Source organism: Streptomyces sp. NPDC006476 (assembly GCF_040612015.1).
In the GTDB taxonomy this organism is placed as follows: domain Bacteria; phylum Actinomycetota; class Actinomycetes; order Streptomycetales; family Streptomycetaceae; genus Streptomyces; species Streptomyces griseorubiginosus_B.
On record NZ_JBEXPK010000063.1, the window covers coordinates 1 to 46896 of the forward strand.

The 46896-nt window shown below is 68.8% G+C and carries 40 protein-coding genes and 9 pseudogenes; 22 read left to right on the plus strand and 27 right to left on the minus strand.

Translation table 11 applies throughout. The features are described 5' to 3' along the window. Nucleotides 1–125: 125 nt before the first annotated feature. Nucleotides 126–227: pseudogene (locus ABZZ74_RS41425) on the plus strand (flavodoxin); the annotation flags it as partial. A gap of 148 nt (nucleotides 228–375) precedes the next feature. Here the strand turns inward: ABZZ74_RS41425 and ABZZ74_RS41430 are convergent. Next, the gene (locus tag ABZZ74_RS41430; protein WP_356949309.1) at nucleotides 376–1350 is read right to left on the minus strand and encodes a GerMN domain-containing protein; all 975 of its coding nucleotides are present in this window, start codon (nucleotides 1348–1350) and stop codon (nucleotides 376–378) included. A gap of 194 nt (nucleotides 1351–1544) precedes the next feature. On the opposite strand from ABZZ74_RS41430, the gene ABZZ74_RS41435 reads away from it, so the two are divergent. Then, nucleotides 1545–1856 (plus strand): hypothetical protein, encoded by a 312-nt coding sequence (locus tag ABZZ74_RS41435; RefSeq protein ID WP_356949348.1) that lies wholly within the window; start codon nucleotides 1545–1547, stop codon nucleotides 1854–1856. A 36-nt stretch (nucleotides 1857–1892) separates the two neighbouring features. Here the strand turns inward: ABZZ74_RS41435 and ABZZ74_RS41440 are convergent, their stop codons facing one another. Continuing rightward, nucleotides 1893–2918, minus strand: a complete 1026-nt coding sequence (locus ABZZ74_RS41440) for a 6-phosphofructokinase (protein ID WP_356949310.1) — start codon at nucleotides 2916–2918, stop codon at nucleotides 1893–1895. A gap of 257 nt (nucleotides 2919–3175) precedes the next feature. On the opposite strand from ABZZ74_RS41440, the gene ABZZ74_RS41445 reads away from it, so the two are divergent. The 4 genes from ABZZ74_RS41445 to ABZZ74_RS41460 all read left to right on the plus strand — a co-directional run bounded on the left by ABZZ74_RS41445 (nucleotide 3176) and on the right by ABZZ74_RS41460 (nucleotide 9184). Then, on the plus strand, nucleotides 3176–3526 hold the full coding sequence (locus tag ABZZ74_RS41445) for a hypothetical protein (RefSeq protein WP_356949311.1): 351 nt from the start codon (nucleotides 3176–3178) through the stop codon (nucleotides 3524–3526). A 132-nt stretch (nucleotides 3527–3658) separates the two neighbouring features. Next, nucleotides 3659–4705 (plus strand): PP2C family protein-serine/threonine phosphatase, encoded by a 1047-nt coding sequence (locus ABZZ74_RS41450; protein ID WP_356949312.1) that lies wholly within the window; start codon nucleotides 3659–3661, stop codon nucleotides 4703–4705. 127 nt (nucleotides 4706–4832) lie between these two features. Beyond that, complete coding sequence (locus tag ABZZ74_RS41455; protein WP_356949313.1) at nucleotides 4833–7472, plus strand: glycosyl hydrolase; 2640 nt, start codon at nucleotides 4833–4835, stop codon at nucleotides 7470–7472. Between the two features lie 197 nt (nucleotides 7473–7669). Further along, complete coding sequence (locus ABZZ74_RS41460; RefSeq protein ID WP_356949314.1) at nucleotides 7670–9184, plus strand: sialidase family protein; 1515 nt, start codon at nucleotides 7670–7672, stop codon at nucleotides 9182–9184. A 64-nt stretch (nucleotides 9185–9248) separates the two neighbouring features. Here ABZZ74_RS41460 and efeB read toward each other — a convergent pair whose 3' ends face one another. Together efeB and efeU are read right to left on the minus strand one after the other, a co-directional pair. Then, complete coding sequence (efeB, locus tag ABZZ74_RS41465; RefSeq protein WP_356949315.1) at nucleotides 9249–10532, minus strand: iron uptake transporter deferrochelatase/peroxidase subunit; 1284 nt, start codon at nucleotides 10530–10532, stop codon at nucleotides 9249–9251. A 47-nt stretch (nucleotides 10533–10579) separates the two neighbouring features. Continuing rightward, nucleotides 10580–12610 carry an iron uptake transporter permease EfeU gene (gene efeU / locus ABZZ74_RS41470; RefSeq protein WP_356949316.1) on the minus strand — a complete coding sequence of 677 codons (2031 nt, stop codon included), beginning with the start codon at nucleotides 12608–12610 and terminating at the stop codon, nucleotides 10580–10582. A 182-nt stretch (nucleotides 12611–12792) separates the two neighbouring features. Between efeU and ABZZ74_RS41475 the strand changes: the two genes are divergently transcribed. Continuing rightward, on the plus strand, nucleotides 12793–13338 hold the full coding sequence (locus ABZZ74_RS41475; RefSeq protein WP_356949317.1) for a DinB family protein: 546 nt from the start codon (nucleotides 12793–12795) through the stop codon (nucleotides 13336–13338). A gap of 33 nt (nucleotides 13339–13371) precedes the next feature. Here ABZZ74_RS41475 and ABZZ74_RS41480 read toward each other — a convergent pair whose 3' ends face one another. After that, entirely contained in the window at nucleotides 13372–14874 is a 1503-nt protein-coding gene (locus ABZZ74_RS41480; RefSeq protein ID WP_356949344.1) for a N,N-dimethylformamidase beta subunit family domain-containing protein, read from the minus strand. 161 nt (nucleotides 14875–15035) lie between these two features. Then, a pseudogene (locus ABZZ74_RS41485) lies at nucleotides 15036–15266 on the minus strand (hydrogenase expression/formation protein HypE); the annotation flags it as partial. Nucleotides 15267–15453: 187 nt separating this feature from the next. Between ABZZ74_RS41485 and ABZZ74_RS41490 the strand changes: the two are divergent. After that, nucleotides 15454–16074: a sigma-70 family RNA polymerase sigma factor gene (locus ABZZ74_RS41490; RefSeq protein WP_356949318.1), complete on the plus strand. Its 621-nt coding sequence runs from the start codon at nucleotides 15454–15456 to the stop codon at nucleotides 16072–16074. Beyond that, nucleotides 16071–16709, plus strand: a complete 639-nt coding sequence (locus ABZZ74_RS41495; RefSeq protein WP_356949319.1) for a hypothetical protein — start codon at nucleotides 16071–16073, stop codon at nucleotides 16707–16709. The genes ABZZ74_RS41490 and ABZZ74_RS41495 overlap by 4 nt, the downstream gene beginning before the upstream one ends. On the opposite strand, the gene ABZZ74_RS41500 is transcribed toward ABZZ74_RS41495, so the two are convergent. From ABZZ74_RS41500 to ABZZ74_RS41515, 4 genes and pseudogenes are all read right to left on the minus strand, one after another. After that, nucleotides 16706–17347 carry a universal stress protein gene (locus ABZZ74_RS41500; protein ID WP_356949320.1) on the minus strand — a complete coding sequence of 214 codons (642 nt, stop codon included), beginning with the start codon at nucleotides 17345–17347 and terminating at the stop codon, nucleotides 16706–16708. The genes ABZZ74_RS41495 and ABZZ74_RS41500 overlap by 4 nt on opposite strands. Before the next feature lie 788 nt (nucleotides 17348–18135). Then, complete coding sequence (locus tag ABZZ74_RS41505) at nucleotides 18136–18357, minus strand: hypothetical protein (RefSeq protein WP_356949321.1); 222 nt, start codon at nucleotides 18355–18357, stop codon at nucleotides 18136–18138. Nucleotides 18358–18417: 60 nt separating this feature from the next. Beyond that, nucleotides 18418–18768: pseudogene (locus ABZZ74_RS41510) on the minus strand (hypothetical protein). Nucleotides 18769–18839: 71 nt separating this feature from the next. Further along, complete coding sequence (locus ABZZ74_RS41515; protein ID WP_356949322.1) at nucleotides 18840–19199, minus strand: DUF6479 family protein; 360 nt, start codon at nucleotides 19197–19199, stop codon at nucleotides 18840–18842. 99 nt (nucleotides 19200–19298) lie between these two features. Between ABZZ74_RS41515 and ABZZ74_RS41520 the strand changes: the two genes are divergently transcribed. Both ABZZ74_RS41520 and ABZZ74_RS41525 read left to right on the plus strand, forming a co-directional pair. Beyond that, nucleotides 19299–19673 carry a ferredoxin gene (locus ABZZ74_RS41520; RefSeq protein WP_356949345.1) on the plus strand — a complete coding sequence of 125 codons (375 nt, stop codon included), beginning with the start codon at nucleotides 19299–19301 and terminating at the stop codon, nucleotides 19671–19673. 124 nt (nucleotides 19674–19797) lie between these two features. Beyond that, nucleotides 19798–20976, plus strand: coding sequence for an acyl-CoA dehydrogenase family protein (locus ABZZ74_RS41525; RefSeq protein ID WP_356949323.1), 1179 nt, complete (start codon nucleotides 19798–19800; stop codon nucleotides 20974–20976). Nucleotides 20977–21043: 67 nt separating this feature from the next. Here the strand turns inward: ABZZ74_RS41525 and ABZZ74_RS41530 are convergent, their stop codons facing one another. From ABZZ74_RS41530 to ABZZ74_RS41540, 3 genes are all read right to left on the minus strand, one after another. Continuing rightward, the gene (locus ABZZ74_RS41530) at nucleotides 21044–21550 is read right to left on the minus strand and encodes a hypothetical protein (protein WP_356949324.1); all 507 of its coding nucleotides are present in this window, start codon (nucleotides 21548–21550) and stop codon (nucleotides 21044–21046) included. Beyond that, complete coding sequence (locus tag ABZZ74_RS41535) at nucleotides 21484–21912, minus strand: hypothetical protein (RefSeq protein WP_356949325.1); 429 nt, start codon at nucleotides 21910–21912, stop codon at nucleotides 21484–21486. The genes ABZZ74_RS41530 and ABZZ74_RS41535 overlap by 67 nt, the downstream gene beginning before the upstream one ends. Before the next feature lie 684 nt (nucleotides 21913–22596). Beyond that, nucleotides 22597–22878, minus strand: coding sequence for a hypothetical protein (locus tag ABZZ74_RS41540; protein ID WP_356949326.1), 282 nt, complete (start codon nucleotides 22876–22878; stop codon nucleotides 22597–22599). A gap of 961 nt (nucleotides 22879–23839) precedes the next feature. Here ABZZ74_RS41540 and ABZZ74_RS41545 point away from each other — a divergent pair. Both ABZZ74_RS41545 and ABZZ74_RS41550 read left to right on the plus strand, forming a co-directional pair. Then, nucleotides 23840–23923 (plus strand): annotated as a pseudogene (locus ABZZ74_RS41545) (XRE family transcriptional regulator); the annotation flags it as partial. Next, nucleotides 23922–24305: pseudogene (locus ABZZ74_RS41550) on the plus strand (hypothetical protein); the annotation flags it as partial. The pseudogenes ABZZ74_RS41545 and ABZZ74_RS41550, both read left to right, overlap by 2 nt. A gap of 446 nt (nucleotides 24306–24751) precedes the next feature. Here the strand turns inward: ABZZ74_RS41550 and ABZZ74_RS41555 are convergent. The 3 genes and pseudogenes from ABZZ74_RS41555 to ABZZ74_RS41565 all read right to left on the minus strand — a co-directional run bounded on the left by ABZZ74_RS41555 (nucleotide 24752) and on the right by ABZZ74_RS41565 (nucleotide 27778). Next, nucleotides 24752–25972 (minus strand): annotated as a pseudogene (locus ABZZ74_RS41555) (IS3 family transposase). Nucleotides 25973–26420: 448 nt separating this feature from the next. Beyond that, the gene (locus ABZZ74_RS41560) at nucleotides 26421–26858 is read right to left on the minus strand and encodes an OsmC family protein (protein ID WP_356949327.1); all 438 of its coding nucleotides are present in this window, start codon (nucleotides 26856–26858) and stop codon (nucleotides 26421–26423) included. A gap of 254 nt (nucleotides 26859–27112) precedes the next feature. Beyond that, nucleotides 27113–27778 (minus strand): SsgA family sporulation/cell division regulator, encoded by a 666-nt coding sequence (locus ABZZ74_RS41565; protein WP_356949328.1) that lies wholly within the window; start codon nucleotides 27776–27778, stop codon nucleotides 27113–27115. A gap of 112 nt (nucleotides 27779–27890) precedes the next feature. On the opposite strand from ABZZ74_RS41565, the pseudogene ABZZ74_RS41570 reads away from it, so the two are divergent. Next, a pseudogene (locus ABZZ74_RS41570) lies at nucleotides 27891–28103 on the plus strand (NAD(P)/FAD-dependent oxidoreductase); the annotation flags it as partial. A 353-nt stretch (nucleotides 28104–28456) separates the two neighbouring features. On the opposite strand, the gene ABZZ74_RS41575 reads toward ABZZ74_RS41570, so the two are convergent. Both ABZZ74_RS41575 and ABZZ74_RS41580 read right to left on the minus strand, forming a co-directional pair. After that, on the minus strand, nucleotides 28457–29092 hold the full coding sequence (locus ABZZ74_RS41575) for a hypothetical protein (RefSeq protein ID WP_356949329.1): 636 nt from the start codon (nucleotides 29090–29092) through the stop codon (nucleotides 28457–28459). A 273-nt stretch (nucleotides 29093–29365) separates the two neighbouring features. Then, nucleotides 29366–30232, minus strand: coding sequence for an RNA polymerase subunit sigma (locus ABZZ74_RS41580; RefSeq protein WP_356949330.1), 867 nt, complete (start codon nucleotides 30230–30232; stop codon nucleotides 29366–29368). A 473-nt stretch (nucleotides 30233–30705) separates the two neighbouring features. Between ABZZ74_RS41580 and ABZZ74_RS41585 the strand changes: the two genes are divergently transcribed. Both ABZZ74_RS41585 and ABZZ74_RS41590 read left to right on the plus strand, forming a co-directional pair. Next, nucleotides 30706–30978 carry a WhiB family transcriptional regulator gene (locus ABZZ74_RS41585; protein WP_356949331.1) on the plus strand — a complete coding sequence of 91 codons (273 nt, stop codon included), beginning with the start codon at nucleotides 30706–30708 and terminating at the stop codon, nucleotides 30976–30978. A 224-nt stretch (nucleotides 30979–31202) separates the two neighbouring features. Further along, nucleotides 31203–32819: a cytochrome bc complex cytochrome b subunit gene (locus ABZZ74_RS41590; protein WP_356949332.1), complete on the plus strand. Its 1617-nt coding sequence runs from the start codon at nucleotides 31203–31205 to the stop codon at nucleotides 32817–32819. Nucleotides 32820–32988: 169 nt separating this feature from the next. Here ABZZ74_RS41590 and ABZZ74_RS41595 read toward each other — a convergent pair whose 3' ends face one another. From ABZZ74_RS41595 to ABZZ74_RS41605, 3 genes are all read right to left on the minus strand, one after another. Then, a complete protein-coding gene (locus tag ABZZ74_RS41595) occupies nucleotides 32989–33486 on the minus strand; it encodes an Ohr family peroxiredoxin (RefSeq protein ID WP_356949333.1) in 498 nt (165 codons plus the stop codon). A 230-nt stretch (nucleotides 33487–33716) separates the two neighbouring features. After that, the gene (locus ABZZ74_RS41600) at nucleotides 33717–34613 is read right to left on the minus strand and encodes an RNA polymerase sigma-70 factor (RefSeq protein ID WP_356949334.1); all 897 of its coding nucleotides are present in this window, start codon (nucleotides 34611–34613) and stop codon (nucleotides 33717–33719) included. 101 nt (nucleotides 34614–34714) lie between these two features. Beyond that, a complete protein-coding gene (locus tag ABZZ74_RS41605) occupies nucleotides 34715–35500 on the minus strand; it encodes a class I SAM-dependent methyltransferase (RefSeq protein WP_356949335.1) in 786 nt (261 codons plus the stop codon). A gap of 729 nt (nucleotides 35501–36229) precedes the next feature. Between ABZZ74_RS41605 and ABZZ74_RS41610 the strand changes: the two genes are divergently transcribed. Beyond that, complete coding sequence (locus tag ABZZ74_RS41610) at nucleotides 36230–36829, plus strand: DUF5134 domain-containing protein (RefSeq protein WP_356949346.1); 600 nt, start codon at nucleotides 36230–36232, stop codon at nucleotides 36827–36829. A 24-nt stretch (nucleotides 36830–36853) separates the two neighbouring features. Here ABZZ74_RS41610 and ABZZ74_RS41615 read toward each other — a convergent pair whose 3' ends face one another. The 3 genes from ABZZ74_RS41615 to ABZZ74_RS41625 form a co-directional block, all read right to left on the minus strand. Continuing rightward, on the minus strand, nucleotides 36854–38245 hold the full coding sequence (locus tag ABZZ74_RS41615) for an aldehyde dehydrogenase family protein (RefSeq protein WP_356949336.1): 1392 nt from the start codon (nucleotides 38243–38245) through the stop codon (nucleotides 36854–36856). Continuing rightward, the gene (locus ABZZ74_RS41620) at nucleotides 38245–39345 is read right to left on the minus strand and encodes a phenazine antibiotic biosynthesis protein (protein ID WP_356949337.1); all 1101 of its coding nucleotides are present in this window, start codon (nucleotides 39343–39345) and stop codon (nucleotides 38245–38247) included. Before ABZZ74_RS41620 ends, ABZZ74_RS41615 begins: the two co-directional genes overlap by 1 nt. 353 nt (nucleotides 39346–39698) lie before the next feature. After that, nucleotides 39699–40661: an SDR family oxidoreductase gene (locus ABZZ74_RS41625; protein WP_356949338.1), complete on the minus strand. Its 963-nt coding sequence runs from the start codon at nucleotides 40659–40661 to the stop codon at nucleotides 39699–39701. A gap of 264 nt (nucleotides 40662–40925) precedes the next feature. On the opposite strand from ABZZ74_RS41625, the gene ABZZ74_RS41630 reads away from it, so the two are divergent. From ABZZ74_RS41630 to ABZZ74_RS41650, 5 genes and pseudogenes are all read left to right on the plus strand, one after another. Then, nucleotides 40926–41660, plus strand: coding sequence for an alpha/beta hydrolase (locus ABZZ74_RS41630; protein WP_356949339.1), 735 nt, complete (start codon nucleotides 40926–40928; stop codon nucleotides 41658–41660). An 894-nt stretch (nucleotides 41661–42554) separates the two neighbouring features. Next, nucleotides 42555–42788, plus strand: a pseudogene (locus ABZZ74_RS41635) (ketol-acid reductoisomerase); the annotation flags it as partial. A gap of 205 nt (nucleotides 42789–42993) precedes the next feature. After that, the gene (locus tag ABZZ74_RS41640) at nucleotides 42994–43818 is read left to right on the plus strand and encodes a hypothetical protein (protein WP_356949340.1); all 825 of its coding nucleotides are present in this window, start codon (nucleotides 42994–42996) and stop codon (nucleotides 43816–43818) included. Between the two features lie 41 nt (nucleotides 43819–43859). After that, a complete protein-coding gene (locus ABZZ74_RS41645) occupies nucleotides 43860–44822 on the plus strand; it encodes a Dyp-type peroxidase (RefSeq protein ID WP_356949341.1) in 963 nt (320 codons plus the stop codon). Nucleotides 44823–44862: 40 nt separating this feature from the next. After that, nucleotides 44863–45291, plus strand: a complete 429-nt coding sequence (locus ABZZ74_RS41650; protein ID WP_356949347.1) for a VOC family protein — start codon at nucleotides 44863–44865, stop codon at nucleotides 45289–45291. A 217-nt stretch (nucleotides 45292–45508) separates the two neighbouring features. Here the strand turns inward: ABZZ74_RS41650 and ABZZ74_RS41655 are convergent, their stop codons facing one another. From ABZZ74_RS41655 to ABZZ74_RS41665, 3 genes and pseudogenes are all read right to left on the minus strand, one after another. After that, nucleotides 45509–45817, minus strand: coding sequence for a hypothetical protein (locus ABZZ74_RS41655; protein WP_356949342.1), 309 nt, complete (start codon nucleotides 45815–45817; stop codon nucleotides 45509–45511). 146 nt (nucleotides 45818–45963) lie between these two features. After that, nucleotides 45964–46398, minus strand: coding sequence for a cupin domain-containing protein (locus ABZZ74_RS41660; RefSeq protein WP_356949343.1), 435 nt, complete (start codon nucleotides 46396–46398; stop codon nucleotides 45964–45966). A gap of 117 nt (nucleotides 46399–46515) precedes the next feature. Continuing rightward, nucleotides 46516–46896: pseudogene (locus ABZZ74_RS41665) on the minus strand (hypothetical protein); the annotation flags it as partial.

Consider the following 46896-nt stretch of genomic DNA (forward strand, 5'->3'; position numbering starts at 1 on the left):
ATGCAGTACCGCCCCCGCCTCATCGAGGGCCTCATCGCCAAGACCGGGCTCGATCTCCAACCGCCGTAACCTCAGCCGTTAAAGATCTCTAGCCGACTGCGTGCAGCGCGCCGCGGCGCGAGGCGATGATCGTCCGTAACGGAAAGGGCGGCGACTTCCGCGACTTCACCGCGATCGAGACCTGGGCGGCGTCCGTCGCCGACGAACTGGCGGGGGCGCCCCGGTAGAGCTGATCCCGGTCGTCGTGGCACTGGTCCTGCCGGCCCGGCGCCTGCACCGAGGACACCAGGGACCCGCGATGTGGTTTCCGGCACGATCACACGGAACGATCCCGGCGCACGGTGCGCCGGGATCGTTCCGTGTCGCGAGCCGTGGTCAGCGGTTCAGGGTCAACGGCACGGTGTCGACCGTCACGGGCCGGCCGTCCTGCGGCGACACGAAGTACGCCGTGAGCAGGCCGGGGCCCGAACGGGTCGCCTTGTAGGGGATGGTGACGTCGAAGCTGCCGCGGGTGCCGGTCCCGGACGTCGCCCGGACCTGGATGTCGGCCGCGGTGTGCTTCGAGGCGTCGGTGAGCTTCAACCGGAACACCGCCTCGAAGGTGTTGGCCGTGCCCCGGACCCGCAGGGGCGTCCGCACGGTGTCGCCGATCAGCGGGGACTCCACCAGGACGGCCGGGGAGAGGTCCTCGAAGTCGGCCCGTCCGACCGGCCCGTTGAGGACGACGCCCTCGCTGCCGAACCGCTGCACCGGTTTGCCGTCGATCTCGAAGCGGACCTTGTGGACACCGGAGAATCGGGTCGCGGTGAACACGACCTGTGCGAGCCGCGCCCGCAGGGACAGGCTGCCGCCCCCGTCGTCGTAGCGGCCGGTCAGGTCGACCGTGGCGACGCGGTCATGGACGACGAGGGAGCGCAGCCGCGTCCCGGACGGGATGGCGGTGGTACGGCTCTGGTGACGCTCGGAGCTGCTCGGGCCGGCCAGCAGGGCGCGCAGTGCGCCGGTGGCCGTCGCGGGTGCCGTGACGGTGCGGGGGGCCGGTGAGACCTTCGCGCCGTGCAGGAAGTACACGGCCGTTCGGGCCGTCGTGGCCGCCGGGGTGGTGTGGGCGCGGGCCGAAGGGCGAGGGGTCGCGGCCCCGGGCGCGGTGGGCGCACCCGAGGTGCCCCCGGACGTGCCCGTCCCTGTGCCGGTCTCCGTGCCGGTTCGCGTGCCCGTGCTCGTTCCCGTGGACGGAGAGCTGTCGCAACCCGCGAGGGCGAGGGCGAGGAGCGGCACCGTCAGCGCGGCCGACAGCACGAGAGCGCGGGGTCCGGACGCGTGGGACGGACGCAGGGATTCGCTGTTCATGGCAGTCTCCTCCGACGCTTCCAGCACACCGCGCGCACCGCACGCCCTCCAGAGCCGTTCGGCCCCGGTTGCGGCCCGAACGGCCCTGCGGACGAGGGCCGTTCGGCGCCGGAGGGCGGACGCGGGACCCATGCCCGCGGTGCCTCGTGGCGAGAAGGCTGAAGGCGCACGGTCGACGAAGGGCGGTACCGATCATGTCCGTCACCCACGACCACGGCTTCGAGCTGCATGCCGACCGTGGCCGGCGGATGGTGCGGATGGATCCCGGCGGGCGCGAGATGGTCATCACCTGCGGGGCCGCCCTGTTCAACGTGCGCGTCGCCGCGTTTCTCCAAGTCATCGACAGCTCCGAGAAGGTGGAGACCGTGACGGACCTCGTGCGCAGCGCGGAGCAGGCCGACCGGGCCGACTTCTGGCACCGCTTCCACACCCAGCCCCTGGAACACCCCGAACTGCGCGGCGAGTTGCGTAGGAACGCTCACGCCGCCCGCCGACGGAGGTACTGAAAGCGCGCGCCGGTCGCGGTACGGCACTGACCCTCATCACCCGAAGAACACCTCGAACTCGTCGTACAGCGATGGATCCACCACCTTGATCCGGCCCCGGGTTTCGTCGAGGGGGATGCGCACGATGTCGGTGCCGCGCAGGGCGACCATCGTGCCGAAGGCGCCGTCCTTGACCGCGTCGACGGCGTGCAGTCCGAAGCGCGTGGCCAGCCAGCGGTCGAAGGGGCTGGGTGTGCCGCCGCGCTGGACGTGTCCGAGGACGGTGGTGCGCGCCTCCGTGTCCGTGCGCCGTTCGATCTCCTGGGCCAGCCACTCGCCGATGCCCGACAGCCGCACATGGCCGTACTCGTCCAGCGAGCGGTCCTTGAGGATCATCCGGCCCTCCTTGGGCACGGCTCCTTCGGCGGCGACGACGATCGGGGCGTAATGGCTCTTGAAGCGGTTCTTCACCCACGCGCAGACCTGGTCGACGTCGAAGGGCCGCTCCGGGACGAGGATCACGTTGGCGCCGCCCGCGACGCCGGCGTGCAGGGCGATCCAGCCGGAGTGACGTCCCATCACCTCCACCACCAGGGTGCGCATGTGCGACTCGGCGGTGGTGTGCAGCCGGTCGATGGCCTCGGTGGCGATGCCGACGGCGGTGTCGAAACCGAAGGTGTAGTCGGTGCCGGCCACGTCGTTGTCGATGGTCTTGGGCACCCCGACCAGCCTGACCCCCTGGCGGCTCAGCTCCGTGGCCGCGCCGAGGGTGTCCTCGCCGCCGATCACGATCAGCGCGTCGACCTCGTTCGCGGCCAGGGTGTCCTGGACGCGGCGCACACCGTCCTCGTGCTTGAGGGGGTTGGTACGGGAGGAACCGAGGATGGTTCCGCCCCGCGGCAGGATCCCGCGCACGGCGGCGATGTCCAGCTGCACCACCTTGCCCCGGAGCGCGCCGAGCCAGCCGTCGCGCAGGCCGACGAACTCGAAGCCGTACTCCTGGACGCCCTTGCGGACGACACTGCGGATCACGGCGTTCAGACCGGGGCAGTCACCGCCGCCGGTCAGCACTCCGATCTTCATGGCTTCCTCCGAGAGCCGGGAGCCAGGTGTCTCATTCCCCATCATGAGCGCCCCCGCTGCCGGGGGCGACTTCCGTGGCGCCCGCCGCCGCAGACGTCGATCAGCGGCCCGTCGGGTGCCCCATGGCCCTCGCCGAAGGCCCGACGGACCCTGTCCGGAGGCGGCCGGTCCGGACACCATGGACGTACGGCGTTCTCACGCGCCGTCGAAGGCCGTGACACACCCTGTCACGCACACGCCCGGAGGTGAGGGGCCAGATGTCCGTTCACAACGAGCTGGCGCACGCGCTGCACGCTCTCGACGACCTCGTCCGGTCGGTGGGCCGGCTGCAGAGCCGCCTGGGGGAGGGTCCGGACCTCCGCCGGGTGCGGGCGGACGCCGATCACCTCCGGGAGGATCTGGACCTGTTGGGACGGAGTGCGGCGGCCGCGGTGCCGGCTGAGGCCCCCGGGCAGCCCGAGGTCGTGTTCATTCCTTCCGCGCCGTACGACCTGTCGATGTGGGTCGGTTGCGAGGACGAGGGCGTCGGCTCCCGGCACGGGCCCGACCGCCGTCCGGAAGGCCGGACGGGCCGGCTGTCGCGCCGGGCTCTGTACGAGAAGCCTTGAAGCCTTTTATAAGAAACAGCGGGTACGTTGCGAGGATGCGCTGCGCTCGGCAGGCGGCGCGGGGGGAAGGGTGCCGGCGGCCCGCCCTCGCCCCTCTCGTCCGCGACCGGCCGCACGGTGCCGGAGGACGACATGTCCGCGACCAAACACCGGTCCACCGTCCTGTCCGTGCTGCCCTTCGCCATGATGGCCGCGGTCGCCCTGCTCGACGTCGCCACGGGTCCGACCATGCACTTCCTGCCGCTGGTGTCGCTCGGACCGGCCTTCGCCCCCCTGGTGGGCGGCTGGAGACGCACCGCCTGCGTCGGCGCGATCGCCCTGCTGCTGTGCCTCACCCTGGCCTGGTACGACAACCTGACCGACGTGCGACGCGCCTCCGTGACCCTTGCCTCCGTCCTGGGCGTCACCGTCGCGGGACTCGTGGCGGTGTCCATGCGCCGCAAACGCGAGGCGGAGCTGGACAACGTCCGCTCGATCGCCGAAGCGGCCCAGCGGGTGCTGCTCAAGCCGGTGCCGAGGCTGGCCGGACGGCTGCGGGCGGCCGTCTCCTACACCTCCGCCGTGGCCGAGGCCCGCATCGGCGGCGACCTGTACGAAGTCGTCGCCGCGCCGGAGGGCGTCCGGGTCATCGTGGGGGACGTCCAGGGCAAGGGGCTGGAGGCGGTGGAGACCGCGGCCGTGGTCCTGGGGGCCTTCCGCGAGGCGGCGCTGGACGAGGCGGACCTGGAGCAGGTCGGGCACCGGCTCGAGCGGTCGGTGGCCCGGCAACTGGACGGCGAGAAGTTCGTGACCGCCATCCTCGCCGAGGTGAGCGACCATCAGGTCACCTTCCTCAACTTCGGCCACCCGGCCCCCATGGTGATCCGCGCCGACGGCACCATGGATCTCCCTCAGCCTTCTGCCTACGCGCTGCCGCTCGGGCTCGGCGAACACGGGGGCGCCGAACCGGAGCCGTTCGTCACCGACTTCCGCCCCGGCGACCAACTGCTGCTCTACACCGACGGCATCATCGAGGCCCGCGACGCCGACCACCGCTTCTACCCGCTCACCGAACGCGCCCACCTGCTCAAGGAACCGGATCCCGAGGCCGCGCTGGAAACCCTGCGCCAGGACCTGCTCCACCATGTCAACGGCCCGCTTCAGGACGACGCCGCGATGCTCTTGCTGCGCTACCGGTGACGCTCGCTCAGAGATCGCCCATGTGCTGACAGGTTCTGGTCAAAGGTTGCCCAAGCGCCGGACGCTCTCTTCCGGCCATGATCGGGTTTCTCCCGACGGCTTTCCGATGCCCGTTTGGGAGGACTTGGTGCCCGCACCGACCCGTAGAAGACGGTGGCTCACGATCTGTGCCATCACCGCATCCGCCGGCCTCGTCGCGATACCCGCGAGCGCCTCGTCCGGCGGGAAGAGCAGTCCCTTCGGGGTCCGCGCGCTCAAGCAACTGGCCGCCGAACGTGGTCAGTCGGCGGGTGTCATGAGTCCGAAGGCGGAGGACGGCGACCCCGACGGCGGCAACGAGGCGGACGAGATCGCCGAGGGCGCCGACCAGTACGCCGAGGCCCGCACCTCTCCCGGTATCGTCGCACCCGGCGCGTACGGCGCGGCCTGGAGCAGCCTGACCAAGCTGCCCGCCACCGGCGGCAGTTGGCGTGACATCACCGACCTGCCCTACAACTCCGACGACTCCCGCTACCGGGACATCGACTCCAACTCCAGCGGCGGCTCGGGCAATGTCACCGGCCGTATGGCCGCGATCGCGGCCGACGACGACGGATACGTGTACGCGGGCAGCGCCGGCGGCGGTGTGTGGCGCTCCCAGCGGGGCGGCGGGCACTGGAAGCCCATCAGCGACAAGCTGCCCTCGCAGTCGACCGGCGCGCTCGCGCTGGACGGGGCCGGCCGGCTGTGGCTGGGCACCGGCGAGGCGAACACCAACGCGGACGCCTACCTCGGCAGCGGCGTGTACGTGCTGTCCGACCCGCACCACGGCGGCTTCTCCACCCGCAGCCGGGTCGGCGGTGACGAACTGGAGTCCACGACCGTCCGCCAACTCCGGTTCGGGGCGGGCAAGGTGTGGGCGGCGACCAGCGAGGGCGTGTGGAGCCACTCCACCAAGACGCTGAAGGGCGCCTGGAAGCTGGAGTTCGCGCCCAACCCCGACTATCTGCCGGGCGGTTCGAAGGCGAACGACGACTCGGCCGCGTACAAGAACATCACCAACGACATCGCCTTCGACCCGAAGAACCCCTCGAAGGTGATCCTGGCCGTCGGCTGGCGCAGCGGCGACGACTACAACGGCTTCTACACCAAGAACGCCAAGGGTGCCTGGACGCGGATCACCACCGGCTTCGGCGACCTGCCGACCGACGCGGACAACGTCGGCACGGTCACCTTCGCCCGCGCCGCCGACGGCTCGCGCTACTACGCCATCGACGAGTCGCCCGAGCAGATGGCGTCCAACCCGGACAGCGGCCTCATGGGCATCTACAGCGCCGCCTCGCCGTTCGGGCCGTGGACGAAGGTCGCCGACTACAAGCAGCTGGCCGCCGACGGCTCGGCGCTGACCTCCAGCGGCTACATGCCCGGCGTGCAGGCCTGGTACAACCAGTTCCTGACCGTCGACCCGGCGAACCCCAAGCACGTCTACGCGGGTCTGGAGGAGGTCTACGAGTCCAAGGACGGCGGCACCACCTGGTCGACCGTCGGCCCGTACTGGAACTTCGGGTTCTCCTGCTGGAGCATCGACCCGGCCAAGCAGACCGGTGAGTGCAACCAGACCACCCACTCCGACCAGCACGGCGTCGCCATCGGCCGCTACCACGGCAAGAGCTTCGTGTACGTCGGCAACGACGGCGGTGTCTACAAGCGCCCCGTCAACGGCTCGCAGGACGCCTCCGGTCACGCCACCGACTGGACCTCCCTCAACGACGGCACCATCGACACCCTGCAGTACTACTCGGTCGGCGTCGGCAAGGACCTCGACCACGGCGGAGTCTCCGTCACCGGCGGCCTCCAGGACAACGGCCAGTCCGTGCTGCGCAGCAACGACACCGTGATGGGCTCCAACTTCGGCGGCGACGGCGGCGACACGCTCACGGATCCCGCCAACGGGTGCAACATCGCCGAGGAGTACGTCTACCTGTCCGTCCAGGTGACCCAGAACTGCGCGGTGAACGACGGCAGTTGGGTCACCGACGCGAGCAAGGCGACGTCGTACAACGTCGCCCCGGCCGACAACGCCACCAGCGAGGCCCGCTTCATCGCCCCGCTCGCCACGGACGCCAAGGACAGCAACACCTGGATCGCGGGCGGCCGGCACATCTGGGTGCAGACCCGTGGCTACGCCATCCGCAGCGGCTCCGAGTGGAAGAGCGTGTACGACCTCGGCGCCGGACGCACCGCGACCGCCGTCGCCGCCTCCGGCGGCAAGGTGTACGCGGCCTGGTGCGGCCCCTGCAACAACCAGGGCTTCGCCCGCGGCATCTCCGTCGGCAACGCGGACGGCACCGGCTGGCACGACATCACCCTGCCGGCCACCGGGACGGTCCCCAACCGCTACCTCAGCGGCTTCGCGATCGACCCGAAGAACGCCGACCACGTCTTCCTCGCCGTCAACGGCTTCTCCCGGCACTGGACCGAGGGCCCCGGCGCCGGAGTCGGCCACGTCTTCGAGTCCACCGACGGCGGCACCACCTGGAAGGACGTCTCCGCCAACCTCCCCGACGTGCCTACCAACTCGGCGATCGTCCTGCCCAACGGAGGCCTGGCCGTCGCCACCGACCTGGGTGTCGTCTACCGCGCCCCGGGCCACACCAAGTGGCAGCGCGTCGGCTCCCTCCCGGCCGTCGCCGTGCTCCAGCTGAAGCTGAGTCCCGACGGGCGCACCCTGTACGCGGCCACGCACGGCCGCGGCATCCACACCATCAAGGTCCGCGACTGCGACTGACCGTCGTAGGGCAGCGGCACAGGGCGGTGATCCCGGCTTCCGGGGTCACCGCCCTTGGCTGAGAGAGTCAAGGGGCCGTCAATTCTCCATGGAGCGGACCGGGTTGGTACAGAGTGCGTTGACATGACCATGTAAGGGCAGCAGAGTGTCGGCGTCCCGAATGCCGGACGTGCCCCTTCTCGGAAAGGGAACGGATCATGGCCCTGAATTCACTGCTCCACCGCATGGCGAGACCCGGCCTGGTGACGGCGGCCCTGGCGGTCGGCACGCTGGTCCTGTCGACGGGGACCGCGACCGCCGCACCCTCCCTCACCCGGATCAGCTCCGACCCGTACACCAACTCCACCAGCCAGCACGCCACCGAAGTCGAGCCGGACACCTTCTCCTACGGCTCCACGATCGTCTCCGCCTTCCAGGTCGGCCGGTTCACCGACGGCGGTGGCTCGAACGTCGGATTTGCGACCTCCAAGGACGGCGGCGCCACCTGGACCCAGGGATTCCTGCCGGGGATCACCACCCAGGCAGGCGGCACCTTCCAACGGGTCAGCGACGCGTCGGTGGCCTACGACGCGAGGCACAATGTCTGGCTGATCTCCAGCATCCCCATCACCTCGTCCGTCTCCGTGCCCGAGGTGTTCACCAGCCGCTCCACCGACGGCGGACTGACCTGGAGCAACCCCGTGGTCACCGCGACCGGTTCGAGCCTCGACAAGAACTGGATCGTCTGCGACAACACCGCCACCAGCGCCTTCTACGGCAACTGCTACACCGAGTACGACAACAACGGCGACGGCGACCGCATCAAGATGACCACCTCTTCCGACGGCGGCCTCACCTGGGGCGCGTCGAAGAACACCGGCAACAACGCCACGGGCCTCGGCGGCCAGCCCGTCGTCCAGCCGAACGGCACCGTGGTCGTGCCGATCGCCAACGCCTCCGAGACGGCCATCCGCGCCTTCACCTCCACCAACGGCGGCAGCTCCTGGACCAACGCCACCACCGTGGCGACCGTCAGCACCTTCACCGTGCGCGGCGGTTTGCGCAGCGGCCCGCTGCCCTCCGCGGAGATCGACGCCGCCGGCAAGGTGTACGTGGTCTGGCAGGACTGCCGGTTCCGCGCGAGCGGGGGCTCCTGCACCGCAAATGACATCGTGATGGCGACCACCAGCAACGGCACCACCTGGTCCTCGGTGGCCCGTATCCCGATCGACGCGACGACCAGCACCGTCGACCATTTCATACCCGGGCTCGCGGTCGATCCGGCCACATCCGGCGGCACGGCGCACCTGGCGCTGACGTACTACTACCACCCGGTGGCCAACTGCACCGCTTCCACCTGCCAGTTGGACGTCGGGTACGTCTCCTCTACCAACGGCGGCAGCACCTGGACCGCGCCGACCCAGCTGGCCGGCCCGATGAACCACTCCTGGCTGGCGAACACCACACAGGGCACCATGGTCGGCGACTACATCTCCACGTCCTTCTCCGGCGGAACGGCCCACCCCGTCTTCGCCGTGGCGTCGGCGCCCAGCGGGTCGGTCTTCAACGAGGCGATGTACGCACCGGCGTCGGGTCTGACCGCGGCCGCCGGCACCGCCCCCGTCACGACCGCCACCGTCCGGGACAACGTCTTCTCGGCCCGCCTGGCCGCGATCGCCTACGCCCAGTGGCTGGCCAACGGCGGCACGGAGGGCGGCGAGGACAGCCCCTGACCCACAGCCGCTCCGGGGGCGTTCGGAAATGAGGCGCCGGACGCCCCCCCGCGGTCCCTGCCGCTCAGGCCGAGAGCAACCCGCGGCCCAGCCAGTCGGCGGAGTCGCGGGCGCCGGGCAGGGCGAAGAAGTAGCCGCCGCCGGTGGGGGTGATGTAGTCGACGAGGGGTTCGTCGATGAGGCGGGTCTGGGTCGCCTCGAACTGCCGTTTCACGTCCTGCTGGTAGCAGCAGAACACCAGGCCCATGTCGAGGTTGCCGACGTCGTCGATCCCCCGGTCGTAGTTGTAACCGCGGCGCAGGATACGGGTGTTGTCGGTCTGCGCGGTGCGCGGGTTGGCCAGCCGGATGTGCGCGTCCAGGGGGACCGCGGTTCCGTGCGGGTCCTTGGCGTAGTTGGGGATGTCCGTCTCCACGGCGCCGTCGAGCGGGGCGCCGGTGTCCTTGCGGCGGCCGAACATCTTCTCCTGCTCGGTGAGGGAGACCCGGTCCCAGAACTCCACCAGCATGCGGATGATCCGGATCACCTGGTAGCTGCCGCCCTTCGCCCAGGCGGGTTCGCCGTCACCGTCCCCGACCCAGATCAGCCGGCTGGTCTCGCGGGCCGAGGTGACGTCGGGGTTGGCGATGCCGTCCTTGAAGCCGAGCAGGTTGCGCTGGGCCCCGGTGGGCCGCGGTGTGTTCTGGAAGCCGTCGATGCGCCACTTGATCTGCATGGCGCCGCGGGTGTGCTTGGCGATGTCGCGCAACGCGTGCAGGACGGTGTCCTGGCGGTCGGCGCAGATCTGCAGGGAGAGGTCGCCGTGGCACTCGGCCGGTTTGAGGTTGTCGTTGGGGAAGGTCCGCATCGCCGTCAGCCGGCTCGGCCGGGCCTTGGCGAGACCGTAACGGTCGTCGAAGAGGGAGGCGCCGACGCCGACGGTGACGCTGAGCCCGTCGGCGGGCACGGTCGGGCCGAGGATGCCGTTGTCGGAGGGCGGGGCGCCCACACCGAGGTCGGCAGGGGTTCCGCCGGAGGTGAGGAAACGGGCGCGGGCGGTGATCGTCCTGAGCAGCTCGGCCAGTTCGGTCCGGTTGCCGGCGATGACGTCGAAGGAGACGAAGGCGGCGGCCGCGGGGGCGGGCGTGACGATGCCGGCCTGGTGGACCCCGTGGAAGGGGACCTTGGTCGCGGCGGGCGTCTGCGTGGCGGCCTGGGCGGTGCCGCCACCGCTCTCCGCGAGCGCGAGACCGCCGCCCGCCAGGACCGCCGAGGCGGCTCCGGCTCCCAGGGCCGTCTTCACGAAGGAGCGGCGGCCGGCACCGGCGGGGCAGCCGCCCTGCGGGACGGGGGATGCGGCGGACGGCATGGGGGCGTTCCCTTCACTGCGTTCGGGCTGGTGCTGTGCGTGGTTCATCAGGCGGACTTCCGGATCTCCAGCAGGTCGGGGACCGGGGAGAGGTCCTCCAGGAGCTGGCCGGTGGCTCCGTCGAGACGGGCGCGGGTGGTCTGGTCGAGCCGCTCGACGGGGGTCCAGGAGGCGCCGTGACGGGCGGCGTCGAGAAGTGCCTGAAGCCGTGCGATGTCCGCGTCGACCGTCGGCAGCAGGTGCGGGGAGCGGGTGGTCAGCAGCGGCCTGAGCACGGTGAGCAGTTCGCGGGTGCCCGCGAGGTTGGCGTCGGCGGTGGCGAGGTTGGTGCCGCTGCCCTCGTCGGTGTCGCCGGTCAGCTCGAACTGCAGGGTGTTCTCGAGGATCTCGTGGGCGCGCAGCGGCAGGTCGCCCGGGTCGAAGTCCTGGTGCGGGAACGCCTCGCGCAACCCGGCCGCGTCGACGGCCAGTTGCTCGGCGGGACCGGTGAGCGACGTCGCCGGCTCGCCGTGCCACAGGCCGTGCTCGACGCGGAGGAAACCGGTGAAGTCCTTGTCGTGGACGCCGCCCGGCAGCCCGTCGGCCCGGCCGTCGATCCTCTGGTCGAAGTCCTCGAAGGTGCCGTAGGCGGCGCCGAGCGAGGCGTAGGTGCGGTGCGCGGTGAGCCAGTCGGTGCGGGCCTTGCCGAGACGACCGCCCTTGACGTCGGTCGCGAGCGCGCGGGTCTGGGTGACGAGCGTGGCGAGGCCCTGGTCGACGTACGCCTTGTACTGGGCGAGCGGGCCGGCGAGGTCCTGCGCGGAGACCGGTACGACCGCCTTCGCCGATCCCGTACCGGCGACGCGGACGGCCTTGGAGGTGACCACGGCGCCGCCGGTCGGCACGCACCGCCAGGCGTACGTGCCGCCGCCCACCGTGGCGACCAGGGCGCGGGTCGTGCCCGGGGCCAGGCCCTCGATCTCGCCGTAGACCGCGTTGGTGGCCGGATCGACCAGGTACACCTCGGAGGTCTTGTCACCGGTGTTGTGCATCTGGAAGGTCTGCCGCCCGGGCTTGGGCGCCGAGAACCCCTTGCCGCACTCCTTCTCGGAGACGGCCACGGTCTGCGCCGCGGCGGGTTTGGGCCGGCCGAGGGCGACGGCGAGGCCCGCGATCACGGCCGGCACGGTGACGACGGCTACCGGCACCACCCAGCCGGGACGGTGCCGGGCGGACCGGGGGGCGTCCTGGGCCCGGGGCGTCTCCTCGCGGACCGGCTTCGGTGCCGTATCCCGCACACCGCGCACGAACAGCGTCATGACGACGGCGAGGTAACCGCCGTACCCGACCACCTGGAGCCAGGTCATGGTCGGCGTCAGGTTGAACACGCCCTGCACGAGGGTGCCGTACCAGGAACCCGCGTCGACGCTGCCGCTCAGGTCGAAGGCGAAAGCGGTGTTCCCCGGCAGGACGCTGCCCTCCTGCAGATCGCGCAGGCCGTAGCCGAGGACGCCGGCCGCGATGACGATCAGCACGGCACCGGTGGCGGTGAAGAACTTGGTCAGGTTGATCCTCAGCACCCGCCGGTACAGGCCCCAGCACAGGACGGCGGCCAGTACGAGGCCGATCGCGGCGCCGGTCAGCGGGCCGGCGGACTCGCCGGCTGCCTGGGCGGTGGTCCACAGGAACAGGGCGGTCTCCAGTCCCTCCCGGCCCACGGCGAGGAACGAGGTGACGATGAGGACTCCCGCGCCCATGCCGAGCGCCCCCGTCACCTTCTCCTTGATCTCGCCGGACAGGCTGCGGGCCGAGCGGCGCATCCAGAACACCATCGCGGTGACGAACGCGACCGCGATCACGCTGAGGGAGCCGCCGAAGGCTTCCTGAGCGGTCGCCGACAGGGACGCGGCGGTGAAGGTGAGGACCGCGCCGAAGCTCATCGCGAGCGCGATCGCCGCGAGCACGCCCGTCCACACCTGCGGTAGCCGGGAGCGGGCGTCGGCCCGGACCAGGGTCGCGACCAGGATGGAGACGATGAGTCCGGCTTCCAGCCCTTCCCGCAACCCGATCAGGAAGCTCGGAAACGCGTCATCCCACATGCGGCTCTCCCTGGCCCGCCTCCGCCACCGATCAGGTTCATTAGCGTAGGCATACCTAACTAGACGCGGACCATCATGACCACAGCTGTGCAGTCAAAAGGTCATGAGGAAGCAATTCCGGTGCAAAACCCTGGACCGAATATTTCCTGAGGCGCGGAGACCTGTTCGCCCATGATGTGAGCATGAAGATTCCCGACCGACGGATCGAACTGTTCACCGGGACCGGCAGCGAGGACCGGTTCAGCGGCCCGGCGACGGGTGACGAGCGGGCCATGATCGTGGCGATGCTCGACGCCCAGCGCGCCACGCTGAAACTCAAGTGCGCAGGTCTGGGGCCGGAGTTGGCGCTGCGCTCCGTGTCACCGTCCTCGCTCTCCCTGCTCGGTCTGGTACGGCACCTCGCCGACGTGGAACGCCGTTGGTTCCGGGCCGTGCTCGCCGGCGACGACGTCGAACTGCGGTTCTCCTCGGCGGCCGTCCCGGAGGGTGACTTCGACGGCGCCGACCCCGAGGCCGTCGCGGAGTCCTGGGCGGCCTGGCACGACGAAGTCGCCTTCGCGGAGGCGTTCGTCGCAGGGGCACCGCATCTCGACGTCGAGGGCCACGACGCCTGGCGCGGCACGGTCTCCCTGCGCTGGGTGCTCCTGCACATGATCGAGGAGTACGCCCGGCACAACGGACACGCCGACCTGATCCGCGAACGGATCGACGGAGCGGTCGGGGTGTGAGGGACCCGGGAGCACCTCGGTGGGCCGGACCGCTCAGCCGTACACCTCGCTCACGTTCGGGCGGGGCGCGGGGCGGTGACGGGCGGCGGGGCCCTCGGCGAAGCCGCGCAGGAGGTTCTCCGTGGTCCGGGTGACGAAGGCGCGGGTGCGGGCGTCCATGCCGTGGTCGCGGCCGCCGTCGGCGGTACCGGCCATCAGCGCCTCCACCCAGCGCATGGTGCCGGTGGCGAAGACACCCGCGCCGCCGCCCACGGTGTAGTACGCCGAGTCGCTGTGGCTGGCACTGCCCTGGCACAGCAGCGGCGAGTGGGCGGTGATCTCGAGGGGCTCGGGGACGGGATGGCCGGGGGAGACACGGTCGTACTCGACACCGACCAGATGGTCGAGGCCGTCGCCGGGGCGTACGCCCGTCCCCTCGTACAGCCAGTGGTCCGCGGCCCGTACGACGTACGGGGCGTCGGTCGGATAGCCCTCGTAGAGCACACCGGTGAGGGAGGACTCGGGGTCGGGGGCGGGAGAGGCGCGGAAGTCGGTGGTGACCAGGGCCTGCCGGGACCGGACGTAAGGGTCCTTGTCGTAGGCCGACTTGTAGCAGACGACCGTGCGGTCCGGCGCCGTGGCGCCCGCCTCCAGGCGCACCCGGCGGAAGCACGTGTTGGCGCCGAGGAAGGCGAGGTTGGTGCCGGCGTCCCGCGCCTCGGTGACGTACAGGCGCTGCTGGGGCGTCCAGTACTCGTCGTGGCCCAGACAGACGGCGGCTGTGGCGCCGTGCAGGACGCTGGGATCGCGGTGGACGTCCGCGCCGGTGGTGTAGGCGAGAGGTATGCCGAGCCGTTCGGCCAACACCACCAACGGCCGCTCGTACACCAGGAACTTCTCGGCGCCGACGGAGTCGTAGGGCCGGTCGAAGCTGACGGCGAGGGAGCGTGTGAAGTAGGAGCCGTCGGCCCCGCCGTAGAGGCTGTAGCCGCCCCACCGGTTGTACGCCTGCCAGGTGGCCGGCGCGTGCATGAGGACGGTACGCCCACGGCCCTGGACCGAGCGCACGATCAGCGGGATGTAGCGCTGATGGCCGGTGTCGGCCTCCAGCCGCAGCAGGTACGCCCCCTCCGGCCAGCCCTCGGTGGTGAAGGTCAACGTGGGCTGCCAGTCGGCGCGGACGGTGCGGGTGTCCGGCAGGAACCGCGGAGCCGGCTGGACGCGGCCCGGCACACGTCCCGAGGACCAGACCCGCCGGGCCTGTTCGCCGCCGTACCAGCCGACGCGGAAGGCGGAGACCTGGAAAGCCGACGCGGTGGTCGACACGTACAGCCCGCATTCCTCCCCGGGAGCCACGCTCACCCGGTCGGCATATCCGGTCACGGCGTCCGGGGGGCCCTGGGAGCGGATCCGCCAGTCGGAGGTGCCGGGCCGGTCGCTCTCGGCAGACGGGCCGTGGTTCGCGGCACTGTTCGTACGGCGGTGGGGACCGCCGCTCCTCGACGCGGGACCGCATGCGGCGGCCGCCGCCGACCCCGCCCCGCCGCCGGCGCACATCTGCAGGAACCGCCTGCGCCCCAAGGAGGCCTCCGGACCGTCCGGGGCGTGCGCTCCCTGCTCTTCAGGACTCACACCGCCTCCCGCACCTCGCCGGGCCTCAGCGTCCTTCCGTGGCCCAGAGTTCCACAGGGGAGGGAATCGACGCAGCCCCCGCAGCGTCAGCAGATGCGCGGGAGCTGCTCACCCAGCGGCATGTCCAGGATGCGTCGGGCGCCCACCAGGGTGCGCAGGGTGACCCGGCCGCCCGGGCCCTGCTCCAGGACCTCGCCGATCCGAACCGCCTGCGCGCCTTCCGGCAGTGACCGCAGGCAGGTCAGGGCCTCCTCGGCCGCGGAGGCGTCCACGAAGGCGACTATGCAGCCCTCGTTGGCCACGATCAGCGGATCGAGGAACGCCGGCGTCCAGTTCCAGGCGGCACGCGGCCACGGCGAGGGCAGCTCGCTCGCACAGGCCGGTCCTCGGCGCGCGGGTGTAGGCGGGCGATCACGGGGAGGGACCGGGCGGCCATGATGTAACGCCGCGCCGTGCTGCGGCCAAGAACGGGTGCAAGGACGACCGACCCCTTTGGAGGAACGGGTGCACACACCCGAGCGCGGTGGCCGACGGCGACCCGCACCGCCCAGAAGCGATCCCGCCGGATTCTCGGCGTTCTACGAGGAGAACTTCGAGGCGGTGCTCACGTTCGTGACCCGCCGCACCGCCGACCCCCACCTGGCGGCCGACCTCACGGCCGACGTTTTCGTCGCCGCCCTGGAGGCCGCCGACCGCTACGACGCCCGGCAGGGAGCGCCGATCGCCTGGCTGTACGGCATCGCGCGCAACGTGATGTCCTCCCACGGCCGCGGCACGGTCCGCGAACTGAGGGCGGTGGCCCGGCTGACCGGACGGCGGCTGCTGGAGAGCGAGGACATCGCGGCCCTGGAGGAGCGCATCGACGCCGAACGGGCCGTGCGGGAGCTCGCCGAACGGCACGGCGCCCTCAGCGAACCGCTGCGGGCGGTGCTCGACCTCGTGGCCGTCGACGGGCTGACACCCCGCGAGGCCGCCCAGGCCCTCGGCCTCAGCCAGGCCACCGTGCGGGTCCGACTGCACCGGGCCCGCCGCGCACTGCGTGCCGCCCGCCCGGAAGCAGGCGCCCCCGAGCGGGACGCCGATCGCCCCCGACTGCCCGACACCACCCTGGAGAACGCATCATGACCACTCGTACTCCCGTCGGCTTCCAGCAGCGCCTCGGCGACCGGCTCACCGCCCTCGCCGAGGAACGAGCCGTCGCTCCCGCCCAGGTACGGCGCCGCTCCTGGGTGGTCCGCCACCGTATGCCGCTCGCCCTCGCCGGGGTCGCCGCGGTCGGCGCCGCCCTCACCACCGTGGCCGTCGACCGGCCCGCCACCCCGGCCCGAGCCACCCCTGTACAGCAGCCGCAGAAGATCACCACCGCCGCGTACACCCTGCAGCGCGAGGCCGACGGCCGGGTCAGGCTCGCCATCGGCGGACCGGACGGCAGACTGCTGGACACGGCCCGGCTGCAACGCGACCTCAACCGCCTCGGCGTCCCGGCCGTCGTCTACGCCGGGGACCCCGCGTGCACGGTGGCGCCGACCAGTTCCGGCGACGACGCGCCCTCCGCCACCTGGCGCATCGAACTGGCCAAGGGCGGCAAGCCGGTCCTCACCGTCCGCCCCGACAGGATCGCCGCCGGACAGCACCTGCTGGTCGCCTTCCCACTGGTGCGCACCGACCCCGACCGCGCCGCGTACGTCATCACGGCCGGCCGGATCGACGGCACCCCGCCCACCTGTGTCCCCGCCTGGCCCAAGGGCTCGAGCCGCTAACCCGGCACCACGGCGACCGGGCACCGCACCTGCGCCAGCACGTCGAGGGCGGTGTCGCCGGTGCGGCGGCCGACCACCACCAGCCCGGAGGTGCCGGCCGCGTGGACCAGTGCCTCGGCCGGATCGAGCAGGACGACATCCTCCAGGACGTCGACGTCGGAGTACTTGCCCCGCCACGGCCGCAGGGCGTCGGACAGGATCTGCACCTCCTGGTCCTCCCAGGTGGCACGGTCCTCCTCCAGCACCGGCAGCGGCGACCGCTCGGCCGCCTGCGCGGGCAGGGCCCAGGAGTGCACCGCGTGCAGCAGCACCCCGCGCAGACGGGCCTCCTCGAAGGCGAAGGCGAGCACGCCGCTCGCCGGGTTGCGGGCGTCGAGGCCCACCGTCACGGTCTCGGGGAGGCGGTACGGCGTCCACGCGACGACCACGACGGGAGCCGACCGGATCGGGGGGAGCCGGAATCCCCGGACCAGGCCGAGCACGACCAACTCCGCGTCGGCGTAGGCGCCGTCACCGGGCGGCGGGCCCTGCTCCACGCGCAGGGGCAGCGCGCGGAGCGCGGCCTCTCGTTCGGCCCAGGTGGCCGCGGCCCGGCCCTGGGGCGACTCGTCGACACAGGCGATGATCACTCGTTCCATGGCATGCCGCCTTCCGGGCCCGGGGTCTCCACTGTGCCCGGAAGGCGGCCCGCGGTGCAGGGCCGAACGGACCCGGGCACAGACCTGGCGGCCCATACCCGCCGGTAGGCCAGGGGCGGACGCCGGCAGCGAGAAGCAGACCGAGCGCAGGAGGTCCGCAGCATGCTGCCACCCGTCATCGCGGCCGTTGCGTCTGGTGCCCCTCTGGAACTGGCAGCCGCGTCAGGACGAGGGCGAACCCGCCACGGCCGCCAACGGCACCTGGCGCGGCGCGCGTTGCGGTCGGTTCCGTCGCGCTGGGCGTGGTCGCGCGGGCCGCCTGTCCCGTCGTACTTGTCAGGGCGGACGGGGGGCGGCCGACGAGCGGTTTGGCGGCGACACCGGTGGTGTCGGGGACGTGGTCTCGGCATCGATCCGACCGGTCTCTCCGACGCGGCAGACCGGCGAGGACTTCCCCCAGGACCCGGCCGCGCAGCTCTCGCGCACCATTGCCGGCCGCACGGTCAACCCCCGGCTTGGAGACGGGCGTGTGCGGAGAGCACGGCGGCGACCCCGCCTCGATCCTCTTCCTCCACCGGGCGGGACCACCGGGGCGAGTAACAGCAGGTGAGAGACCCCCGGGGGCGGTGAGTGAGCCCGCCGCCCCCGGGTACCCGGCGGCGCATGGCGGTGGACAGGAGGACGGCGCGGCCGCGCCAGGCGCCGGTACGGCCGCGCACGCGCTCGTCGCTGGGGCGGGCGCTGCTGCGCTGGGCGACCACGACCGACCACAAGGTGATCGGTCATCTCTACATCACGACGGCGTTCTCGTACAGGGTCAGCCAGACGCCCGTCAGCAGCAGGACGACAAAGCTGTAGAGGGCGATCTCGCCCAGGAAGAAGGACCAGTGGTCCGGGAAGGCCTTCCGCAGCAGCTTGCCGCCGTCATACACGGGGAGGCGGGCGTCCAACGCGTCGGCGGCGCGCTCCGCCGCCGGCCGGGTCCGGGCCGTACTCTTCCTGCTCAGCACGGCCCACGAGTGCCCGGGCGCCCCGGCCGGAAACGCCCGGGAACGGTCAACGGACGCGGATCAGGTGCGGTCAGCCTTCGGCTTGCCCCGCTGGTCGGGGGTGCCGTGCGGGGGCGGGCTGAAGGGCTGGGGTGAGGTCGCGGGCGAGACCGGCGAGCCGGAGCGGCCGCCGTTCTGCTCGGGGCGCAGGGCGCCCGGGTTCCCCGAGGTCGGCTCGGCGCCCGAGCGCAGCTGGTCCAGGCGGGCCGACAGCAGCTCGGTCACCGGCAGCCGATCGGCGTGCGAGCGCCCCTAGGCCAGCAGGTCCTCCACCTCGTCGGCGGAGAGTGACCGAACGCGGCTCTCCAGACCGCCGATCGGCAGATGGTCGTAGTCGGGCAGGGGCAGGGTGTTGCGGGCGGGGTCGGTCATGGCTCTCGCTTGCTCCCTCGGGCGTGCGGGGGTGCCGGTCCTCCCGCGGGCGGGCGCGGGGTCCCGGGGGGTCAGCCGCCCGGGCCGCCGCTGCCGAACGAACCGCTGCTGCCCTCGCTCCAGCGCGGCCGGTCCTGCGCGGAGGCCGTCCGGGACGGGGAGTTGCCGTGGTTCGGCAGCTCGTGCGGGGTCAGCCGCCGGTCACCGCGGGGCACCTCGTCGGGCTCGCGGTTCTCCTGCACCTCGCGCACCGGACCCCCGTCCGGCACCCGGGGCTGCTCGTGCGGCTTCGGCGGCGCGGGCTCGCGGCGTCGGACGCGGGCACCCAGGACGAAGGCGCCGATCAGCACCAGCACGATCACCACTCCGGCCGCGATCAGCCCCATGGCGGCGGCGCTGCTCGCGGCGATGTCCATCGATGCGTTGGTCATGGCACGCGGGTACCCCCCACCTCCGCCATGAACCGACTCACCTGCGAAAGCGGACCCGGCACGGTGTTTGACGCGCAGGGCACCGGCTACCCGCACGGTGTGACCACGACGACGACACAAGAGGAGCTCTTCCGGTTCCTGGAGGACCGCTTCGCCTGTGCGCAGGCGTGCACCGAGTGCGCACGCTCGTGTGCCCTGCGCGCCAGCCTGGTGGACCCCGACGGGACGGAACAGCAGGAACTCGTACGACGCAAGGGCATCATGTGCGCGGAGGTGTGCGACGCGACCTGCCGCGTCCTGTCGGAGCAGAACCGGCTCGACGAGGCCGGCATGCGCATCCAGGTGGAATGGTGCCGCACGGTATGCCTGGAGTGCGCTCATGTCTTCGACGGATACCCGGGCGCCGAGGACGGCGCGAAAGCGTGCCGGGAGTGCGCGCAGGCGTGCACGGACTTCCTCGCCACGCTGAACTGATCCAGCGCATGGCAGGGTCGGCGGCAAGCGTTCGGGCACCGGCCCGGTCCTCGGCATTCCCAATTTCTGGAACACGTTCTACGGTGTGCGCCGTCAGGACCGGACTGGGAGGCCTGGAGGCGCCGTGCACCTCGAATACACGCCCGAGCAGCAGCGGCTGCGCACCGAACTGCGCTCGTACTTCGCCGAGCTGGTGCCCGACAACGCCTACGCCCGGCACGGCGACCCGGCCGCCCAGAAGCGCTTCTACCGCGAGACCATCCGCCGCCTCGGCTCGGACGGCTGGCTCGGGGTGGGCTGGCCCAAGGAGTACGGCGGGCGCGGGCTCACGGCGATGGAGCAGTTCATCTTCTTCGACGAGGCCGCCCAGGCGGGCGTCCCGCTGCCGCTGATGGCCCTGAACACGGTCGGTCCGACGATCATGCAGTTCGGCACGGACGAGCAGAAGGCCTACTTCCTGCCCAAGGTGCTCTCCGGCGAGATCGACTTCGCCATCGGCTACAGCGAGCCGGACGCGGGCACGGACCTCGCTTCACTGAAGACGCGCGCCGTTCGTGACGGCGACGAGTACGTGGTCAACGGACAGAAGATCTGGACGACCAACGGCGACACCGCGGACTGGGTGTGGCTGGCCACCCGCACCGACCCGGACGCCCCGCCGCACAAGGGCATCACCATGCTGCTGGTGCCGACCACCGACCCCGGCTACTCCTGCACCGTCATCACCACCCTCGCCTCGCACGACACCACCGCCAGCTACTACGAGAACATCCGTGTGCCCGTCTCCCGCCGCGTCGGCGCCGAGAACCAGGGCTGGCGGCTGATCACCAACCAGCTCAACCACGAGCGCGTCACCCTCGCCGCCCACGGCACCATGGCCATCCGCGCCCTGCACGACGTGCAGCGCTGGGCCATGGAGACCAAGCTCGCTGACGGCCGCCGTGTTGTCGACCTGCCCTGGGTGCGCCGCCGCCTGGCCCAGACGCACACCAGGCTGGACGCGATGAAGCTCCTCAACTGGCAGATGGTCAACGCCGTCCAGAACGGCACCCTCACCCCGCAGGACGCCTCTGCGGTCAAGGTCTACGGCTCCGAGGCCCGCCGCGACGCCTACGCCTGGCTGATGGAGATCGTCGGCGCGGCCGGTGAGCTGAAGGAGGGCTCGGTGGGCGCGGTCCTGCACGGCGAACTGGAGCGCGGCTACCGCTCGGCGGTCATCTTCACCTTCGGCGGCGGCAACAACGAGATCCAGCGGGAGATCATCTCGTGGATCGGCCTGGGGATGCCGCGCGTACGGCGTTAGCGTGCGTGTGACGAGGATTTATAGTTGGCACAAAAGAGGGATAGTTGGTACCAAGATCACGGCGTTCTCAAAGGTGACTGCGCATCACCTCAATGCACTCGGCTCGAGCGGCGTTTGATCGGTCCCGCGGATACGGCACCCCGAGGTTCATGCCGCTGTCCGTGGTGATCGGCGGCTGATCCCAGGCGAGGCGCATCTGTGCCCCGGCCTCCGCCCTGGCCGTGGCCACAAGCGTCGCGTAGGGGCCCGCGACCGCCGATGCCTCGATCTGGAGCCACGCCTGGTGGAATGCCATCCAGGCCAGTAGGCCGCTGACCTCGTCGGTGAGCTGTTGCCGTACGGTGGAGGAGGATTTGGGGCGTCGCCGTATGCGGTACGGCATTTCCAGGTACTCCTCGACCGCTGTCAGGGCTTCCGCGAAGGTCTTGGCCCGACGTTCTTTGCGTACGGCCCGTTGGTTGAGGGCGTACGTCAAGAAGGCGCCGAAGAGGGCGATGAAGGGGACAATCAGTGCGGCGGTCTGGTCCCAGGTCCAGCCGCCGTCCGTCGCTTGTGCCGCCGCGATGACCGCCACGCATCACTCTCCGGCATGCCGTGAGGCGCATCCTCTACGAGCCACTGGCCGCCCTGCTCACCGCCGGTGAGCCGCCAGTAGTGTTCGAGGAACAAGTGTGTGCGGACTATCTCGATGAGGTCCAGTAGCCCTTTCGAACTCGTCCAGCGTTGCTCTGCCGGGTCGAGCGAGTACCAGAGGCAGAGGGCGTCGTCGAACTTGTATCGGTGCTTTGACGGGACTCCGGGCTTGGCGTGCACGCGGGGGAAGTCCTCGGGCCGCTGGCCGTAGGTGGGGTAGGGCGGGTTCGAGTGGAAGCGGATCTGGACGTCGATGGGGTCGGGTTCGCCTATGACGTCGAGGCCGGTGAGTTCGTACGTCAACGACTCTCGCTCGTAGGTGTGTTGGAGCGCGTCGCCGAAGTGTTGCCGGGCGTCCCGTTCGAGCGGGGCCCACCATGACGGCCGGACCCCGTACCAAAGGGGCATGGCGGTCAGTCTCCCCAGGCCCGGGGCCGGGTCGACGTGCCCAGCAGGGTGGCGAGCCCCAGTCCTGAGGCGGCCGTACCGCCCGCGAGGACGGTCCGGGCGAGGAAGCGGATTGGCTGGCGGGAAATCTCCTCATCACAAACGAGGCGGCCTGGTCCATCGCCAGGAAGGGGATGAGTCCTGAGACGGCGATGCTCGCATACGGAGTCAGCAGGAGCATGCTGACCTGGCGCATGAATATGAGCGGTGCGAACGCCCGTCGAGGGCGATCGGCTAGTTGAAACGTCCTCTCCTCCCGTCTGTAGACGCTGATCGTCCATTCGGTCATATGGCTGGCGAGGTGATGTCCTGAGAGATTAGGGGCAGCGCACGCGGTGAAGGGCGCCTGGTGCGGGATGTCGCAGTTGGCCTTTGCCCGCGGAACGCGTGAAGGAGGCCTCGTGGAGTGCGGCGATCTGCCGCAGCAGGTCGCAGGGTGTGAAGCGTCTGTCGTACAGGTAGTCGAGGGCGCCGATCTCCGCGAGGCGATCGGCGACCGGTCTGCTGAGATGTAACGGGTCGATTCCCAGGCCGGTGGCCTCAGCTCTCGGGATTCGTGACAGCGTCAGATCGGCTGGCTGACCGCTGCTTCTGCTTGCCCTTCGGCAATAGCTCCCAGTGCAGATCTCCTGAAGCGAGGGCCATGCTCCAGGAGGCCAGGGAGTTGGCCAATTGGTCGAGCACAGGGAACAGAGCCTCAGGAACGAGTCCACACTCACGCGCGATCCGGTCCATGTCGGCACACCCGCGACCCGTTGAGAAGTCGGTGTGCGCCGCAAGGCAGAGGGCGGTCAGCCGCAGAGACGGGTCGTCGACTTCCACACAGCCACCTCGCCCCATACGCAGCGCCCAGTCGGCAGCGCTCCTACGGTCTGGACGTGCGGGGCTCTGAGTAAACAACACGCCGTCGAGGATGTGGGCGCCTACCATACTGGCGTTAGAGCCCGGGGCGGCTGGCGTTCTGCGGAGCCACCGGGCCTGCTCCAGCTCACACCACGGGAGCGGATTGGGGCCAAGGCGAAGACTGCGTAGGACCCCAGTCGGCAGCCGGACCTCCCCCTTGGAGTCCATGCGCAGTGCACACTGCACGGCCAGCAGCCGGGTTGCGGCCCCCGTGTGGCTCGGGAGGGCTGCGGCCAAGTAGCTGAGCATCTCCCGCACGCGAATCTGGTCGCCCGGCCCTCTGGATCGTCGTTGCCGACGCCGCGAGGGTCCGCCTGACGATGCCACGGCCACACGCAGGAAGGTTTCCGGAACCACGGCGGCCTGCGCCGTCATCGACGCGCAGGCCGTACAGGCGTCGGCAAGACGCCAGAGCCGTCCTCCCCGCTCGCGGGCGAGGAGCAGACGGACGGGGCCGGCACAGCCGCGGTGACGGGGATGCCAACGGCAACCCGGCTCGTGGCACTCGCAGGTGCGCATGTATGACGGCAGGGCGTCGCGCCGGGCATTGTCCGGCCAGATGCTCGAGCGCTGCGGAGCGCGCGGATACGTCGGCGAGCAGCACGCCCCGGTGGTCGCACTGCTGACACACAAGCTGCGGCCCGCCAGAACCTGGCCGCAGTTCCACAGTCCAGGCACGCCGCGCTGCCGGGCGTGCTGTGCAAAGCCTCATAGGGCGCGCGCTCCTCCTAATTCTGCTTCCGCGCTCGTCGTCTGCTCAAGAGAGCGACGGCCGCACACGGTAGTGCAGACCTCTGCCCTCGCGCCCGCGCTGCGACCTGGAGAAATAGGGCAGAGTTCTGCACTGACAGGGCAGGGGTCTGCCCCGTCGGATGGTCGGGTGACGATCTTTCCGCCCGATCCGGACTTCGAGGCGCTCCGCCTGGAGCTCGCGCGCCTGCGGGCGGCCCGAGGATGGAGTTACATCAGGCTGCGCGTGGCCACTCCTTCCATCCGGATTTGGGCTCTCGGGCGGAACTGCTCTCCAGAGGTTCATCGAATGGTCCGAAGCCCATGTGTGGACGGCAGTGCGTCAACTACTCCGTGACGCGACTGGAAGCCAGGGTGGCCTGGACTGGTCGCGACACGCCATCGACGCCGTAAGCACGCGAGCAGCCAAGAGAGTGCGCAGACGGCGCTGAATCAGCCCGGTCGGCACCACTGGGTGGTCGAGAGAACGGTGTCCTGGCTGGCGGCCGACGCCTCCACCGCTGCTACGAGCGCAAGGCCGATCACTTTCTCGCCTTCGTCGGCATCGCCTCCCCCTCATCGGCTCCCGACGACTGATCGCCCTGTTCAGGGCCTGACCCGGTTCTGCTGCACGACGAAACAGGCCAGCCAGCCCCATCGAGTTCGCCAGGTCTGCCGCGTAGGCCGACGCTTCCTCGGCCGTGTTCCAGCTACGCGTAAAGGCCGGATCCGAGCTGAACGGCAACCTGATTCGCGGCCCTCCTTGTTGCGCTGCTCGTCGAGGTCGGCATGCGAGTAGGCCCATTGCTGGGCTGGCTTGCCGCACCGGCAGACGAAGGACGATGGGCGACCCACTTGACCTTCCGCACGTACCTGCCACTCGATACGACAAGACCGCAACCATCTGCCTCGCCAGCATCTTCATCTGGTCAGCACGATGATCCAAATGAAACGGCCGAGTTGGATTGAATGCCCAAGTGCGGCGGCACCCCTTGTGACCTGCGCTGCACCAAAGTGCCAACTACCTGGGCCTTCCCCCGTGTTGGTGGACACGCTTGGTTGATCACGCGGCGAGCGTGAGCTTAGCCGCGTGGTACCGGCGTTCGTATTCGTTGGGGCTGAGGTGGCCGTTGGCGGAGTGCTGGCGGTGGGTGTTGTAGCGGGTCAGCCAGGCAAATACCGTCCTTCCGCAGGTGCTGGCATCGCCGTAGTCGCGGGCGCCCCGGAGCGTCTCGCGTTTCAAGGACGCGTGGAAACTCTCGCAAGCCGCGTTGTCCGCGCTGGTGCCGACCGCGCCCATCGATCGGGTCACGCCGAGCCGGTCGCACAGGTTGGCGAAGACCCGGGAGCCGTACTGGGCGAGTTCAACCGGTCGTTGCAACACCGGGTTGTTGTAGTGAGCGTAGCTGTTCCTCGAAGACCTCGGCCGGGGTCTTCCAGCCGAGGATCTTGCGGCTGATGCAGTCCAGCACAGTCGCGAGATAGCGGAACTCCCCGCCTGCGAGCGGGAGATACGTGATGTCGCCCATGTATTTGCGCCCCGGCTCGGTGGCGGTGAAGTCCCGCTGGAACAGGTCGGGAACCTGTGAGGCCGCCGGGTCCGGGATCGTGGTGCGGACGCGCCTGCGCAGGCGGATGCCGGTGATGGAGAACGTCCGCATGATCCGGGTGACCCGCTTCTCGTTGACCCGCCGCCCTTTCTCACGAAGCTCGGCCGTTATTCGCGGCGAGCCATAGGCGCCGCCGGACTCGCCGTGGACCTCGCGGATCTCCTCGGCCAGGGCCCGGTCCTCCCGCTGCCGGGTGGCCCGAGCCTCAGTGCCGGCGAGCCACTTGTAGTAGCTGGACCGGTTCACGTCCAGAACCTGGCAGAGCAGCTTCACCTCGTAGGTGTTCCGGTGGTCGTCAACGAACTGGAAGCGGCTCCTCACCAGTTCGTCTCTCCGGCGAAATACTTGGCCGCCTTGCGCAGGATGTCCCGCTCGGTGGCGAGCTTGCGCTCGCTCGCCTCGAGCTCGGCCACCCGAGCCTCCAGCTGCCGGATGCGCTCGTCCGGATCGGCGGACGATGCTGCCTGCTCGGCGCGGGCCGCCGGCGTCCTGCCCACAGACGGGGCAGCGGCGGCGACACCGCGGCGTTCGCGGTCCCTCAGCACCCACTCACGCAAGGTCGCCCGGTTGATGCCCAGGTCGGCGGCGATGCTCTTGTATGTCGCCCCGGGCGTGGACGCGTACAGGGCCACGGCATTGGTCTTGAACTCGTCCGAGTAGTCCTTCATCGCCATCGGCGGTCTTCTCGCTTCCTCCGGATCAAGCAGATCCAGTATCAGCGTGTCCACCACTCAGGGGGAGGCCCCCCTCTCTGATTCCGTGCCTGCAGCCGCTGAAGCTACTTGGCATCAGTGCAGGTCACGAACGTTGCCTTGTGTCAACTATCGATCCTGGTCACACTGCTGTGACGAGGCTCTGTCACCCATTGCCGAGAGATGGAAAAGCACCGGGGCGCGGCTGGCCTTGAATCGGGTCTCCGACGGGGCGTTCATCGGCTGGTGCACCCTGAACAGCTGGAATCCGGACTTCCGCAGCGCGAGGCTGGGCTACTGCTTCGACGCTCCCCGAACCACTGATCACTGCGCCTCATCCAATCTCAACGACGAACCGTGTAAAGGCTCACATCTCGCCCTCTCACATCTAGGACCTGGGTACGGGCCGCTGTGGGAACCATGTTCCGAATCACCCTTCCGGCACAGCTTGTCTACTCGCCAGGCCGGGCTGACCGGTTGATCCCTGCCACACGGTGGAGACGGTCACCACCGAGACACTGTTTGTCAGCAGTCGGTGCACGGGGCAGCGGCCGGCCACTGCCAGTAGCCGTTCCGACTGGGAAGGTTCAAGTTCGCCGGAGAGATGGATCTCTTTGATGATCTCTGCGTCCGAACCGAACGTGAGGTCTACGTCGACCTGATGCAACGGCCAGCTGTGCCGGTCGGCATAGGCGCGTACGGCCATTGAGGTACAAGACCCAAGCGCCGCCAGGAGCAGCTCTCCTGGGGTGGGACCTGTGTCGGAACTGACGGGCTCCGATTCATCGGATCTCAGAAGGTGGGTGCCGATCACAACGGTGCGGGCAAGGCGTCTGCCCTCGCTGACAGAAACGGTGCGCGTGGACATCAGTAAACCTCTCTGGGGACGACAAACAATTTGCAACCTCCGCGCCCCTGGCACGGGCACGAACCTCGGCGCTACCAGTAAGACAACGCTCACCGTGCGGGTGTGACACAGATCCCCGGCAACGGGGGATCTCGTTCGCAGCGGCCGCGTCCTGTCGGTGAAAGACAGAACCGGCGGGACGTGCGGGAGCGCTCGACACCCGCGCCCGCCGGTCGTCACCCGTCGGTACCGATGAGTGTGGGCGGTGAGTCGGGTCATGTCTCGCTCAGGAGTCGGGCGGTGGCGCTTTGCATGTCCAGATAGCGCGTCTCTTCTCCCAGAGGTACAACCGCCAAGGTGCGTTCAAGGAAGGCCTTGATCACTATCGCTGGTGCGGCGACCAGGTCTGTCGAGTCACCCGAGTGCAGAGAAATGAATACAAGCTCGGCACCTCGGATCCTGGAGGGCCAGATCTGCACGTCGCCGAAACCACTGAGCCGCCGCAGACCGGACACCAGGAGTTCGCGGCCGAATGTCCACTCGACGGACCTGTCGGAGCCCACATTGAACTCCAGGCCCACTGAGAAAGGTTCGGCGCTGTCATACCGAAGATCTGTTGTCGCCTGCGGGTATTCTTGATCTTGAACTAGTCGTACGAGCGTGCGGCAGGTCACCGTCCCGCATCCGACGCCCGTGCGCTCCGTGTGGACACCTTCGTCGCGGTGGCTTTCCGCATCAGCACACCCGCGATCGTCGTCGTCGAAGGCGTTCCCGCTCATCAGTGTCATCCCTTCCTGTTCTTCCCGGACCGACGGGTACTCAGCACACCCGCCCAGCGCGGCGAAGTGCGCGTCGAATGAATCGAAGAGTTCGCACCTCTGCACCGGGTCGATCGGGGTACTGCGAGTCTCGGTGCGGTCAAGCTCTGAGACATCAGTCATCCGACTGTCGGAAGAGGGCGGGACGGTCGGACGCCGAAGCCTCTTGCGCCCGTGGTACCGAGCTCCGAGCCCGCAGTAGGGGCCCGCATGCCGCTGGGCCAGCCGGGCCAGCAACGCGTCGAACCCGACCGTGCACAATGACACGGACCTCCCCCTCGACGACCAGGGTCTCCTCCTCGTACGTCCCGACCTCCGCGTCGGCACAGAGGCGGACACAGTGTCAGACGTGTGGGCCGCGGGCGACGACGCGGCTGTCCCCGACCTGGCGGTAGGACGATCGGGAGCGTACACCGTCCCGAACGCCCAGCACGCGGTAAGACAAGGCGTGAGCAGCTCGAGGCCGCCGCCCCGTGAGCCAGCCGTTTGGACTCCCTGGTGCGGTGACCGACGGGAGGGGGACGCGGTCTGTTCCTCCGAAACGGAGGCCGACAGCGTAAATCGACGATGCCCTCAACCTGTCGGCCAACCAGTATGACAACATCGCACGGTGTTAGTGGGTATACTGATCACAACGTTCGCGACATCATGTTCGACACGGTCATCGTGAAGATGTCGCACGTTGGCACCGAGGTCTCAGAGCCGACCTGGTGCCGTGCTCCGGGTGCCGTCCTCCCCCCGTGGACGGTGCCCGGAGCCACGCTGACCAGGTGAGCGGCAAGGCTTGGTCGCCGGCGGGTCTCAGGCCAGCTTGGCGTAGAGGCCACGCCCCGTCCGCCGGATACGAGAAGTGCCTACCAGCCGGTCCAGGGTGCTGCGGACCGCGTTGATGCTCCCGCTGTCCTTGTCGCGGCCGAGAGCCGCCGCGACATCCCGGGCCCGCACGTCGGTGTCGCCGGCCCCCTCGAAATACTCCAAAATCTGTTCGGTGAGCTTGCCGTACTTCTTGTCATCGTCACCGTCATCGTTGGCGTGAGGCCTGGGGGTACGGCTGACCGCCTTGGCTCCGGCCGGGGAGGCGGAGTCCCGCGGACTCCGCCGACTCACCGCCGGCTGCTGTTTCTGGACACCACGTGTGACGGTGGCGTCGTCCGCAGATTCCGAGGAGGGGGTTCCCTCCTGCGGGGGCACGGGTGCTGAGGGGCGACGCCGTTTCGTGGACACCGCGGCCGCCGCGTCGGCTGCCTGCGGCTGGGCACCTCCGTGCATCAGGGCTTCGAGGGCTTCGAGAGCCCGCTGTACGGAGCCGAGATGTGCGACGACCGCAGCGAGCTCCCGCTCCAGCGCCTGCTTCTGAATCTCCAGGCGGGCCAGATCCTCTTGAAGGCTCTCGGCGGTGATCTCGATATTGTGCGCCGTGTGGCTTACGGAGACCATGTGTCCTCTTGTCCTCAATACGTTTGCGTGCTCGTCAGGCACACCTCTGGTGCCGCTCGCTCGCCCCATACGATGAGATGGATGCCCCTGAACATCATAGGCGGATCGCGTACACAGCGTCACCATCATGTACGGGACAGTCCGCAGTGGTCACTCAAACGAAAGACGGGAACGGGGGCCGACAGTACGGTCAGTCCGGGTGGCCCGTCCGAGACAGTGGCAGTCGGTGGCTGTCGACGCCCAAGACCGTGCCTGCTCCCGGGCCGTGCGGCACTACCGAGCGGCACTGGACCGGTTCCATGAACGGAGCTTGTCCGGGTTCAGGGTGACCCAGACCTGCACGACGTGAGGTCCGGCGACGTCCAGGCTGATGACCCCGGCGACCTGGCGGTCGTAACGAACGACAAGACCGGTACGTCCATTGACGGGATGGGTGTCCAGGGTGGTGCGAGGGTGCCGGGCAAGCAGCGTCAGCAGGCTGCGGGCGACCTGCTGTCTGCCGCGGACGGGCCGGACCAGGGCCCGTATCTTGCCGCCGCCGTCGAAGTAGACGGTCACGTCCGGTACCAGCAGGGACGCCAACAGCCCGACTTCCTCCGCCACGCAGGCGTCATGAACCGCGCCGGTCACCGCGTCGTGCTGCTGCGCCGTCGTGGGCCGTGCGCGCCGGTCCTGCAGACTGCGGCGTGCACGGTCGGTGAGCTGCCTGCATTCCGGCTGTGGCTGACCGCCGATGTCGGCGACCGTACTCCGCGCCGTCCCGAAAGCGTCGTTCAGTACGAGCGCCGCCTGCTCGGTCGGAGACAGGGACTCCAGCGTGTTCAGCATCACCTGATGAATTTCCTGTGACAGCATCTCGTACCGCTCCGACGTCAACTCGCCGACCGTAGGTGAATGCTCCTCGTCCGGTTGGGCAAGCCGGTCCACGCATATACCGCCGACGGTCTTCACGAGCCAAGCGCGCGGCTGCACGATCCGCGCCAGCTCATGATCGGACAGCCCGTACCACAGCCGATAGGCCTCATCGACGACGCTCTCAGGCCCTGGACCGTCGCCGAGCATCCAGTGCGCGACATCCAACAGGTGGTGCCGTTCCTCCGTCAGCTCCGCGATCGGCACCACCTGACCAACGGACTTCATGCGCATCCTCCCTCTCGGATCTACTTCAGCGGCTCCGCCGTCCTGTCGGCGGATACCTACTGTGACGAGTCCGCACCAGAGGAAGTTGAGCGGCAAACAGACGACGAGGCCCTGGTACGCGACAGAGACAGGACAGCCACAGACATTGTGACATCGGCACAACAGGCAGTGGAAGCATTGTTCACGGTAAAAAATGGCTACAGTGCGCCACCGAGCCGCTCCTGTGCGGCTGTCGCGATCGGTGGTCGACAGGCGCCCGGTGTCACATATACGCCGACCGCTCGGTCTCATCTGTCAGAGACCTGACGGGCGTCTACCACCGCAGCGGGAAACGTCTTCCAAGTGCTCAGGGCGCTTCGGAACACTGCGGTCCCGACGCAGGACGAGGCATTCGGCTCCTTGTCCGAGAGGCTCCCGCCGTACGACGAGTGAGCCGTTGGACCCTACGCATCTCGCACCGCAGGAGGTTCTTCGTGGACTGGCATGAATCGGCGATCTGCCAAGGCACTGATCCTGATCTGTTTTTCCCTGTCGGCAGTGCGAGCAGTGGCCCCACGCTCATCCAGATCGCTGAGGCGAAGGCAGTGTGCCACCGATGCCCCGTGATCGACCAGTGCCTGAGCTGGGCCCTCGACGCCGATCCGGTGGAGGGAATCTGGGGCGGCACCACAGAAGCGGAACGCCGGGCCATGAGGCGGGGCAGTGCGGCACGTGCCGGCCGGGCCGCGGCGAAGCCCGCAGCGTAATCGCGCGCGAACCGAGACGCCGTACGAGCCTGCAGACAGTGTGATCGGGCTGTCGCTCCTGGTCACCACGTCGGTTTGGGCACAGGTGTGTCACACCATCACTGGCCAACCGGTCGTAATGAGGACAGAGCATCAAAATCCGGCCAGGGACAGCCGTGGGCGAGACCCGGACCCGTTGCCTGGGACGAGAGTCGCTGCGGGTGATCAGGAATGAGTGATGAACGATGAGCAACGAGAGCAGGCAGGCCGCACCACAGCAACGGCGAAAAGGTGAGAGCATCGCCCGTTGGGTCGACAGCCGGCTGGGCACCCGTGGCGTGACCAGGGCTGCCGCGCGAAGGGTTTTCCCTGACCACTGGTCCTTCATGCTGGGGGAAATCTGTCTCTACAGCTTCCTCGTCCTCATCGTCACGGGCGTCTACCTTTCCTTCTACTTCCATCCCTCATCAGCACCGGTGCAGTACCAGGGAAGTTACGTCCCCCTCCAGGGTCAACTGGTGTCGGAAGCGTTCAACTCGACCATGCACATCTCCTTCGATGTCCGTGGCGGGCTGCTGATCCGGCAGGCCCACCACTGGGCGGCGCTGGTGTTCGTCGCCAGCATGTTCGTGCACATGATGCGGGTCTTCTTCACCGGGGCGTTTCGCAAGCCGCGCGAGCTCAACTGGGTGTTCGGCTTTCTGCTCCTGATCCTGGGCATGTTCGGTGGCCTGACAGGCTACGACCTACCAGACGACCTCCTCTCCGGCACCGGGCTGGCAGTCGTGAACGGCACCCTCCTCTCCGTACCGATCATCGGCACCTACCTGTCGTGGTTCCTCTTCGGCGGTGAGTTCCCCGGCGATGACCTGGTGGCTCGCTTCAACACGATCCACGTCCTGGTGATCCCGGCCGCCATGCTGCTGCTGATCGTCGCCCACGTGGTCCTGACGCTGCGCCACAAGCACACCCAGTACCCCGGGCCAGGGCGTACGGAGAAGAACGTCGTCGGCCTGCCGTTCAAGGTGCACGCCGTGAAGACGGCGGCATTCGGCCTCATGGTGTGCGGGTTCATCTTCGTCATCGCGGCGATCGCGCAGATCAACCCCATCTGGCAGTACGGCCCCTACCGGGCCGACCAGGTGTCGGCAGGATCGCAGCCAGACTGGTACATGGGCGTGGCCGACGGGTTGCTGCGCGTCATGCCTGGCTGGGAGATCGACGCCTGGGGCCATACCCTGGCCCTCGACAACGTCATCCCGCTGGGCGTGGGTGTCGGCCTCTTCCTCGCGCTCGGTGCCTATCCTTTCATCGAGTCGTGGGTTACCAGCGACGATCGAGAGCATCACCTCCTCGACCGCCCGCGGAACCGGCCTGTGCGTACGGCACTTGGTGCCGCGTGGCTGAGTGTTTATACCGTGGCCCTTCTCGGCGCCGCGAACGATCTGATTGCCACGCGCTTCCACGTCTCTGTCAACGCGGTGACGTGGGCCGTCCGTATCGGCCTCTTCGCCGTGCCCCTCGTCGTCTTCGCCGTGACGAAACGCTGGGCCCTCGCCCTCCAGTGGCGCGACCGGGAGAAGGTGCTGCACGGTCGCGAGACCGGCGTCATCAAACGGCTTCCGCACGGCGAGTTCGTCGAGGTGCATGAACCGCTCAGCCAGGAACAGCTGCACATCCTCACGGCGCATGAGCAGGACGAACCTCTTACTGCCGCCCAGGCGGGAAGCGTGAACGGCAGCCCCACCCGGGCGCAACGGCTGCGGGTCAGGCTCAGCCGGAGCTTCTACGGGGACGGAGCGCAGATACCCAAACCCACGGTGCAGGAATACAAGGAGATCACCAGCGGTCACCGGAGCTGACATATGGAGTGCCGGCTCACCCACAGGGTCCACGGTCAGCTCGCGATCAACGCGTCTCCACCGACAGCCCCAGCTGCCGATGCGAAGACGCCGTATGCCGCCAACGGCGGCCTACGGCGTCGGCATGGACACCCCCGGCGCGGCACGGTCCACAGTCGGCGCTGGTCCGCTACGGGGCCAGTGTGATGGTGGTCGGGGTTCCCTGCCACGCCATCCTGGCGTAGGGGCACAACGAGTCGGCTGTCTCGAGCAGGGGAGCCGCAATCTCGCGGTCGATGCCAGGCCACTCCACCACCAGATCAACCTGGAGCAGGTAGCCACCGTCTGACGGATCCCGCCCGAAGGCGACGGTTGCTTCCACGGAGATCGTGGAGGGGTCGAGTTCCTCCTGCCGGGCCACCAGACTCAGGGCTCCGTGGTAACAGGCCGCGAAGCCGGCCGCGAACAACTGCTCAGGGTTCGTGCCCTGTCCGTCCCCTCCGAGTTCGGCCGGCATGCGCAGATCGAGGTCCAAGGCTCCGTCCGACGAACGCGCCTTGCCCGAGGCCCGACCGTGTGAGACCACGCCGCCGTGGACAGTCACGGTCGTGGTGTAAATGGGAGAGAAGGACGCTCCGTCGTAGTCCTTCTCGATGGACAGATCGGGCAATGGGATCCGCTCGGTCACAGCAGGACTCCGGCATCGTCGCGGTACGCGCCTACCGGTGGAATGTACTTGCGGCGGGCCGGGCTGTGCGCCCAGCCGCAGGCACTGGCCGCCGTGCCGCTCATCACCATCGTCACGTTGTCACTTCCTCACGCTTCGTAGGATCCCGGATCCCGGACGACCTGTAGACCGATGAGTAACGACGCTTGTGACACGTGCCCAGCGACGGTCGCCCGACTACGGGGAAGCGGTCAATCGTTCAGCGACGCCACGTAGGGAGACAGTTTGGCCGGGTTCATCACCCACATGATCCGGTCGATGCCTTCCACCGACACATCCACGGACAGCAGGGCCACCGCTGCTCCGCCGGAGGAGATGAGAACGGCCGGTCGACTGTTGGCCTCGACCCACCGGATCTCCGACCGGGGCCAGAACCGTGGCGCGAACGCGGCGAGGTACTTGGACACGTGCACGCGTCCGAACACGGGGATCTTCGAGGCGCCACGAGTGCCGCCCCCGTCGGAGTAGCTGACGACGTCTGCGGTGAGCACATCCTCGAGCGCCGCGAGATCACCTGTCTGCGCAGCGGTGAGGAACACTCGCAGCAGGCGGCGGTGCTCGCTCGGGCTCACGCGTTCCCGGCGCTCGGCGGCCAGGTGCTTGCGCGCACGGCTCACCAGCTGACGGGCGTTGGCCTCGCTGATCTCCAAGATGCCCGCGATCTGCGGATAGGGGTAACCGAAGGCCTCCCGCAGGACGTAGGCGCCCCGCTCCACCGGGTTCAGCTTCTCCAGGAGTAGCAGCACCGCCAGTTCGAGCGCCTCAGCGCGTTCGGCGCCCAGCTGGGGGTCCTCAACGGTATCGACCGGCTCGGGAAGCCACGGTCCGACATATGACTCCCGCCGAACCCTCGCGGACTGAGCGAGGTTGATGGCCAGACGTGTGGTGATCGTGGTGAGGAAGGCCGTGGGCTCCACCACCTTCGTGCGGTCCGTGTTCTGCCACCGCATCCATGTCTCTTGAAGAATGTCCTCCGCCTCCACTGTGCTGCCGAGCAAGCGGTAGGCGATACCGAAGAGCTGCGGACGTGCCGTGAGGAAGTCTTGTGTCGCCCGTTCGAGGGAGTTGGCGTCGGCCTCGGCGTGCATAGGTGTCCCTTCGGCTGCAACGCCACCATGTTACAAGTCGCGGAAGCCGAGTGTGTCTGCGGCTCGGGCACACGCTTCCCGTCCCACCGAGCGTGACGGAGTCATTTCGGGTGGGGACCGAGAGTCATCGCCAGCACGGCCGGATCCTCCCACGTCGGCTGGGGTACGAATCCGTGAGCTTCCAGATCCTTGATCATCTCCGTGCGAGATGTCGGCCACATCCAGAAGGTCTCAGTGTGCTCGCGCAGCAGGAACCCACTCTCCCGTACCCAGTAATCGAAGCGTGTGCGGATTCGGTCCCCCTCCGCCGACAGCACCATGCGGCCTCCGTACTCGTGCCGCCCGATTCGTTGCTCCGGGAAGTGACGCTCAGTCACCTCGTCGGGAAACAGCCCCGACGGCGGAAGCTGAAGGAGCAGTGAGCCACCCGGAACCAGGGCGTCGGCGAGAGCCGGCCACAGAACATGCCGGGTGGAGGGTGACAAACAGGCGATCATGTTGTGACAGATCGCGAGGTCCGCCACTTTTCGGAGCCCCGCCTCGCCGAGAGTCGTGGGATGGACGGTGACCCGAGCCCTCAGATCGGCGGGCAGCGAGGCCACGCGCGTCATCAGCGGTGTCCGCATGGCGTGTGCGGGTTCGATGGCGTGTACGTCCACCTGAGAGGCGACGAGGCTCATCAAGGTCACACGTCCCGTGCCGGCTCCGACATCCAGTACACCGAGTCGGGCGTTTTCCACAGCGCGGCCGTAGAGACGACGCACCTGTACCGCGTCGTGCTCGGCCTGAAGGACGTCGTAGAACTCGGCGCTGACCGCGTAGTCGTCCTGGCGAACCCGGACCGGCCGTGAACTGTGTACAAGGGTGCGCATATCCAGCAAGACCAATCGTGTGCCGTACCTGTGACACTCTGCTGGAGCAGGTCAGAACCGCGTTGGGGTTTCCGGTGCAGGGGGCGCGCATGGGATCCCATGGACGTCGTGCGTCGACGCGGGATGGATCAGCACTGGCGCGACATGTCCGCCGTCCGCATGGTCGGTCGGGCGCGACACGACGTCCACGGACTCGAAGAACGGCGCGGCACGCACGAGCGAATGGGGGATGGGGGAGCGCCGTGCCAACTCCTCCTGAACCGCTTTCGCACGCAAGTAGCCCCCGTGCAAGGCCGGCCCCCACGACGAAGAGCGCCACGTAGTGACTTTTCCGCATGGGAAAGACGCATCGGTGAGGTCGACGACCATCTCGGCGCTGCCGTGACACGGGCACGACGTCCACCCCGCGGTCCCGGAGGCGGCCAGCAGTTCCGGAACCGGCCAGGCCGGTGGCCCCGGCAACAACTCAGCACGCAGGGAGCACGGCGGAAGGAGAACGGGTGGCGGCCACTCATGTCACAGATCCACGTCCTGCCCGGTCATCACTTGCACAGCGTTCATGAGCCGGGCAATGCCCCCTCTGTGACACCAGCACGACGACGCGTTGACGTGGGCGCAATCCGCTCGGTGGGGACGATCACGCGCATGCCCCGCCTGCAGTCGCCATCGCTCGCACACGCCGGTTCCTGAAGAACCGGTCGATTCCCTAGGAGAGTGCGCCAAGGCATGAGTCCCTCCGACACCGTGTGCTGCTTGCTGACAGCCCTTTTCGTGGCCGCGGCTGTCCACGGACTGCGTCGGGGCCTGCTGTCCGGCAGAACGGGATGGCGCGCCCGTGTCGATCACCTGCTGCATGCCGCGATGGCCCTCGTCATGGCGGCGATGCCGTGGGGCTTGGCCCGAGCGGTGCCGGCGGCGGCGCAGATGGGCTTCTTCGCCGCCGCCGCGTTGTGGTTTCCGCTGACCGCTGTCCGCCGCCAGGAATCCGTACTCGCCGCGCAGGCCAGGAGGCTGCCCCAAGCGGCGGAGATGGCGGCAATGGGCTGGATGGCATGGACATCCCGCTCCATGGCGGGTCCGTCGCACGAGAACCTGGCCGACGGCCCTGCCCCGGCACGGCATCTCGCCCATTCCGCAGGGGACTCAGCCGTCGGTGACGTGGTCGTCACGATGCTGGTGCTGTACCTCCTGGGCTGTGCGCTGCAGTCGCTGACCCGCGAGATGCCCGCACTGCGCTCCACCGCCGACGGGAGAGACACCGGAACCGAGACGGATCCCTACGGCCGCTTCTGGGACGGGTCGATGGCCCTGGGGACGGTCATCATGCTGCTCATGCACCACTGAACGGACACGACGGCCGCCCCCGTCTCACCGCGCGTCGAAGACGGCTTTGCTGCGCATCAGGAAATCCGAGAGGTAGCTGTCGTGGGGGACTCCCGGAGCCATCCAGTAGGTCGGCTGATCGCCGACGTACAGGTTGGCGATGGTCGGCTCCGACAGTAGGGCGTCCAGCAGTTCCCCGTCGTGCGTCAGAGCCGACAGCACGAGCGTGTCCCTCAGCGGAACAATGCCGTCCGACCGGCTCCAGGGTGCGACCCACACGCAGGGGAAGGGCAGTTCGCTGCGCAGCTGGACGGCGTCGGCGCTCGCGGTCTGGTGGACGGCGGGGCGCAGTACGGCGCTGCCGTCGCCGAGATCGTCGGCGATCCCGTCTCCGCCGAGCCAGGCGCGCGTCCCCGCGGCCACGGTTCCCAGGTATGCGCTGAGGGCGTGCGCCCGCTCGCGCGTACAGACCGGCAGAACCGCCCTCTCGTCCTGCGGAGGGAGGCTGGGCAGTGCTGACAGGCGCGCCGCGATGGCCTGGGCAAGAGGTGCTGGATCGCCTTCGAGGAGGACTGCGGTGGCGTTGACACACGCGGTTCCGCCTTCGTCGGCGACAGACGCCACGATCGTGTCCAAGTGGTCACGCCAATCCGTGTCCGCGGTGATGAGGATCTTCGACCGGCCGGGTCCCTGCGGCAGGACGCCGGGATCGTTCGCGTACTTGGCGACCACGTCGTCACCGCCGTACACCAGGGCCCGGTCGGCGTCGCGGACCACGGTGTCGGCGGTCCGGTGGTCGGTGGGCAGCAACACGAGCTGGTCGTCTCGTACCCCGGCCTGACGCAGCGCCCCGACCAGCCGGTACGGGGTGAACGGCTCACGCCTCGACGGGCGGACGGCGACGCGGTAACCCAGCGCCAGCGCCTCCAGCCACAGACGGTGAACGCCGGGATGGTTACCGGAGGCGTTCACGGCGAACACGTCGCCCTGACGCACCCAGACCGCGTGTCCCTCGCGGACGGCAGAGTCGCGCAGACCGTCGGCCGCGCCCACCGGCCTGCCCCGCCAGGCGGACGAGCGGGCCTGCCGTACGAAGCGAGCCGTGCCGTCGGTCGCGGCGTGCACCACCGACAGGGGGGTGCCCGACGTCCGGCTCACGAGTCGCTCGTACTCCCGCACGTTCAGACCGCCTATCGTGCCGGAGGCGAACGCGTCGGCCGCCGCCGCGAGCAGACCGTCGAGGTCGGCTGGGGGCATCGGCCCGGCCTGCCGCAAGGCGGCCATCGCCCGCGTCACGAAGAGCGGCGGTACCAGGCTCAGCCGCGCGACCTCGGTGCCGGCCACGTCCGTCACCGAGCTCGGAACACGCGTCCGATAAGCACCCCGAGGGCCCAGGGCGTCCAGGTGGATGGGATCGGCCACGTTCACGGTCGTCATCAGTAGACGCCTTCGATCACCGTCTGGCCCTTGACCGTGGGTACGGGCGCGACGTCCGCTACGGCGTCGCCCGCGTGGCCTTCGTCCGGACGCACCCGCAGCGCGGTGTCCCGCTCCATGTTGTTCGGGATCAGCATGGACTTGCTGACGTGGCTGACCACCACCTGACCGCGTTCGCCGACCTCCACCCGTTCCCCGGTGCCGGGATCCACCACTGACAGGAAGACGTACGGCGACACCGGGTCGAACACGCACGGCTCCGAGGTGGTGAGACCGACCCGCTCCATCAGCGCGGTGAGCATCAGGGTGTTGCCGTACATGCCGATGACCGGCACATCGGGGAAGACCTCGGTGCTCAACAGCTCCCGCGTGTCGGGGTCCATGTGCGTACCGCCCCAGATGACGGCCTTGGCACTGCCGTTGATCATCTCGACGAGACCGTCCTCCCGGGCGAACCGCTCCAGCAGCGGGGTGGTGGCCGCGATGACGCCGATGTCCTGGCTGAGGAGGATGCGCCGACACTGATCGACGAGGTGGTCGGTGTAGGCGTCGACCTCGTCGGCCCGGCCCGCGGCGACCAGCTTCCTCACCCAGCGGGGGTCCATGTCGACGCTCAGGCCGACGCTGCCGAGACCCGCCGCCGCCCGCTGCAGCACGTCTCCCACGAGGTGCGGCCCAGTCGGCGCCACCGTCAGCCACAGACCGCCGTCGGGCAGCCCATGGGCCCTGAGACGTCGGTTCACCTGCTCAGTACTGTGCCGCATCCAGTCGTCCAGCTGGATGACGCGCTTGGGCGCTCCGGTCGTCCCGCCGCTGTCGAACACGTTCAGCAGCCTGGCCCCGGATCCGTAGCCCCTGGGGATGAGATCCGCCACCCGCACCCCCCGCAGTTCGTCCGCCAGGTCGGGAAACAGGACCAGGTCCGCCACGCCCTTGACGTCGTGCCGGGGGTCGAAGTCGAGCCGTTCGGCCCGGTCGAGCCAGTACCGGGAACCGGTCGCGGGGTCGAAGTGCCACCGCATGGCCGCCCGGACGAATTCGTCCGGGTCCACGCGGTCTAAGGGACCGGTATCCAGAATGGTCACTGACTCGTCCACCATCGCAACGTCCTTTCTCGAAGCCCGTGGGGCCTGTGCCGGTGCGGGACAGGACCGGCGCGTCCAGCACCCACGGGACAGGCTCATGTCTGTGCCACCCCGCAGCAGTGATGCGCCGGCGCACCACCCCGATCACCAAGTCCGTACACCCGTGCCGGGTACGGCATGTTCCGTACTCCCTTGGTGCACCAGGCCTGACGGCCACGTCCCCACTTACAAGACCGGGTTCCTCGGGTTTGTGTGACACCCGACGTACGGGGTGAGGAAAGGTGCGAACTCCGCCCGGACCGAGCTGCCTTACGGTCCGTCAGGCATGCTTCCGTGTCCTGGGCCGGTCGATGTGGGCGCCCAGGCAGTCACGCTGCCCCTGGTCCGTCGGATGCCTTCAGACCGCTCGCGAAGGTGACTTGGGTGAGGCGCTCGGACAGCTGCCAGAGCCGGGATGCGTCGGCCTCGCTCCGGGCCGATTTGTAGAGCGCCAGTTCCGTGGGACTGCCCGTGAACTGGCCCACGCCGTCAGGGCCATACAGACGCCCGCCTTTGGCTTCCGGGCTCGTCGCCGCGTACAGCAGCGGACGCAGGCCGGCGTCGACGGAGTGCACGAAGACACCCCAGCGTGCGAGCCGCCTCATGATCGCCGCGTGGGGCGCGGGACGGGCGCGGCCGAGGTTGGGCCCGGCTGCGTAGAGATTGGTCAGAGTCGTACCGGGGTGGGCCGCGTTGCTGACGAGGCCCCAGCCGCCTGATGCGCTGCGCCGCTCCAGTTCGACAGCGAACAGCAGGTTGGCCAGCTTGGACTGTCCGTACGCACGCACCGGGGAGTACCGCTTCACACCCTGCGGGTCGTCCCAGTCGATCCGGCTGTTACGCGCGGCGCTGCTGGTCACCGTGGTCACACGAGCCCGGCCGGCCCGCAGTGACGGCATCAGCCGCCCGGTGAGGGCCACATGACCCAGGTAGTTGGTTCCGAACTGCAGCTCGTATCCGTCCTTGGTCGTGTGCCGCAGCGGCGGCGCCATCACGCCCGCGTTGTTGACGAGCAGGTGGATCGGCCTGCCTTCCTCGTTGAGCGTGTCGGCGAGGCCCTCCACCGACGCCAAGGAAGCCAGGTCGAGGTTGCGAAGGGAGATCCGCGCATCCGGCACGCTCGTCCGGATCTGTTCGAGGGCGGTGGTTCCCTTGGCCATGTTGCGTACCGGCAGGATCAGCTCGGCGCCGGCATGAGCGAGGCGTGTGGCCAGCCCAAGGCCGACGCCGTCGCTCGCCCCGGTGACCACGGCCAGCTTTCCTCGCAGGTCGGGCTCCGTCATTTCGTTCATCACACACTCCTGGTCGGGCGGTACGTCCGGGTCACCAGCGTCCACGCGGCGCGCGGCCCGATCCATGTGCTGATTGACCATGGATCAATCGGACATGACATGAACCAGGGCACCATCTGAAGAAACGACCCGAAGTCGATGAGGGCGACAACACCGTGTGACACGATGTTGTTCCTGGCAATATGGTTGCCGGGCACCTCACGCGAGGTACGGCTGCTCGTCCCACGGCAGTCGACCCATCTCCGATCGACGAAGGGCACCCCCATGCCTGCCATCCTGATCCACGGCGTCCCCGATACCCACCACGTGTGGGACGACGTACGTCGGCACCTCTCCCGGACCGACGTGGAAGCCTGGGACCTGCCCGGGTTCGCCGCCGCCCGGCCGGACGACTTCGGATCCACCAAGGAGGAGTACGTCAGTTGGCTCATCGACCGCTTGGAGCGGATCGGTGAGCCTGTCGACCTGGTCGGTCACGACTGGGGCTGCATATTCACTGCCCGTGTCGCGTCCCTCCGACCCGATCTCGTGCGTACCTGGGCCGGGGGCAACGGTCCGATCAGCTCCGACTACGTATGGCATCCGCTTGCCGTGACATGGCAGGACCCGGTCGAAGGCGACCGCTTCATGAACGAGCTGCAAGCTGAGTCCTTCGCCGACGACTTGGTAAAGGGCTTCGATGTCCCCGTCGAACCGGCCAAGGAGATGGTCAGCCGCGTGGACGGGGTGATGAAGGACAGCATCCTCAAGCTCTACCGCTCCGCCGTGACCATGGGGGCGGAATGGGAACCGGCACTGGCGAACGTGTCCGCGCCGTCTCTCGTGTTCTGGGGAGCGCTCGACCCCGCCTGCCAGATCGAGTTCGGTGAGAGGCTCGGCGCGTCCCTGCGCGCCTCCAAGGTCGCCAAGCTCGATTGCAACCACTGGCCGGTGCTCGAGCGGCCGGCAGAGGTCGCCGCACTCCTGGAGGCCCATTGGGCGGCCTTCCCCAACAGCTGACGCGTACGGGGGCGGGACCGCCCATGGGCGCCTGGAGCGGAGGGAGCAGGCTCATCCCCTCGACGCCGCACGGGGATCTTGTACGGGACCTGACCCGCGCCCGAGCACAGCGTTCAAAGTGAGTGTCGTGCCCGGCGAGGACGCCCTGCCTGACGCGTTCGGCCAGTCGGGCGCGGGCCGCTTCTCAGCCGCTTCGCGAGCAGAGTGCCAGGATCGTCAAGGGTGACATGTCGTAGAGCCGTCGAGCCACGTGTGACACACGTCGTCGGAGTCGGCGACGCTGTGCCGGAGGCCGTCGCCCGGGTCAGCCCGCTTCTGAGCCTCGGCGAAGGCCGCCGAACGGCGTAGGTGCCGTAAGGCCGCGGAGACGGCTTCGATACGCGCGTCCACCGCATCGATGGCCTCTCGGAGCACACGCTCGTGGGCTTCCAGTAGGGCGGCTTCTGCCGCCAGCGTGGCTCCGATCGCGGCATGGTCCGAGCCCGGGTCGGGGTTTCGCGGCATCTTCTGTCTTCCTCGTGCTGGAGCCGGGAGTCCGGCAAGTCCCAAGTGATGCGGGGGCCGTGGAGACTGCGGGGCGCGGGTGCGCCGGTTGGCGCGCCGACATGGATCTGGGTCGCCGGCCACACTCGCTCCCTCCCTCGCCGAGAGGCTTCCCAGGCCGCTGGCGCAGGGGCCCTCACATCTCATGACCGAGTAGCTGGGGAGGCTGTGACAGGTACATCAGCTGCCGGATTCCGACCCCTGATTCAGCGGAGCCGGGTGGGGGCATGGCCAAGAAGCTCGTAATGGCGGAACCCGGCTGTTCCTCGCGGTTCCTTTTCGGGCCACAGGCAGTCCAGGACCGAGGCGGACGGTGGGAAGAGCGTGGAAGGGACCGCCGCACGGGCGAACCACGGCTTCAACATCCGCTTCGGCTTCGTCAAGGCCCCGGCCGGCGTGGACGTGTGCATGGTGGCACCCAAGGGCCCGGGCCACCTGGTGCGCCGTCAGTACGAGGAGGGCCGCGGTGTCCCCTGTCTCGTAGCGGTGGAGCAGGACACCTCCGGCAACGCCTTCGCGCTGGCCCTGTCGTACGCGAAGGGCATTGGTGGCACCCGCGCCGGCGTCATCAGGACGACCTTCACGGCCGGCTGTTGTCTTCGAACTGTTCAGCCGGTGAGGCGTGGGCTGCCGCGTCAATTGATCTCTGCCGCGCGCTGGGGACAGGTTGACACTTGCCATGCAGTGATAGTGTGGAAACCACTGTTGTGTTCCGAGCGGATCGTGTGACTGCGGCCGTCCGAGACGTCGAGCAGAGTCCCTTGAGACCGGCATGGAAGAGAATCGAGCAATGACGACACTGCATCTCACTCTGCTCGGCGCGGTCCGCGAACTCGCGGCCGCGGAGCTGCCTGCCGTCGTCTCCGCCCACAATGGCCGTTCTTTGCGCCGCTTCGCCCTGGAGCTCCATGTGCCGGACGAACGGCACGAGGAGCTGGACGCCGACCTCCAGGCGGCCTCCACGGCCGATGGACCGCACATTCAGGGGACGGACGCGACCTGGCGCGTGTCGGAGGGCTGGACTGCCGTTTCCCAAGGACGCAGACCCGAGATCTACATCTACAGGGCGGAGATCCAGGAGGTGGAGGAGCTCCACGTCTCCGCTCTCGAGATCGAAGGACTCACGCTCGTTCCGATCAGGTACAGAGAGGACGTCAGCGAGGAGACGATCACGGCGACGTTCGTCACCGAGGTGTCCGACGAGGACGATGAGCGGCTGGAGGAGCTTCTCAGGAAGCCGCATGAGTTCTTCGACGTCATCCGCCGCGGCATCAGTGACGAACCTCTGCGTATGCGCTTCGGGCGCCGCGTGTGGCAGCGGGCCGGGGAAGGAGCCCGTCGTCACAACCTGGTGCTGATCGCCGATGAGGACACGTCACAAGCGGCGCCCGAGCCTCTTGCTCTGGTGAACCAACCGCAACTCGACCGGACCATGGAGAAGGCGTGCGCGAACACCAATGCGCTGGCCCTGCTACTGGAAGAGCTGCGATCCAAAGGCGTCCTGGACAAGGACGCCTTCCACGCGATCAAGCATGCCGCTACCGCGCATCCGTTGACTCACCAGGAGAAACGCGAGTTGTCCCGGACCGATCGTCTGGACGACTACTGGCGTTGATGACACATCTGCCGCTGCCGGCGGGTGGAAGGGAAACGCTCATGACCGGAGACGTCGCGGAACCGGTGCCTCAGATGGTTCTGTCCCCGCTGACCAGTGCGGCGATCTTTCTCGTCGTGACGATCGACAGCGGCGGCGAGACCATCGTTCGTGAGCTGCTGTCGGACATCGGCTCGCTGGAACGGGCCGTGGGATTCCGTGCCCAGCCCGACGGCAGACTGAGTTGCGTCGCCGGCATCGGTTCGCACGCCTGGGACCGCCTGTTCTCCGGGGCGCGTCCGGCCCGGCTCCATCCCTTCCGGGAAGTGAACGGCCCGGTGCACCGAGCCGTCGCCACCCCGGGCGACCTGCTCTTCCACATCCGCGCCTCCCGTCTGGACCTGTGCTTCGCGCTTGCCACGGAGATCATGAACCGACTGCGCCAGGCAGTGACAGTCCAGGACGAGGTGCACGGCTTCAAGTACTTCGACGAACGTGACCTGCTCGGCTTCGTCGACGGAACGGAGAATCCGACGGGCCCCGCGGCGCACGCGGCGGTGGTCGTCGGTGACGAGGATCCGTCCTTCTCGGGCGGGAGTTACGTCGTCGTGCAGAAGTACCTGCACGACCTCGACGCGTGGGAGGAACTGTCCGTCGAGGCGCAGGAGAGAGCGATCGGCCGACGGAAGCTGTCCGACGTGGAGCTCGCCGACAACGTGAAACCCGCGGATTCACACGTCGCCCTCACCAGCCTCACCGACGCGGACGGCAGAGACCTCGAGATCCTCCGCGACAACATGCCCTTCGGCGCCGTGGGCCGTGCGGAGTTCGGCACGTATTTCATCGGCTACGCCCGCACCCCCGAGGTGACGGAGACGATGCTGGAGCGGATGTTCCTGGGCACGGAGTCGGCGCCGCACGACCGCATCCTGGACTTCTCCGTCCCGGTGACAGGCTCCATGTTCTTCGCGCCGGCCGCGGACTTCCTGGAGGACCTTCCCGAGCCACCGACTGCTGGGACTTGACGACGACACCGTTTCTCCGTCCGTGAAAGTGATGACGACAGTGGATTTCAAACTGGAAGTTGTGGTTCTGCCCGTCTCCGACGTCGACCGGGCCAGAGCGTTCTACGAGGCGGTGGGGTTCCGCCTGGATGCCGATCACGTCACCGATGACACCTACCGGGTGGTGCACATGACACCCCCCGGCTCGCCGTGCTCGATACTCTTCGGCGTCGGGGTCACCACTGCCACTCCCGGTTCGGCGCAGGGGCTCCACCTCGTCGTTTCCGACATCGTGAAGGCCCACGAAGAGCTCCTCGACAGGGGGATAGAGATGGGCGGGATCTTCCACGACACGAGCGAGATATTCCACCGCTGCACGGATGAGAGGCGGATCAGCGGCCCTGATCCGCAACGTCGCAGCTATTGCTCGTATGCGGAATTCAGCGACCCGGACGGCAACGGATGGGTGCTTCAGGAGGCAACGAACTGAACCCGGCCGTTCTGTTCCTGGTGCCGGCTGTCGGAGACCGAGCCGGCGCGGGTTCACCCGCGCCGGCTCAGGTGCTCGGTGATCCAGCTCGGCTCGGGAACGTCCGGGCGCGCATCCCCTCATGGGCGCCGGTAGGGGACGAAAGCGGGGGACCCGTCAGCTCGCCTGCCGTGCCACGACGACCCGGGCCGATTGCTCCGTCTGTTTGCTCGGTCCGTCAGTGGTGGTGCGTCGCCGAGTGAGACTCGCCGTCGTCGGACCCGGACGTCGTGTGGCGCAGCCTCTGGAGGGTCTTCGAGATCGACTCGATGCGTGCGTCCACCGTGTGGATGGCCTCTCGGAGCTGGCTCAGCCGCCCTTCGAGCAGGGCGGCCTCTGCCGCCAGCGACGCGGTGGCGGCGGCGGGATCGACTTGCCGGTCGGTCTCTCGGAGCATCTTCCCGTCCTCCCTCGGTTCGTGCCGGAGCTCTGTCGGCGGGCTTACAGCGATCGCCCGAGTGCGTCGACCGACCTGGGTCCCTGCCATGCTGCCTCCTCCTCGCTGCGGGGCTCGGGTGGATGCCACCGCAAGCTGCTGACACCCGATTGACCGGGCAGCGGGAGGAGCTGTGACAGCTGTCGGCCATCGGCCGCGTCCCTACGAAGGACGCGGCCGTAGTGCGGCGCGTTGGGCTACTGGAACGTGCAGCCGGGGTTGGGGGCGTCCTCGGCGAACGGGGCGCCGTGCGGCAGCACGTAGAGGACTTCCAGGACGACGTCCGTCGTGCCGCGGTTCTGGCCCAGGTGCACGTGGTCCGCGCCCGACGGTTCCTTCAGGGAGCTGCCCTTGTCGTAGACGCCGTCGGATGCGCACGTGGCATCGAAGTGGTTCAGCGTTCCCTGCTTGACGTATGCGTACAGGGTGCCGTCGTGGTAGTGCCAGCCCGTTCCCTGGCCGGGCGGAATGGTGACCTCTCGGAGGATGTAGTCCCGGTCCCCGATGGTCTTCTGGGCAAGGACCTTGCCGGTCACGCCGGGACCTCCGGGAGTCGCCTGGGCGACCGCGGAGGTGAGGGAAAGCGCGGTGCACGCTGCACCGACAGCTGCTGCACGCAGCATGTTGCGCATGATGATGCCTTTCGGGGCGCGAGGATGTGCTGACTGCACAGGGGGGAGGTCACTTGGGAGTGTGTTTGACAGAACACACTGTAATGCCACTAAGTGTGAGTAGTGCGGCGGCACAGTTCAGGGCGCGTGGGCTTCGCGATGTGCTACGACGAGGGACGCACCGATCAGAAGCGACGCGATGACGCCGGTGCACAGTACGGCGATCGTCGTGAAGGTGGTGGCGAGGACGGCGAGTGCCGCGACCGGGGGAAGGACGTCGGCCTTGGTGGGCAGTTGCGCGCTCCGCCGGTGAAGCAGCCACACGCAGGCGATGAAGACGGCGACGGGCACCGTGTAGGTGGCCGCGGCCTGGACGTCGGTGAGAGTGCCATGGTCGGTGAGATGGGCGACGTTGACGGCTAGTTGTTCTGTCTCGGGAGGTTGTGGACGGGTGAGCCAGGTCTCAGCTGAGGGATCTTGAACGGGTGAGGGCCTTCCCGTTCGGTGTGGATTGCGACG

Excerpts from the sequence above, each read along its gene's own strand:
- ABZZ74_RS41435 (WP_356949348.1), top strand. The coding sequence starts at position 1,545 with ATGTCCGTCACCCACGACCACGGCTTCGAGCTGCATGCCGACCGTGGC.
- ABZZ74_RS41575 (WP_356949329.1), bottom strand. The coding sequence starts at position 29,092 with ATGGTCTCCGTAAGCCACACGGCGCACAATATCGAGATCACCGCCGAG.
- ABZZ74_RS41560 (WP_356949327.1), bottom strand. The coding sequence starts at position 26,858 with ATGTCCACGCGCACCGTTTCTGTCAGCGAGGGCAGACGCCTTGCCCGC.
- ABZZ74_RS41430 (WP_356949309.1), bottom strand. The coding sequence starts at position 1,350 with ATGAACAGCGAATCCCTGCGTCCGTCCCACGCGTCCGGACCCCGCGCT.
- ABZZ74_RS41515 (WP_356949322.1), bottom strand. The coding sequence starts at position 19,199 with ATGACCAACGCATCGATGGACATCGCCGCGAGCAGCGCCGCCGCCATG.
- ABZZ74_RS41440 (WP_356949310.1), bottom strand. The coding sequence starts at position 2,918 with ATGAAGATCGGAGTGCTGACCGGCGGCGGTGACTGCCCCGGTCTGAAC.
- ABZZ74_RS41625 (WP_356949338.1), bottom strand. The coding sequence starts at position 40,661 with ATGAACGAAATGACGGAGCCCGACCTGCGAGGAAAGCTGGCCGTGGTC.
- ABZZ74_RS41565 (WP_356949328.1), bottom strand. The coding sequence starts at position 27,778 with ATGACTGATGTCTCAGAGCTTGACCGCACCGAGACTCGCAGTACCCCG.
- ABZZ74_RS41460 (WP_356949314.1), top strand. The coding sequence starts at position 7,670 with ATGGCCCTGAATTCACTGCTCCACCGCATGGCGAGACCCGGCCTGGTG.
- ABZZ74_RS41630 (WP_356949339.1), top strand. The coding sequence starts at position 40,926 with ATGCCTGCCATCCTGATCCACGGCGTCCCCGATACCCACCACGTGTGG.
- efeB (WP_356949315.1), bottom strand. The coding sequence starts at position 10,532 with ATGCCGTCCGCCGCATCCCCCGTCCCGCAGGGCGGCTGCCCCGCCGGT.
- ABZZ74_RS41590 (WP_356949332.1), top strand. The coding sequence starts at position 31,203 with ATGAGCAACGAGAGCAGGCAGGCCGCACCACAGCAACGGCGAAAAGGT.
- ABZZ74_RS41645 (WP_356949341.1), top strand. The coding sequence starts at position 43,860 with ATGACCGGAGACGTCGCGGAACCGGTGCCTCAGATGGTTCTGTCCCCG.
- efeU (WP_356949316.1), bottom strand. The coding sequence starts at position 12,610 with ATGTGGGATGACGCGTTTCCGAGCTTCCTGATCGGGTTGCGGGAAGGG.
- ABZZ74_RS41615 (WP_356949336.1), bottom strand. The coding sequence starts at position 38,245 with ATGACGACCGTGAACGTGGCCGATCCCATCCACCTGGACGCCCTGGGC.
- ABZZ74_RS41600 (WP_356949334.1), bottom strand. The coding sequence starts at position 34,613 with ATGCACGCCGAGGCCGACGCCAACTCCCTCGAACGGGCGACACAAGAC.
- ABZZ74_RS41580 (WP_356949330.1), bottom strand. The coding sequence starts at position 30,232 with ATGAAGTCCGTTGGTCAGGTGGTGCCGATCGCGGAGCTGACGGAGGAA.
- ABZZ74_RS41655 (WP_356949342.1), bottom strand. The coding sequence starts at position 45,817 with ATGGCAGGGACCCAGGTCGGTCGACGCACTCGGGCGATCGCTGTAAGC.
- ABZZ74_RS41450 (WP_356949312.1), top strand. The coding sequence starts at position 3,659 with ATGTCCGCGACCAAACACCGGTCCACCGTCCTGTCCGTGCTGCCCTTC.
- ABZZ74_RS41500 (WP_356949320.1), bottom strand. The coding sequence starts at position 17,347 with ATGGAACGAGTGATCATCGCCTGTGTCGACGAGTCGCCCCAGGGCCGG.
- ABZZ74_RS41495 (WP_356949319.1), top strand. The coding sequence starts at position 16,071 with ATGACCACTCGTACTCCCGTCGGCTTCCAGCAGCGCCTCGGCGACCGG.
- ABZZ74_RS41620 (WP_356949337.1), bottom strand. The coding sequence starts at position 39,345 with ATGGTGGACGAGTCAGTGACCATTCTGGATACCGGTCCCTTAGACCGC.
- ABZZ74_RS41480 (WP_356949344.1), bottom strand. The coding sequence starts at position 14,874 with ATGTGCGCCGGCGGCGGGGCGGGGTCGGCGGCGGCCGCCGCATGCGGT.
- ABZZ74_RS41445 (WP_356949311.1), top strand. The coding sequence starts at position 3,176 with ATGTCCGTTCACAACGAGCTGGCGCACGCGCTGCACGCTCTCGACGAC.
- ABZZ74_RS41660 (WP_356949343.1), bottom strand. The coding sequence starts at position 46,398 with ATGCGCAACATGCTGCGTGCAGCAGCTGTCGGTGCAGCGTGCACCGCG.
- ABZZ74_RS41640 (WP_356949340.1), top strand. The coding sequence starts at position 42,994 with ATGACGACACTGCATCTCACTCTGCTCGGCGCGGTCCGCGAACTCGCG.
- ABZZ74_RS41475 (WP_356949317.1), top strand. The coding sequence starts at position 12,793 with ATGAAGATTCCCGACCGACGGATCGAACTGTTCACCGGGACCGGCAGC.